This is a genomic window from Mesorhizobium sp. M0923 (assembly GCF_040319365.1).
Lineage (GTDB): Bacteria > Pseudomonadota > Alphaproteobacteria > Rhizobiales > Rhizobiaceae > Mesorhizobium.
Window position 1 is genome coordinate 1 of record NZ_JAMYNW010000022.1, and the last position, 55,210, is coordinate 55,210.

Consider the following 55,210-nt stretch of genomic DNA (forward strand, 5'->3'; position numbering starts at 1 on the left):
TGACTGGAGGTCAGAAAATGAACATCAAGAGCCTTCTTCTCGGCTCCGCTGCGGCACTGATCGCAGTTTCCGGTGCGCGCGCCGCCGACGCCGTCGTCGTCGCCGAGCCGGAACCCGCTGAATACGTCAAGATTTGCGACGTCTACGGCGCTGGCTACTTCTACATCCCCGGCACCGAAATCTGCATGCGCATCGGCGGCTACGTCCGCTATGACATCTCCGCCGGCGATGCGGGCGCGTTCACTGGTGCCCGTTACCAAGACCTTTCGGAAGCCTTGGAAGGCAGGGACGATGTCAACGACGGCTATTTCAAGCAGGCTCGCTTCACGCTGAGGACCTATACCGGCCAGGAAACCGAGATGGGCACCTTGAAGACCTACACCGAGACCCGCTTCAACTGGGGAACCGGTTATCACGGGGTCGATCTCGACGGCAACCCGGCCACCCCTGATGCACAATTCTCCAGCTTTGGCAGCAGAGGCGTTTCGCTGAACTTCGCCTGGATCCAGCTCGGTGGTCTCCGCGTCGGTAAGGACGAAACGGCCTTCAATACGTTCACCGGTTACGCCGGCAACGTCATCAACGATACGCTGGTTCCCTACGGCGGCTTCGACACCAACGTCATCCAGTACTACTTCGATGCCGGCAACGGCTTCTCGGCCGTGGCGTCGTTGGAAACCGGTGAAGGCTTTATCCTCAACGACGACAACACCGCGCTCCACCTGGGTCACGATTCGATCGACAGCTATGTTCCATATGTCGTCGGCGGCGTGAAATACACGCAGGGCTGGGGTTCGATCTCGGGCGTCATTGCCTATGACAGCGCAGTGGAAGAATGGACAGGCAAGGCTCGCCTGGACGTGACGCCGATGCAGAACCTGACGCTGTTCCTGATGGCCGGCTACGGTTCGGACGACAATATCCCACGCAACTTCTACAAGCAGTGGAGCGGCAACTGGGCAGTTTGGGGTGGTGGCACTTACACCATCAACGAGAAGACCTCGTTCAACCTTCAGGCGGCGTATGACGAAGGCGAGAACGTCGGCATCGCGGCGAACATTGCCTACGACATCGTTCCCGGCTTCACGATCACGGCCGAAGTCGACTACCTGCACTTCGGTGACAACAATTTCGACAATTGGACCGGTGCTACCGACGAAAACAGCATCGGCGGTGTCCTCCGCTTCCAGCGCTCGTTCTAAGGGCTGGACTTAAGCAACTGAAATCCAGCCCGGGCGCTTCAACGCCCGGGCTGTTTTATTTTCGCGACTGGTAGCAAACAGAAGGAAAAGGGGGTTCGGTAGCTGAACAGGGTTGTGGAACGATGTCGTTGGGATCCACCACTGGTGGATGAAATCGGCCGCAACGCTTAAAACTCTTGAAAGGGCACCGCCAAGCAGGTAGGTCTAGGCCTATCCACTCGGGGGTGTGGCGAATAATGACGAACGATGCGATTCAAGAGGGAGGGACCTCTGATCATTTTTCGATGTTTTCTTCTCAAACTGCAAAGATAAAATACAGTTACAACAAGATACGAGAAGTAAAGTCGCACAGGATCGGAGAACTTTTTTCAGCATACCGGGATATACTTTGGGATGATGGGCGGCATAAGTACAATGTCAGCTCGTTCATCGGCGAAATAGACGAGATTCTCCTTGGGGAGCGTTTCAGCGCCTTTGACCAAAGCACCCTCGACAACCTTATCGGCACCTTGCGCCAGCGCGGCAACAGCAACGCAACCATCAACCGGAAGATGGCTGCCCTCAGCAAACTGCTGCGCAAGGCTCACAAGATGGGGGATATCCACAGCCTGCCCGAGTTCCGCCGCCAGAAAGAGCGGGCGGGACGGATTCGTTTCCTCGAAAGGGACGAGGAGGCTCGGCTGTTTGCCGCCATCAAAAGCCGCAGCGAGGACGCCTATCGGCTTTCCGTCTTTCTCGTCGACACCGGTTGCCGCCTCGGCGAAGCGCTGGGCTTGATCTGGAACGATATCCAGGAGCACCGCGTCAGTTTCTGGATCACCAAGTCCGGCCGCAGCCGCACCATCCCGATGACCGAGCGGGTAAAAGAGGTGATCAAGCTGCCGGCCACCGAGGGCCGCCGGCCTAAAGGCCCGTTCACCAAGCTTAGCCAGGCGCAGTTTCGTGCCATCTGGAACGATGCCAAGGCCGAAGTCGGGCTTGGCGCCGACGATCAGGTCGTGCCGCACATATTGCGCCATACATGCGCCTCGCGTCTCGTCCAGGGCGGCATCGATATCAGGCGTGTGCAGATGTGGCTCGGCCACCAGACGCTGTCCATGACCATGCGCTACGCCCATCTGGCCACCAACGATCTCGACGGTTGCGTCACCGTGCTTGAGACGCCGCGGTACAGTGGTTCGGACGACGGCGGGGCAAGTCCGTTGTCCTCTCCACCTTCGGCAAGGCGGGAACCAAAAGGTGAGCCGGCCGCAAGCAAGGCACCAAAGCCCGCGAAGAGAAGCGCCAAATCCTGACGGTTTGGGTGGATCTGGCGTAAGTCGGTCGATCTGACAACGGATTGCAGGCCAATACATCAAGTCGGCGCTGCCCCTCACCCTTACCCTCTCCCCGTGAAAAAACGGGGAGAGGGGAGTTCGTCAGCGTTGCGGCCGTCTGTCCTTCTCCCGTCACTACACGGGGAGAAGGTGCCAGCAGGCGGATGAGGGGCGGCGCCGACATCCAACAATTATTCTCCGGGACGCCAGCATAGCTGTTAATCGCTGCCAGAATGCTTCACAGGTACAAGATAAGGCAGAGAGTTACTTAAACTTACCGTGGTTTTACTTCCAACCGCTCCGCCGCTCCACCCGATCGAAAAAACCAGCGATCCTGCCCGGCAGGATCCCGGACTCCAAAAACGGTGCATGCCCCTGGCCGTCAGCGGTGATCGTCTCGATATCGGTATGGCGCGTCCGCATCTGCTCGAGCGTTTCGGCGGACAGCAGCTTCGAGTTGGCGCCGCGTATGACGAGCATTGGGATGGCCGCCAGCGCGTCGAACTGTGGCCAAAGATCGGGCATCGGCCGGCTGGGATCGAGGCCCGCCAGCGTATCGACCAGTTTCGGATCGAAATCGGGCAGAAATCCCTCCTCGGTCTCGCGGTAGAGGGCTGACGCCATCCGCTCCCAATCCGCATCGGTCAGCGCCGCAAAATCGGCGCCATGGGTGCTGCGCAGGCCGCGGACCACCTCTGCGTACGCCTTCGGCCTGGGCGCGGGGTCGAGATAGGAGCGGATATGGGCGAGCCCTTGCGTCTCGATCACCGGGCCGATGTCGTTGAGGACGACGGCCTTCAGCACGGCCGGCCGCATCGCCCCGAGCACATGGATGATCAGTCCGCCGCGCGACGTGCCGATGAAGGCAGCCTCCTCCATGCTCAGCGCCGCCAGCCCGGCGAGAATATCGCCAGCTTCGATGCCGATATTGTAATGGCCGATATCGGCATCGTAGGCGGACTGCCCGCGCCCGCGATAGTCGAAAGCGACGACCTTGCGCTTCGCCTGCGTCGACAGATAAAGCGCCAGCTCGTGAAAATCACGGCAATTGCGGGTCAGGCCGGGCAGGCAAACGACTGGCCAGCGGCCGGAATTCGCTTCGCCGTAGATGCGGGCGTGCAGGGACAGCCCGTCCGGCGCGGCGTAGAAGAAATCGGAGAAACCCTGCTCGGTTGCCATGTGGACTCCGTTCCTCTCGCTGCTGGCTTGTTTCAACTGCTACAGGCGAGGGGCCGGTAGGGTCAAATAGGGGAGGCGCCGAAGTTGCAGGGTCCCTCAAGGGGGAGATTGGCTGTCATCGTCGCTTTCGCCAAGTTTCGCCGGATGCAGAAAGGCACTGTCCACGAAGCTGCCGATCTTCCCCCTGGTGGGACCCTTGGGGAGATGTCCGGCAGGACAGGGCGGGCCGCTGTCCGCCAACTCGACGTCCGGAACTTTCAAAGCCTGAAACAAAAACCCGCCTCGTTGGGCGGGTCGTCGGTGCGAATCAGCACTATGGTTAAATTAGTAGCATAGCTGCCGGCACAAAGCAAGAACAAAATACGCTGTAACCGGCAAACTTGGCTTGAAGCCCGGTCGTCACCCCCGGCCGTTCACCAGATCCCCGACAATGTCGTACTTGCCGGAGATACGCATCTTGTAGACCTCGTAATTCTCCATCACGCGCTGGACGTAACTTCTTGTTTCCGTATAGGGAATCCGCTCGATCCAGTCGACGACGGCATCGACGTCCTTGCCGCGCGGATCGCCGTATTTCGCCACCCACTGGGCGGCGCGGGCGGGGCCGGCATTGTAGCCGGCGAAGGTCAGCACGTAGGAGCCGTCGAAACGGCCGAGCTGCTCGCCGAGAAAGGCAGCGCCCAGCGTTGCATTGTAGCCGGCATCGGTGGTCAGCCGGGCCTGAGAAAATGTCATGCCGGCCTTCTTCGCCAATTGCTTGGCGGTGCCTGGCATTAGTTGCAGCAGTCCGCGCGCGCCGGCGCTGGAGATTGCGCCGATGTTGAACTCGCTTTCCTGGCGGGCAATCGCATAGGCCAGCGCCTTGCCCGAGCCGGAGATGTTGGCGGTGTCGGGAATGACGCCGAGCGGATGCGACAGCGCGCCGACATCGATGCCGCGGGCGCCGGCGATCTTGCCGATCTTCAGCGCCATGAAATGGTTGCCTTGTCTTTCCGCCAACACCGCAAGCAGCGCCAGTTCGCCGGGGTTGTTCAGCTGCCCGGCGAGGTCGCGGTAGAGCGTCTCGGCATAGCGGTCATAGCCGGCCTCCTGCAGCCGCTTGATGGCGCTGACCGCCTCGCGGGTGGCGAAATTCTGGCGGTCGGCGGCACTTGGCTGTGGGTAGACGATGTTGAGGGTCTGCCGGCCGACGCGCTCGCCGGCGAGCTGGCCGTAAAAGGTCGTGCCGTAGCTTGCGGCGCGGCTGAAATAATCCTTGGCATTGCCGGGGCCGCCGACTTCGGCGGCGCGGCCGAGCCAATAATAGGCGCGCGACAGCGACATTGGCCCTTGGGCGAGCTCCGCGATTCGCGCAAAATGCTTGGCGGCGATGCTCGGGTCCTTGAGGCCGCGCAGCGCGTACCAGCCGGCATGGAATTCCGCCTCGGCAGCATTGGCGGGACTTTCGGCGGCATGCGCGGCGACTATTCTGTAGGCGGTCTTCATGTCGCTCTGGTCGACCAGCTCGCGCGACAGCACCCGGCGCTCGACCCACCAGGCGTCCGGATCGACCAGAGCGTCGCGGTCGCCCGGCGCCTTCATCACCAGCGCGGCGGCGTCGGAAAATTTCTGCTGCTTGCGCAGATATTCGGCTTCGGCAAAGAGATAGCCGGCCGCCCGCTGCGCTGCCGGCACCGCCTTCAGCAGCTTGGCCGCGTTCTTGTCGCCTTTGGTGACCGCCGCCCAGGCATCGGCCAATTGCTGGGCGCCGGCGAGACCGGCGACGCGCAGCGCCGAAGCGACCCGGTCGGCATAAAACATGCGCTCCATGCGGAAGCGATGGTCGGCGGCCGGGATCAGCGCACCGAACTCGCGAATGACCGCCGCCTCGTCCCTGGCTTCGAGCTTTTCGGTGCGCCAGAATGGCGACAGCACCGAGCGCGCCGCCTTGGTATCGCCCAGCGCTACATAGGAGCGGGCCAGGATCAGCACGCCCTCGAAGGTCAGCGGCTGGCTGCCGTCGAACGCCCGCACCACGATCTGCGGCGTGGGGTTCTCGCGATAGAGCGCGCGCTCGCTGTTCCTGCGCAAGGCGATCGTACCCGGCCAGTTCGGCAGCATCTTTGCCGCATCGGCGATGTCGCCGCTCGGCACCTGGTCGCCGCCATAGAGCGCGATCGCCCAGGCAAGGATGTGCCGGTCGAGCGATTTGGCCGGCAGCGCTTCGCGCACCTGGCGCGCGCGCGCAATGTCGTTTGCCGCCAGCGCATCGAGACCGCTCTTCAGCACCGCGACGCTCGCGGACGGGGACTGCTGCACCGCATCGTTCTGCGGCTCGGTCATCGGAATCGCCGACGTAACCTGCACATCGACGCTGCTGCCGATCGCCGCGCCGGGAATCAGGGCGACGATCGCGCCGATAAGCGCGAAAAGATGAGGCCGCCTGATCGGCATGGATTTGGTCATCCCCGTTCTTCGACGCTACAACAGACACAGATGAATTGAAGCTTACTCGTCTGTGATGAAGGGCCCGTAAAGAAAACCTTCTCGAGGTCATTCGAATTGCAATTGCTGGCGCAATGCTTGCCGCGCAACAATGTCGAGACTATGGTGCGCCGCTTCGCTTTCGGCTAGAAGGCGCGCACGACAAACCCGAAAGTCCCCAAGGAGTTGGACGACATGCTGAGAGGCTCGCTGACCGCGCTCGTCACACCGTTCGAAAAGAGCGGCCGTTTCGACGAGAAAGCCTTTCGCGCCTTCATCGCCTGGCAGATCGCCGAAGGCACGACGGGCGTGGTCCCGGTCGGCACCACAGGCGAGTCGCCGACGCTGTCGCATGACGAGCACCGCCAAGTCGTCAAGGTCTGCATCGAGGTCGCCAAGGGCCGGGTTCCTATCGTTGCCGGCGCCGGCTCCAACAACACCGAAGAGGCGGTTGGCCTGGTCCAGTATGCCGAGAAGGCGGGCGCCGACGCGGCCCTTGTCGTCACGCCCTATTACAACAGGCCGACGCAGCGCGGCCTCTACGCGCATTTCGCCGCCGTCGCCAAGGCTACCAGCCTGCCGATCATCATCTACAACATTCCGCCCCGCTCGGTGGTCGACATGAGCCCGGAGACGATGGGGCAATTGGTGCACGACTTCAAGAACATCGTCGGCGTCAAGGATGCCACCGGCAAGGTCGAGCGGGTTTCGGAGCAGCGCGCCACCTGCGGCAAGGATTTCATCCAGCTCTCCGGCGAGGACGCCTCGGCCCTCGGCTTCAACGCGCATGGCGGCGTCGGCTGCATCTCGGTGACGGCAAATGTCGCGCCCAGACTCTGCGCCGAATTCCAGGAGGCGACGCTTTCCGGCGACAGCGCCAAGGCGCTCGACCTGCAGGACCGTCTGTTGCCACTGCACAAGGCGATTTTCCTGGAACCCGGCGTTTCCGGCGCGAAATATGCGCTGTCGAAGCTGGGCAAGGTCGAGAACGTGCTGCGCTCGCCGCTAATGACGGTCGAGCCGTCGACCGCCGAGAAGATCGACGCGGCGATGAAGCACGCCGGCTTGATAAATTAGGGATGAGGCGCCACCTCTCCGCATCATGAATCAAGTCAGAAAAGCCGATCCCAACAACAAGACCGTTGCGGAAAACCGCAAGGCGCGGTTTTCCTATGAGGTGCTCGACACGATCGAGGCCGGCCTGGTGCTGACCGGTACCGAAGTGAAGTCGCTGCGCCAGGGCCAGGCCAATATCCAGGACAGCTATGCCTCGGTCGAGGGCGGCGAGATTTGGCTGATCAACTCCTATTTGCCGGAATATCTGCAGGCCAACCGCTTCAACCACGAGCCGCGCCGACGCCGCAAACTCCTGCTCAACAAGCGCGAGATGGCCAAGCTGTCGCAGAGCGTCGACCGCGAAGGCATGACGCTGGTGCCGCTGAAGATCTATTTCAACGACCAAGGGCGGGCGAAGGTGCTGCTCGCCGTCGGCCGCGGCAAGAAGCTGCACGACAAGCGTGAGACCGAAAAGCAGCGCGACTGGTCGCGCGAGAAGGGCCGGCTGCTGAAAGAGCGAGGGTGAGGAGAGGTCCGCGAAGCGGACGAAAAGCCAGTGATTTGGCTTTTCGAGCGACGAACGCCCGGAGCCATGGCGGAGGGCAGGGCGGACCAATAGGGATAGGTCTCGTTTGAAAAACCGGATCGTCTTGTGGGGCGCGGCCGGTCTGCTCCTGGCGGGCCTCGTCCTGGCCGGCGGCTATGCCTACTTCCAGACGTTTTCTCCGGACCGCGGCAAATATCCGGTCAGGGGCATCGACGTTTCCCATCATCAGCGGCAGATCGACTGGCGGCGTGTTGCCGCCGACGATGTCGCCTTCGCCGTTATCAAGGCAACTGAAGGCGGCGACCATGTCGACGATGCCTTCGCCGCCAATTTGCGTGCGGCCCGCGCCGCCGGCCTTGCCGTCGGCGCCTATCACTTCTTCACCTTCTGCAGGCCGGGTGCCGATCAGGCACGCAACTTCATCTCGGTGGTGCCGCGCGATCAGCCTTTGCTGCCGCCGGTGGTAGACATCGAGTTCGGCGGCAATTGCCCGCAGCGGCCAACTCCCGAACAGTTGAGCGCCGAACTCTCAGCCTTCCTCGGCCCGGTCGAAGCAGCGTTCGGCAAGACGGCGATCCTCTATGTGACCGACGAGGCCGCGCAAGCCTATGCCGGGCAGATAGCCGGCCGCCCGCGTTGGCTGCGTTCGCTGGCGCTGCGGCCAGGCCATAACGACTGGATTTACTGGCAGTACCACAACCGGGGCCGCGTCGACGGCATCAGCGGCGACGTCGACCTGAATGTTCTCCAAGGCGGGCCGGCGACGCTGGCCGCGTTGTTTGCCGCAGCGCCTGAAGCGAGGGCGTCGGATTGACGCTATTCCTGTCCAGCGAGAGCACCCTCAGTGGGCGATGACGGGAACGACGAAGCCTTCGCCAAGGTGGCTATTCATATCGCAGGCGGCGCCGTGCTAAGTACATTTGATGCCGGAGCGCCCTTCATCAGCCAATGACAGCAACGCCCCGCCTGCTGCGACGGACGGTGGGGATCCCCGCCTGGCGTTTGTCTATGCGGAGGCGGTGCGTGGCCTCCAACACCAGCAGGGCGTGGTTGAAAGTCTCAATACGCGCGCTGGAAATCTGATTTTTGCAACTGCGTTCGCGAGTTCTCTCCTTGGGGGCAGGGCGCTCCTGGATGGCGTGGGGCCTTGGGACTGGCTGGCGCTGACATTGCTTTTTCTTATCGGACTGCTGGTCGCGATTATGGTGTGGCCATATTATAACTATACGTTCCGTTTCGATCCCGAGAAGCTGCTCCAGGATTTCGTCGATCAGCATCCTCCCGCAACCATGGATGGGATGCACCGAGCGCTTGCGCTGCGCATCAAATCCGACATGGCCAGCAATTGGCGGATCATCCAACGCCTGCGCGTCGCGCTGCAGCTTGCACTGTTACTATGGTTGCTGGATCTCTTGGCCTGGTTGTTCGCGATCACCCGAATCTAGGGCTTGTGCGCCGGCGGGCGTCGTCCGGCTCTCAGTCTTCAGAAAAGCTTCTATCTGACTGAAAACGTTGACGAACATGGCTTGCGTCAGTACGCCCGTATTGGTGTTGTAGCGCGAGCAATGATAGCTGGAAAACAGCGCGATGCCATTGGCCTGCTGCTGCCCACCATGCTGGAACGGATAGGCGGCGACGCGCTGGCCGAGCGCCCGCACGGTCGACTGGTGCGCGATCGAGCCCAGCGCCAGCACGGCGCGCAGGTTTGGAAATCGGGCGATCGTCGGTACCAGGAACGTCCGGCAGGTGGCTATCTCGGCACCAACCGGCTTGTTCTCCGGCGGCACGCAGCGCACCGCATTGGTAATCGCCGTACCGACAAGCTCCAGCCCGTCATCTGGTCGCGCTTTGAATTCGCCGCGCGCAAAGCCGTGCGCGATTAGCGTATTGTAGAGCAGATCACCGGCAAAATCGCCGGTGAAGGGGCGCCCCGTCCGGTTCGCGCCGCGCAGGCCAGGCGCCAGCCCGACGATCAGCAAGCGCACCGCATCCTCGCCTTCCGGCGGCAAAAAGGTCGGCACTGGCGCGTTGAACCAGGACGGCTCGCGCTGCCGCCACTCGGCGATGAAGTCGTGCAGCCGCGGACAAAGCGGGCAGTCGCGATCGGGTTCGGGAGAGGCGGCCAGGGGCGCGGTCAAGGCAACGACCGTCAATAGTCTTCCTCGTCGACTTCGGCCGGCTCGGACCGGCGTACCGGCCGCTCCGACGGATCGCGGCCGACTTCATTCTTGAGCGCCATCAAGTCGATGAAATGGTCGGCCTGGCGGCGCAGGTCATCGGAGATCATCGGCGGCTGCGATGCCATGGTCGAGACGATCGAGACCTTGCGCCCACGCCGCTGCAGCGCCTCGACCAGCGTGCGGAAATCGCCGTCACCTGAGAAGATGACATAATGGTCGACGACATCGGCGAGCTCGAGCGCATCGACGGTCAGCTCGATATCCATATTGCCCTTGATCTTGCGGCGGCCGGTCGAGTCGGTGAATTCCTTGGCTGGCTTGGTCACCACCTTGAAGCCGTTATAATCTAGCCAGTCGATCAGCGGCCGAATCGAGGAGTATTCCTGATCCTCGACCAGCGCGGTGTAGTAATAAGCGCGCAGCAGATAGCCGCGTTTCTGGAAGCTCGACAGAAGTTTGCGGTAGTCGATGTCAAAGCCCAGCGCGCGCGAGGTGGCGTAGAGATTGGCACCGTCGATAAAGAGAGCGATTTTTTCACGAGGATCGAACATGGAAAAATGTCCTTTTTCGAAATAAGCGGTCGTCTAAATGCGTGGCGACTATCGGCCGGTCTGATAATAGACCTGTTGGCCTTCATCGTTCGAGATAACGCCAGTTTTACGGCAATCCAAGGCACCATCCGGCACCGCAAGCAATTGTGATCGGCGCTGCGTCGTCGCAGGCGGCCCGCGTCAGAGCTGCGCACCGCCATAAAAGCTTGTATTTTGGCGGCGTTCGGGTTATGGACCGCGCCTGTTTTCCATCAAATCCAGGCATGAAAGGGGCAACTCATGGCCCGCGTAACCGTTGAAGATTGCATCGACAAGGTCGACAACCGCTTCGAGCTGGTGCTCCTGGCGGGCCACCGCGCCCGTCAAATCAGCCAGGGCGCGCAGATTACCGTACCTCGCGACAACGACAAGAATCCGGTCGTTGCGCTCCGCGAAATCGCCGACGAGACGCTATCGCCGGACGACCTCAAGGAAGATCTCATCCATTCGCTGCAGAAGCATGTCGAGGTCGACGAGCCGGAAGCCGATGGCGAGGCGATTGCCGACCAGACCGGCAGCACTGTTGCGGCCACCGATGCCGACGACGCCGAGGACAACGTCACCTTCGATCGCATGACCGAAGAAGACCTGTTGGCCGGCATCGAAGGGCTGGTACCGCCGGAAAAAAGCGACGATTATTGATCTTAGCAACAACTGCCGACACTTTCGCGTCGGCAGTTTCGTGGCTATCTATGACATGCGCCGTACGCCAGTGCGGCGCATGATTCATTTCAGCATTGCGAGATCCCGCCATGATGCGTCAGTATGAGCTTGTCGAGCGCGTCCAGCGCTACAAGCCTGACGTCAACGAGGCGCTGCTCAACAAGGCCTATGTCTACGCCATGCAGAAGCATGGCCACCAGAAGCGCGCCTCCGGCGATCCCTATTTCTCGCATCCGCTCGAAGTCGCCGCCATCCTCACCGAAATGCACATGGACGAGGCGACGATTGCCGTTGCCTTGCTGCACGACACGATCGAGGACACCACGGCGACCAGGGCCGAGATCGACGAATTGTTCGGTCCGGAAATGGGCAAGCTGGTCGAAGGACTGACCAAGCTGAAGAAGCTCGACCTCGTCTCGAAGAAGGCCGAGCAGGCGGAGAACCTGCGCAAGCTGTTGCTGGCGATCTCGGAAGACGTGCGCGTGCTTCTGGTCAAGCTCGCCGACCGCCTGCACAATATGCGCACCCTCGACCATGTGCCGGAAGCCAAGCGCCTGCGCATTGCCGAAGAGACGATGGACATCTACGCGCCGCTGGCCGGCCGCATGGGCATGCAAGGCATGCGCGAGGAGTTGGAGGAGATCGCCTTCCGCTTCATCAATCCCGAAGCCTACCGCGCCGTCACCGCGCGCCTCGTCGAAATCTTCGAGCGCAACAAGGGCGTGCTGTCCGAGATCGAGAAGGCGCTGTCCACGCTGTTCGACAAATATTCGATCAAGGCCGAGGTCAAGAGCCGGCAGAAGAAGCCGTGGTCGGTATTCCGCAAGATGGAAGCCAAGGCGCTGTCGTTCGAACAGCTGTCCGACATTTTCGGCTTCCGCGTCGTTGTCGAGACGGTCGAGGACTGCTACCGCGCGCTCGGCGCCATCCACACCACCTGGTCGATGGTGCCCGGACGCTTCAAGGACTATATCTCGACACCGAAGCAGAACGACTACCGCTCGATCCACACCACCATCGTCGGCCCGTCGCGCCAGCGCGTCGAATTGCAGATCCGCACCTACCAGATGAACAAGATCGCCGAATACGGCGTCGCCGCTCATTCGATCTATAAAGATACCGGCGGCAAGATGAATGGTGCCGCCCATGCGATCTCGAAGGAGACCAATGCCTATGCCTGGCTGCGGCGCACCATCGAGCAGCTTGCCGAAGGCGACAATCCCGAGGACTTTCTCGAAAACACCAAGCTGGAACTGTTCCAGGACCAGGTGTTCTGCTTTACGCCGAAAGGCATGCTGATCGCGCTGCCGCGCGGCGCCACGCCGATCGACTTTGCCTATGCCGTCCACACCGATGTCGGCGACACTTGCGTCGGCGCCAAGGTCAATGGCCGCATCATGCCGTTGATGACGGAGCTGAAGAACGGCGACGAGGTCGAGATCATCCGCTCGAAGGCGCAGGTGCCGCCGGCGGCGTGGGAATCGGTGGTCGTTACCGGCAAGGCGCGCTCGGCCATCCGCCGTGCCACCAAGAACGCTATCCGCAAGCAATATTCGGGTCTCGGTATCCGCATTCTTGAGCGCGCCTTCGAACGGTCCGGCAAGACCTTCACCAAGGAAAACCTGAAGCCGGTGCTGCACCGGCTGGCGCGCAAGGACATAGAGGATGTACTGGCCTCGGTCGGCCGTGGCGAACTTGCCTCCAGCGACGTCATGAAGGCGGTATTTCCTGACTACAAGGACGAGCGCGTCACGCTGGTCGCGCCCAAGCAGCGCGAGGAGGGCTGGTCGAAGATCCGCAACGCCGCCGGCATGCTGTTCCAGATTCCGGGCCGCGCCGCACGCAAGGACAAGAACCAGCCGCGTGACGATGCGGTGCCGATCCGCGGTGTGCGCGGCGATCTGCCGGTGCGCTTCGCGCCGGAGGGGGCGGTGCCCGGCGACCGCATCGTCGGCATCGTGCAGCCGGGAACCGGCATCACCATCTATCCGATCCAGTCGCCGGCGTTGCAGGCCTTTGACGACCAGCCCGAGCGCTGGATCGACGTGCGCTGGGATATTGACGAGCGCACCAAGGAGCGGTTCCCGGCGCGTGTCTCGGTCACCGCCATCAACGCACCGGGTTCGCTGGCCGACATTGCGCAGGTCGTCGCATCCAACGATGCCAACATCCACACTTTATCGATGGTGCGCACCGCGCCCGATTTCACCGAAATGCTGATCGATCTCGAAGTGTGGGATCTTAAGCACTTGAACCGGCTGCTGTCGCAGCTAAAGGACAATTCGAGCGTCAGCGACGCGCGACGCGTGAATGGGTGAATAGTGAATAGTGAATAGTGAATAGTGAATAGTGAATAGTGAAAGAGGGTGCTCTCACTACTCACTACTATTCACCATTCACTATTCACCATGACATGGAGCGAACGATGAATACCGACGAAGTGCTGGGCATTTTCCGCGAGGCCGGCGCCGTTCTCGAAGGGCATTTTATCCTGACGTCCGGCCTGCGCAGCCCGGTCTTTTTGCAAAAGGCGCGCGTTTTCATGCATGCCGACAAGACCGAGCGCTTGTGCAAGGCGCTGGCCGAAAAGATCCGCGCTGGCGTTCCCGGCAGGATCGACTATGTCGTCGGCCCAGCGATCGGCGGGCTGATCCCGGCCTATGAGACCTCGCGCCATCTTGGTGCGCCGGCGATCTGGGTCGAGCGGGAAGGGGGCGAATTCAGGCTCCGTCGTTTCGAAATCGCCAAGGGGTCGCGCGTTGTCATTGTCGAGGACATCGTCACCACCGGCCTGTCGATCCGCGAGACCATCGACTGCCTGCGCGGCCTTGGCGCCGAAGTCGTTGCCGCTGCATGCATTATCGACCGCTCGGCCGGCAAGACCGATGTCGGCGTGCCGCTGATCGCGCTCGCCGAATACGAGGTTCCGGCCTATCCGGCCGACAGGCTGCCGCCCGAGCTTGCCGCCATACCGGCGATCAAGCCGGGCAGCCGCAATTTATAACGGAGCCGCCGCCGTGATCACCGGCATCGATCATTTCGTGCTGACAGTTCGTTCGGTAGACGATAGCTGCGCCTTCTATCAGCGCGTGCTTGGCTTCAAGCGCCTCGACGAGCCGGACCGACCAACGGCGCTGCTGTTTGGAACGCAAAAGATCAATGTGCATGAGGTCGGGCGCACCTTCGAGCCGAAGGCCAAGGCGCCGACTCCCGGCTCTGGGGATTTCTGTCTCGTTGCCGCCCGGCCGCTCACCGAAATATGCGCCAGCCTCGCGGCCAACGGCGTAGCCATAGAGGTCGGCCCGGTCGAGCGTATCGGCGCCCGTGGCCCGATGATGTCGGTCTATTTCCGTGACCCGGACGGCAACCTCGTCGAGGTCAGCGAGTATCGTTCCTGAGTGGCGCTCCTCAAATTCGCCGCGATCATGCCCTGTTCAGAATGGCGATACCCAAGGCTGCCGCAAGTGGCGACCGAGCGGATGCCGTCGGCCTCGTTGTTCTTCGGCTAGCACATCGCTATATCAAAGTCGTAGTTGCCTTTCGGTGACCGCAAAGCGCAGCATAGGGCTGTCGCGCCCCGGCTGGGAAAAGCCGGCGCGAAGCCATTGATGGAACTAGGAACAGGAACAGAGTGCTTTTTCGACGGCGCAAGCCTGATGGTTTTTTCGAGCGGGTGCGTACTTATTTGTGGCCGCGCCGCTCGTTCTCGCGCTCGCTGCGGTATTTTTCCAAGCGCATCCTGCGGCTTAGGGCCACGCCGCATGCCGTGGCCGCCGGTGTTGCGGCGGGCGTATTCGCGTCGTTTTTCCCGCTTGGCTTCCACTTCATCATTGCCGCCATGCTGTGCTGGCTGATCGCCGGCAATCTGGTGGCGGCAGCACTCGGCACGGTCTTCGGCAATCCCCTGACCTTTCCGCTGCTATGGGCCGCCTCCTGGGAGGTCGGCAAGCTGATCCTGCATGAACACCTGCCGGCGCATGGCCCACCCGCGCATCTCGGCGACATGCTGCATAATCTTTCCTTTGCGCAGTTGTGGGGACCGGTGCTTAAGCCGATGACCATTGGCGCAATACCGCTTGGCTTGGTTTTCGGCCTGCTGTTTTACGGCATTACCCGCTGGGGTATGGTCACTTTCCACGAGCAGCGCCGCAAGCGTCTGGCCGAAAGAGCCGCAAAGACCGGAAAAACCGGGCCGGAAGTTCCCGCCGAATGATTATCGGTATCGGCAGCGACCTCATCGACATCAGACGCATTGAGAAGTCGCTGGAACGTCATGGCCAGCGCTTCATCCAACGCATCTACACCGAGATCGAACAGGCGCGCTCCGAAAACCGCGCGGCGCGTGCGGCCTCCTATGCCAAGCGTTTCGCTGCCAAGGAGGCCTGCGCCAAGGCATTGGGCACCGGTCTGGCGCAGGGTGTGTTCTGGCGCGACATGGGCGTCGTCAACCTGGCCAGCGGCAAGCCGACCATGGCGCTGACCAACGGGGCGGCAGCGCGGCTGGACGAAATCCTGCCTGAAGGGCACCGCGCCGTGATCCACCTCACCATCACCGATGATTTTCCGCTCGCTCAAGCCTTTGTGATCATTGAAGCGTTGCCGGTCGAAGAAGCGCCACATTGATTGCATCTGACGACCGGCATGACGTTGCCCAGCGCGCGCCGAGACTCTATACCATCCAACGCACAATCGAGGACGACATGAGCGTGGCTGAAAAAACCCAGAAGAAATCCGGCGGACTTGGCGAAACCGTCAGCGTCATCGTCCAGGCCCTGCTGCTTGCGCTGGTCATCCGCACGCTCCTGTTCCAGCCGTTCTCGATCCCGTCCGGTTCGATGCGGCCGACTTTGCTCGAAGGCGACTATCTCTTCGTCACCAAATGGTCTTACGGCTTCTCCCGCTACTCGCTGCCGTTCGGGCCGAACATCTTTTCGGGCCGCATCTGGGGCTCCGAGCCGAAGCGCGGCGACGTGGTGGTGTTCAAGTTTCCGCCGGACCCTTCCGTCGACTACATCAAGCGCGTCGTCGGCCTGCCGGGCGACAAGATCCAGGTCAAGGATGGCCAGCTCTTCATCAACGACGTCGCTGTGCCACGCGTCAAGGTCGGGCAGATCGACAACCACGACATCACCGAGGAGAACGGGCCGGTCGATGTCTATCGCGAGACGCTGCCGAACGGCGTCACCTACGACACGCTCGACCTGACACAGGCTTCGATCGGCGACAACACCAAAGAGTTCAAGGTGCCGCCCGGTCACTATTTCATGATGGGCGACAATCGCGACAACTCGTCCGACAGCCGCTTCACCGTCGGCTTCGTGCCGGAAGAGAATTTGGTCGGCCGCGCCAACCTCATCTTCTTCTCGATCGGCGGCAGCGCCAGCCCGCTCGAAATCTGGAAATGGCCGTCGCAGATGCGCGCCTCGCGCCTGTTCCATTTCGTCAATTAGGACCATGGCGGCGACAAAACGGCTGACCGCTGATGCGCTCGCCGAGGCGCTCAAGGAGCGCACCGGCCACAGTTTTGGCGACCACCAACGCCTGCAGCGGGCGCTGACCCATGCCAGCGCTCGCGGCAGTCATGCCGGCATCGACTACGAACGCTTCGAATTCCTGGGCGACCGCGTTCTCGGCCTTGTCGTTGCCGATATGCTGCTGGCGGCATTTCCCGACGCTGCCGAGGGTGAGCTGTCGCTCAGATTGAACGCCCTGGTCAACGCCGAGGCCCTGGCGGAAATCGCCGAGGAGATCGGCCTGCCGGAACTCATTCGCGCCGGTTCGGACGTACGCGGCCTCGATGGGCGCAAGCGCGTCAATCTGCGCGCCGACGCACTGGAATCGCTCATCGCCGTGCTCTATCTCGACGGCGGGTTGGAAGCGGCCCGTGCCTTCATCCACAGGTACTGGCAACCGCGCTCACAAGCCATCGACGCCGCCCGCCGCGATGCGAAGACCGAACTTCAGGAATGGGCGCATCAGGCGGCAGGCGCGGTGCCGGTTTACATAATCGACAGCCGCGAGGGACCGGACCACGATCCGCTGTTCACCGTCAGCGTCAAGGTCGGCGCCTATCCGCCAGCGACCGGCAGCGGGCGCTCCAAGCGCGAGGCAGAGCAGGCGGCAGCCGCGGCACTTCTGCAGCGGGAAGGCGTCTGGCTCAATCAAGGGAGTGCCGCATGACCGCCACCGAAGCTCCGGCAACAGAAGCTCCCGCTACCCGCTCCGGCTTCGTCGCGCTGATCGGCGCGCCCAATGCCGGGAAATCGACGCTGGTCAACCAATTGGTCGGCGCCAAGGTATCGATCGTGACGCACAAGGTGCAGACCACGCGCGCCATCGTGCGCGGCATTGCCACCCACAACAACGCGCAGATCGTCTTCGTCGACACGCCGGGCATATTCAAGCCGAAGCGCCGGCTGGACACCGCGATGGTGACCACAGCCTGGGGCGGTGCCAAGGACGCCGATATCGTGCTGCTCTTGATCGATGCCGAGCGCGGCATCCGGGGCGATGCCGACGCCATCCTCGAGCGGCTGAAGGATGTCCGGCAGCCGATGGTGTTGATCCTCAACAAGGTCGATCGGGTCAAGCACGAGACGTTGCTGGCATTGTCGGCGGCAGCCAACGAAAGGGTGCCGTTCAAGCGCACCTTCATGGTTTCGGCGCTGACCGGGTCCGGCTGCAAGGACCTGCTCGACTATCTCGCCGAGACGTTGCCGGCCGGACCTTGGTACTACCCGGAAGACCAGATCTCTGACCTGCCGATGCGCCAACTCGCGGCCGAGATCACCCGCGAAAAGCTCTATCTCAGGCTGCATCAGGAACTGCCCTATTCCTCCCACATCGAGACCGAGAAATGGGAAGAGAAGAAGGACGGCTCGGTGCGCATCGACCAGACCATCTATGTCGAGCGCGACAGCCAGAAGAAGATCGTGCTCGGTCATAAGGGCGAGACGATCCGCGCCATCGGCCAGGCCGCGCGCATGGAAATATCAGGCATACTCGAGCAGAAGGTGCACCTCTTCCTGTTCGTCAAAGTGCGCGAGAACTGGGGCGACGATCCCGAGCGCTACCGTGAAATGGGGCTCGAATTTCCGCACTGAGCCTGTTTGGGCGATCCGCCGAGCGGCCTGTTGGCCGCCGCCTCAGGATTACCCAAGTGCCAGCGACACGCCGTCGGCAAGATGTTCGGCATCGGAGGCGTTTTCGAAGGGGATGCCCGTTCTTGCATAGTCGAGCGGCGAGAGATTGGAGCCGTCGGCGCTGATCAGCGCAGCCTGGCGCCTTGCCGCCTGCATCTCGCCCAGCTGAGCGTAACAGGCGGCAAGCCGGGTGCGGATCCATGGCCTCGGTCGCGTCGCCAGCTCCAGCGCCTCGGCAGCCGTGCGGTATTCGCCCAGCATGTATAGCGCGAGCGCGCGATCGTACTGATACCAATGAGGGTCCAGCGGGTTGATGCGGATGGCGCGTGCCAGCCAGGCGAGCGCGTCGAGCGGCCGGCAGCGCATCGTCAACAGATGCCCCATCTGCTCGATACAGTCCGCGTCGCCCGGATTGAGCTCGAGCGCGATGCGCAAGTGATGCTCGGCCGCCTCGTGCTCACGCATATTGAGCCGTACCAGCGACTGGATGCGGTGTGCCGTTGCCTGGTCCGGCGACAATGCGATGCCCCGGTCGGCCAGGTCGCGGGCCTTCGTCAGAACGGCGTCGCTGGTGGGTCCGAATTCGCTGTTAAGCACATGCGACAGCGCCAGATAGGTGTAAGCGAGGCCATAGGCCGGGTCTCTGACGATCGCCGCTTCGAAAAACGCTGCCGCTTCTTTCAGTTCGCTTTGCGCCGGATCGCGCAGCAAAGCGACGCCGCGCAGCACCAGTTCATGGGCGGCGAGGCTGGCTACCGGCTGCCGCGAGGCACGTTGCAGGCCGGCATTGTTCACCCGAACCACCAGCCGGCCGACGATCTTTTCGACGATCTCCTGCTGGATGGCGGACAGCCCGGCGTAATCGGCCTGGTAGCGATCCCCCCAGAGCTGGGAAGCGCTGGCTGCGTCAACGAGATTGACCGCACAGACGATGCTGTCTGCGTGCCGGCGCACCGAACCCTCGATGAGATAATCGGCGCCGATGCGCGAACGCACGACAGGCCATTCACTGGGCGAATATGAGGCAAACGAGAAGCTCGAATTGCGCGCCAGGACCGTCAGCGTGTCGAAGCGGGCGAGGCCGTTGATAATGTCTTCGGCAATACCGTCGACGATCGCTTCGTCGGCCGGATCGGCGCTGTCATTGCGGAACCTGAGCACCGCCACGATCGGCTGTGCGCCGGGTTCGGGCACCGGTTCGATTTCAGGGATCAGCATGTAGCCGCGCTTCGATACGGTCCGTATAGTTTCCTCGCCGAGCACCTTGCGGATCTCGCGAATCGACTGCGTCAGCGAATCCTCGGTGACGAAAACACCCGGCCAGACCGCATCCATCAGTTCCGACTTCGGCACCACACGGCCGATATGGCGGGCGAGATGCGTCAGCAATGCGTAGGCTTTCGGCCGCAGGAAGGCCGGCTGTTCGGCCCGGCCGAGCGTACCTTTGCCCAGATCGAGCGTGAAACCGCCAAACTGAAAAACCTGGTCAGTGGCCGAACCCGCCATCGAGACGGCCCGCTCCCTGAAGCCGTGCCTTTATTGGCCTACGGCTGGAGGGCTGGGTCAAGGTCTGTCGCCGCCGAAAGCGGCTTTTGATTTGGGCGCCGCAAATTAGACGGTGCCAGCGAGGGTGGGCTGCGTTGCCGACCTGCGGACGAAGCTTTCGGTACCGTAGAAGACAACGATGGCGACGGCAGCCACCGCCCAGATCGCAACACCGATCCATTGCTGCTGCACATGGTCGGCGTCGATGAACACCTTGCCCAGGAAGCGCACGCTGTTCTGATGGGTGACATGCATGAGAATGGCGAGAAGCACACTGCCGGTGTTCTGATAGAGCCAGGTGAACACCACTGCCGCCAGCACGACGTTGATCGTGCCGTAGACGCTGAGATCGCCGACCAGGCCGAGCGGAAAATGCCAGATTGCCCAGATCGCGCCGAGGATCAGGCTTCCGGCCAGCGCTGAATGGCTGGCCATCAGCCGCGGTGTCGCAAAGCCGCGCCATCCCGGCTCTTCGCCAAGCGGGCCGCTGAAGACCGCATACAGCGCGATGATCGGCAGTATCTCAGTGACAGCAGGAATGTTGCTCCAGACCGGCGTCGCCGAGCCGAACAGCGAATTGACCAGGATCGAGGCAAGCTGCGTGCCGAATGGCAGGCCGAATGCCACCAGATACCACAGCGGAGATACCCGCCACTTCACCACGGAAGCGAGAATGGCCTTGACCGAAGCCCAGCCTCCGGAAAGGGCTGCGACAACGAATCCGGAGACCATCGGGCCGAAGGTAAACCAGGGAATGCTATCGCCATTCGACAGGTAGAACGGGATGAAGGCAAACCAGCTCAGGGCAAGCGCCAACGAAAAGAAGGCAGCCAACTGATGCTGCCGCACCAGGTGCAGGAACGAAGTCATGTCAGTCCTCTCACGGGCAGATGACAATGAGAGGTCGCCGGGCTGCCCAATCGGTCGACTTGCATTTTTTACAGCCGGCCGAATCATTCCGGGAGGCTATGCGTGGACCACGTCGGTCGACCCGTTTCTTATTGGCACCGGCGCGACCCGAAATCCTGAGCGGGTTCTGAGAAATTTCCGATATTTCATGCAAAATCGGTCAGTTAGATCGGCTGGAGCACCTGCCGACACTGCGACCGTGCGTGGTTCCCGTTTGTCGTCTCTCCGTCATACACCCTGCCTATAGGCTGTGCGAAAGACCCGCTTCCGAGCAAACCGGAACAGGCGGGCAAACAGCCAGATTAGGACATGACCGGGACTTGGAATCGCATCGACCCCATCCGTCAGATCGAGTTTGCAAACGCCGTCGCTGTTGAGATCGAGCGCGTGCTGGCGCGGCAAGGCAAGGTGACGAACAGCGATGCGGTCGTCGCAGCGGGCAGGGTCGCCGGGGCCGTTGCCGCCGCCGTCGCCCTGCTTGCGCCGACCGACATCAGGGCGATCGACACCATGCAGGAAAGATTGCCCGGCATGGCGTCGCGGTTCGTGCGGATATTGGCGGCCGAAGCGACGGAACGCCGTACCCGGACGCCTCTGTCGACGGCGCACGAAGGCCAAGGGGCAGACATCCAACCCCTGGCCGGAACGGGCGACCTCGACGCGATGCGGGTCGAGGACTGGGCCGGTCGGGTCGCCGGGTCGACCTTCCTGCAGGAAAATCTCGGCATATCGCGCTCGACCCTGCATCGCTGGCAGCGGAGCGGCACGGTCGTTGCGTTGCGCACCGGTGGCCGCAAACATGTATTTCCTCTGGCGCAGTTCGTCGACGGCAGGCCGGCTCCGGGTATCAACGAAGTGTTATCCGCGATGCCCGATCCGCGGCGTGCCTGGTCGTGGCTGGTCGGCCCCGCGCCGGGCCTTGCCGGACGTATTCCCATTGAAATGCTCAAACAGGATCTGGTGGCGGAAGTCGTTCTTGCCGCACAGAACGCAGCGATGGCGAAGTTGGCTTGATTTTCGCCGCCAACGTTAGAAGTCTATTCCAAAAAATAACACGTAAAAGGAATGTCAACCGGACTATGACCGGTTTGCCGGCTAATGGAATAAGTATAGTTTCGTACAATTGTGACAATGTCTCGTTTGTGCCGGGAGCAAACGTGAAGAAAATATGAAGTGATATTTGTGCAACATGGATTTCTTCTGTTATACAAACATTGATTATTTTTGGAATCGTCATTGAGACTGGAATGCGGATGAGTATGTTCGCCGCCTGAAGAGGGGGTGCGGTGCGCGCCTTTTTCGACGTGGGTGAGGCGTTCAGCCGTTCAACCCATGAATCCAAAGCCATTTTTAACTTTGACTGGAGAGGTCAGAAAATGAATATCAAGAGCCTTCTTCTCGGCTCAGCCGCGGCATTCGTCGCGGTCTCCGGCGCGCGCGCCGCCGACGCTGTTGTGGTCGCCGAGCCGGAACCCGCTGAATACGTCAAGATCTGCGACGTCTACGGCGCCGGCTACTTCTATATCCCCGGCACCGAAACCTGCCTGCGCATCGGCGGCTATGTCCGCTATGACGCCAGCTTCGGCGACGGTGGCCGCGTTTTCGACGGCGCGACGACCCACGACCTTATGGACGGTGACGAACAGCAGACCTGGAACAAGAATGCCCGCTTCAATTTGAAGACGTGGACCGGCCAGGAAACCGAGCTCGGCACGTTGAAGACCTACACCGAGACCCGTTTCAACTTCGGCAATACCAAACACACCGTGAGCGGTGTTGATTTCAGCGTGCAGGACAACAAGGCGGTTACCCTGAACTTCGCCTGGATCCAGCTTGGAGGTTTCCGCGTCGGCAAGGATGAAACTGTCTATGATTCGTTCATCGGCTACGCCGGCAACGTCGTCCAGGACACCATCATCCCGTACGGCACCAAGGACACCAACCTGATCAGTTACTATTTCGACGGCGGTAACGGCTTTACGGCAGTCGCCTCGGTCGAAACAGGCTCCGGCGCTGACCAGTCGATCGACAGCTACGTTCCGTTTGTCGTCGGCGGCGTGAAATACAAGGGTGACTGGGGTGCGATCACCGCCGTCGGCGCCTATAACAGCACGTCGGAAGAATGGGCCGGCAAAGCTCGCCTCGACGTCAAGCCGATTACTGACCTGACCCTGTTCGTGATGGCGGGCTACGGCAGCGACGACAACGTCGCAAAGAACTTCTACAAGCCGTGGACTGGCAACTTTGCCGTCTGGGGCGGCGGCAGCTATGCCGTCAACAAGAAGACCTCTTTGAACGCCCAGGTCTCCTATACCGACGACAAAGACTTCGCCGTTGCGGCCAACGTCGCCTACACCATCGTTCCTGGTTACACGATCACCGCCGAAGTCGATTATTACGACAATTTCGATGCCGACGATGCCGACGCAATCGGCGGCATCTTCCGCTTCCAGCGCTCGTTCTGATCAAACGACGATCTCGCAAAAACGGCCCGTAGCGATACGCTACGGGCCGTTTTGGTTTGGCGGCGGATAAGTCGCTCATCTTGATTTCGCCATCGAACCGGTGACAAGCTCTGGTCATGGAATGGCGCGACGAGGGAATCATTCTCGGCACCCGCAAGCATGGCGAAACCAGCGCCATTCTCGAGGTGATGACACGTGCGCATGGCCGCCATCTCGGTCTCGTGCGCGGCGGCCGTTCGCGCAAGCAGCAGCCGGTCTTGCAGCCCGGCAACCGCGTCGACCTGTTGTGGCGGGCGCGGCTCGACGAACATCTCGGCACCTTCCAGGCCGAGGCCATCGAAATGAACGCCGCCCGGCTGATGGACAGCGCCGTTGCCGTTTACGGCTTGCAGACGATGGCCGCGCATTTGCGTCTTCTGCCCGAGCGCGATGCCCATCGCGGTCTCTATGAGACGCTCGCGGTCATGATCGCCCATCTCGACGATGCCGATGCCGCCGGCGAGCTGGTGGCCCGCTTCGAGCTGCTGGTTCTCGACGAACTCGGTTTCGGCCTCGATCTCAGCCAGTGTGCGGCGACCGGCACCAGGCAGGATCTTGCCTACGTCTCGCCGAAATCCGGCCGCGCCGTGTCGCGGGCGGCGGGCGCGCCGTGGCGCGACAAGATGCTGGCGCTGCCTGCCTTCCTGCAGCGCGGTTCGGGCCTGCGCGCCGATCCGGCGGCGATCGACGACGCCTTCCGGTTGACCGGCTTCTTTTTGACCCGCCATGTCTACGAGCCGCGCGGTATCGAACCACCCGGCGCCCGCGCCGGCTTCCTCGCCGCCTTGCGCAAGCATTATGCGGGCGGCAAGGCAATCGCCGGGGAAACCGCCGTCGGCGAAGCCATCAGGTGAGCGAAGTGGAACTCTACCCCGGCCGGGTTTCGCCGCTTGGCCTCGACATTATTTGACGCGGCCGATCACACCAGGGACCGGCGAGGTGGTGTGCGAGGGCAAAGTGGTGCACAAGGGCCGCACGCTGGCGGTTTCGGAAGCGGCGCTGAAGGATGCCAATGGCAAGCTGCTGGCTTTCGGCACCGAAACGTGCTCGATCTTTCCGGCGGCCAATCTGGCGGCACGTTGAATGGACCGGCCGTCTGGCCGCCGCATTTGAATGTCACTGAACATTGAATGTCAGTGACGACTGGCCTGGTTTGGGGGAACCGCCATGTTTGAAAGCCTGATTGGCCTCGTCGCCATCATCGCGCTGTTCGTCATCATTTCACGCCAGCAGCGCCGTATCGGCCTGATCGAGCGCGAGCTTGGCGCGTTGCGCAGCCTCGTGCTTTCGGGCGCGCCTGTCCTGCCGCCGCAAGCCAAGGAACCGGCTGCAAACGACAGCAAACCGGCGGATAGCGCAATCCCGCCGGCGGCGGCAGCCGACATGGCCGCATCGCCAGGGGCCGAGACCGCAGCGGTCGCATCAGCTGCAGAGGCAGAAGCCGATACCGCGGCGCCGTCCGCACCGGAGCCGGCGCAACCGGCGGCAGCGGCGAAAGCCGCCCGCCAATCCGACGTCGAAACGGCGCTCGGTACCCGCTGGGCGGTCTGGGTCGGCGGCATCGCGCTGGCGCTGGGCGGCCTGTTCCTGATCCGCTACACGATCGAGGCCGGCATTTTCGGGCCAGGCGTGCGGCTTTTCATGGCGGCGGCACTTGGGCTGGCGCTGGTCGGCGGCGGCGAGTTCATCCGGCGCACCGGCTTCAGGGTGCCGGTGCAAGGTGCCGCCGGTGCCTATATCCCGGCGATCCTGACAGCGGCCGGCGCCTTCATCCTGTTCGGCACGGTCTACGCCGCGTACAGCATTTACGGTTTCATCGGCCCGGCGCTCGCTTTCACGCTGCTCGGCGCCATCGGCGTGGCGACGATCGCGGCAAGCCTGGTCCACGGTCAGGCGCTGGCCGGCGTCGGCCTGCTCGGCGCCATGGTGACGCCGCTACTCGTCGCCTCGCAGGCGCCCAATCCGTGGGCGCTGTTTGGCTATCTGGCGATCGTGCTCGCCGCCACCGGCGTCATTGCCCGCATCCGCGACTGGAGGCTCTTGATGGCCGCAGCCTTCGTCGCCACGGGCATCTGGACCATCTTCTACATGACCGAAGCGCCGGGGACGAACCTTTCCGTCATCCTCTTTATCGACGTGGTGACACTGGCCGTGCTCGCCTTCGTTTGGCTTGGCCGTCGCAGCGAAGCGGTCGCCGACACCGGCTTCGACTGGCCGTCGATCGCGCCGGGGTTCTTCGTCGCTCTTTCAGCGCTGGCCCTGTTCGTCGATCCGGTCTTTGCCGCCGCCGGCGATGCCTTGCAGGGAGCAGCCCTTATCGTAGCCCTGGTGGCGATAGCGCTCTACCGGCCGCGAGCGCTTGCACTGCTGCACGCCGCCGGGCTGGCGACGGTGCTGGTCTATCTCGGCATCATTCCGCCGACCACGGTCGCCGCCGATTTTTCGGGCGGCGCTCTCGGTGTCGATGGCGTGCCGGTTGTGGGGTCTGATGCCTTGATGCTCAGGATCGGCATCGCGCTGGGCCTGGTCTTCATCGGCGCCGGCTTTTGGGCAGCGCGCCGTTTTGCGGCTCCTGGCTGGCTGCGCGCCGCCACATGGGCGGCCTGGAGCGCTGTCGCGCCACTGGTCATCCTGCTGGCGCTCTGGTTCACCTTCGGCAATCTCGACCGTGACCTTGCTTATGCGGCCGCAGCGGCCGTTTTGGTCGGGATCTTCGTCGCCGGCGGCGAATGGATAGCGCGCGGCGAAGCGCCGCCGCTGACCGGCGGCGCTGCCGTCTCCTTCGCGCTCGCCGGCGCGGCGATCGCCGGCCTGCTGATGCTGCACATGGCCTTTGGCTCCGGCTGGACAACCGTCCTGCTCGGAGCAGCCGCCGTTGTGCCGGCACTGGCGACGCGCTGGCGTAGCTATCCGGTGCTTGGCTGGATTTCGGTCGGTGCGGTGATCGCAGTGCTCGGCCGTGCCGCCTTCGACCCGACCATCGTCGGTGCCGAGTTCCTGTCGAAAACACCCGTGTTCAACTGGCTGCTGCTCGGATATGGCGTGCCGGCGCTCGCCTTCGGCTTTGCCGCCTGGCAACTCGCCCGCACAACCAATGGCCGGCCGCGCCTCGCCATGGAGGCCGGCGCCGCGCTGTTTGCTCTGCTCGCCGTTGCCATGCTGGTGCGTCATGCCATGCATGGTGGCGTCATCGACAGCGGCTCGATGACACTTGCCGAACAGGCGATTTATACGCTGATTGCCATCGGCGCCGGTGCAATCCTGGTCGCCATCGACATGCGCTCGCCAAGCTCTGTGCTGCGTTACGGCTCGATGGCTGCCGGGGTGCTCTCGGTCGCCTTCATCGTCATCCGGCATTTTGTGGTGCTGAACCCGCTGCTGACGGATGAATCGACCGGCGGCATTCCGGTGTTCAACCTTCTGTTCCTGGCCTATCTGTTGCCGGCAGTCGCGACAGGCGCACTGGCGCTCTATACCCGCGACAAGCGGCCGAAATGGTATGCGGCCATGCTTGCGGTTGTGGCGGCGGTGCTCGCCTTCGTCTATGCCACGCTGTCGGTCAGGAGGCTGTTCAAGGGCGAGTTCATCGGCCTGTGGAGCGGCCTCGGTCAGCTCGAGACCTATACCTATTCGGCGCTCTGGTTGGCCATCGGCGTGGTGCTGCTCACCGCCGGTGTCTGGCTGAAGTCGCAGGTGCTGCGCATAGCGTCTGCGGCGCTGATCGCGGTCGCCGTGCTCAAGGTCTTCGTCTTCGATATGTCGGAGCTGGAAGGCGTGTTGCGGGCGCTGTCCTTCATCGGCCTCGGCGCGGTGCTCATCGGCATCGGCTTGTTTTATCAGCGGCTGCTGACAAGGGCGGCGAAAGAAAAGCTCGAGACGAGCAATAGCTGACGATTTCAATTTGGCCGGGAATAAAGCTGGCATCGGCAGCGTTATTCAGTTGCTTGGGTGACCGGGGCGGCGGACCGCTTCGCGCTGGCCGCTTGCGCCGCGCCGCAAAGGCGCGTTCAATCACCACGGACAGGGGCTCCAGAACCAGCGGTCATGGACGAAAAGAAGGCAGCAATCCTTGGTGAAATACCGCGTTTGCGCCGCTATGCACGCTCGCTGTTGCGCGACCGCGATTCCGCCGACGATCTCGTCCAGGATTGTCTCGAGCGGGCGCTTGTGCGGCTCGACAATTGGCAGACAGGAGAAAGCCCCAGGAGGTGGCTGTTTACGATCATGCATCATTTGTTCATCGACCAGATGCGCAAGGTGAACCGGCGCGGCGAGGCGGCGATGCTGCCGCTCGAGGCAAGCGAGGCGCAGGCAGCACCCGCCGAGCAGGTCGAGAGCATCGCCTCGCGCGAGATCGTCGACGCGCTGCAGGCGATCAGCCCTGACCGGCGCGCGGCACTTGTGATGGTCGCCATCGAAGGGTTTTCCTATGCCGAAGCCGCCAACATCCTTGGGGTTCCCGCCGGCACCTTGATGTCCCGCATCGCGCGCGGGCGTGAGGAACTGCGCGCGCTGCTGGATGATACCGCGCGCCGCCGCTCGATAAGGATCGTCGAGAAATGAGCCGGCGCGATTTCTCCGAACGCGACATCCACATGGCTCTCGATGGCGAGTTGCCGGGCGACGAGCGGACGGCCTATGAGGCATGGCTCGAGGCCAATGCCGAGATGAAGGCCAAGAGTGCACGCTACGCCGCCGACCGGGCAGCATTGCGCGCAGCCTTTAACGGCGTGCTGGACGAACCCGTACCGGTGCGGCTGAACAAGGTGGTGCTTGGCGAGGCGTCGGTGGTCAGAGCGGCGCCGTCGCGCTCGCGTTGGTGGCTTGCGGTCGCCGCTGCCGCCATGCTGGTGATTGGCGGTGCTGGCGGCTATCTTGCCGGCATCGGCGGCCTCGGCCTGGAAAATACGGCCGAGGACCAGCTTGCCGAAGAAGCGATCGCCGCCCACGTCATCTATGCCGCCGAAAAGCGGCATGCGGTGGAAGTGCCGGCAAGCGACAAGGATCATTTGCAGAGCTGGTTGTCGAACCAGGTGGGTTTGAAGCTCGTCGCGCCGGATCTGGCAGCGCAGGGATTCCAACTGGTCGGTGGCCGGCTGCTGCCTGCCGGCCAGGGCAAGGCCGCGATGCTGCTTTACGAGGACGACAAGGGCGCGCGCATTTCGCTCTTCGTCACCGCCGAATCGGCTGCCAAGGCCAAGGGCACCTATGGGTCGGAAGAAGATGGTCCTGCGGCTGTCTACTGGCTGGACAAGGGTTATGGCTGCGCCGTCGTCGGCTCGCTGCCGCGCGAGCGGCTGGCCGCGGTGGCCAAGAGCGCCTATGGCCAGCTTCTGGCGGCCTTGCAAAGCTGAGCAGGATCTCATTTTTCCGGAGCCGCGCCGATGCCGAAACACGGAGGTCGCTCAAAGCCTTTGCGCGACCTGCCTGCTGTCAAAACTGTCACAATTCGGCCCTAATCGAGGTGCGATAGCGCTTGCTTAATGCTGGCACTTCGGCTGGTGTGACCGATGTTTAGACTAGGGTCGTTTCCACAACCCAATCGAGGTTTTCTGAGCCCGCATGCCTGCCGAGATTCGCAAGGCCCGCGCGTCCGACGTCGATGACCTCGCCGCCATCGAAAAAGCTGTTTTCTCGAGCGACCGCATTTCTCGCCGTTCCTTTCGCCAACTGATCGAACGCGACACCGCCGAACTGCTGGTTGGCGAAAGCGATGGCCGCGTCGCCGGCTATGCAGTCGTGCTGTTTCGCAAGGGCAGCGGCGTCGCGCGGCTCTATTCGATCGCCGTCGGTCCATTTTTCGGCGGCCGTGGCGTTGGCCGCCTTCTGCTGGAAGAGGCCGAGACCGCTGCTTTCGAGCACGGCCGCATGATGCTTCGTTTGGAAGTCCGCGAGGACAACCCGCGCGCGATCCAGATCTACGAGCGGAGCGGCTACCGCAAGATCGGCCGCGAACCGGACTATTACGAGGATGGCGCCACGGCGCTGCGCTATGAAAAGACCTTGCGTGGCGACATTCCGGTCGCCACCGAAGTGCCGTTTTATCAGCAGACTTGCGAATTCACTTGCGGACCATGCTGCCTGATGATGGCGATGGCTTACTTCGGCCCCGGCTTCGTGCCGGACCCGGTGATGGAAATCCGGCTGTGGCGTGAGGCGACGACCGTTTTCATGATGTCCGGCCCCGGCGGCTGCGAGCCGTTCGGGCTGGCCGTCGCCGGCTATGAGAGCGGGCTTGCTGCTGAGATCTATGTGTCCTTCTATGGCGCGCTTTTCCTGCAATCGGTGCGCAGCGAAGACAAGCGCCGGGTGATGGAGCTGGCGCAGGTCGACTTTCGCCGCCGCGCGGAACTTTACGGCATCCCGGTGAATTACCGTTCATTCGGGCTTGACGACATTCGCACCGCGATCGCAGAGGGAAAACTGGTACTGGTCCTGATCAGCGGCTTCCTGATGTTCGGCAAAAAGGTTCCGCACTGGGTATTGGCCATCGGTGACGACGGCGATCACATCCTGATCCACGACCCTTGGGTCGAGGACGAGCGGCAGGAGACGATCCTCGATGCTGCCAACATTCCCGTGCCTTACGGCATCTTCATGAACATGGCGCAATTCGGCCGCGACGGATTGCGCGCCGCCATCACTCTCGGAAAGCGCGACAGCCAATGACCTGGGTCATCCTTACCGGCCGGCAGAACGATCTCGACCAAGTGGCGACGCCGCACAAGATCATCACCAATCGCGACTACCTTGCCCATCCGGCACTGTTTCGCGGGCAGCGGCCGAAGGTCATCAACCTGTCGAACAATTACGGCTACCAGAGCCGCGGCTATTACGCCTCGCTGCTCGCCGGTTCGCGCGGCCATAAGGTCATCCCGACGGTCGAAACGATGATCGACCTGTCGGAGCGCAAGCTCTATGAGCACGCGTTGCCGGAACTCGAACTCGCACTCAACAAGTGCCGCAAGGACCTGGGCGGCGCTTTCCCGCAGAAGGTCTGCATCTTCTTCGGCATCGGACCGTCCAGGATCTGGGACCGCTTCGCCAAACTGCTGTTCGACTGGTTCCGTGCCCCGGCGCTTGAGGTCCACATCAGGGACAGCGCCGAATGGGCCTCGATCCGCAAGATTGGCTTCCATCCCCTGGCCAGGATGACCGAGGACGAGGAAACGCACTTTCTCCAGTGCCTGGAGACCTACACCAACCGCGAGTGGCGTGACACCAAGGGCCGCACGCCGGCGCGCTACACTTTCGCCACGCTGGTCGATCCGCATGAGGAACTGCCGCCGTCGGAGATTTCGTCGCTGCGCCACTGGGCCAAGATCGCTGAAAAGATGGGCGTCGAAATCGAGCCGATCACCAAGCGGGATCTGGCCAAGCTCGCCAACTACGACGCGCTGTTCATCCGCGAGACCACCTCGATCTCCAACCACACCTACCGCTTTGCCCGCCGCGCCCAGCAGGAAGGCATGCCGGTCATCGACGATCCGCTGTCGATGATCCGCTGCACCAACAAGGTCTATCTCAACGAGCTGATGACCTACAACAAGGTACCGGTGCCGCCGACGGTGATGATAGCCGGCATCTCGGATCTGGAAGTTGCGGCGCAGACGCTGGGCTTCCCCCTGGTGCTGAAGATCCCGGACTCCTCGTTTTCGCGCGGCGTCAAGAAATGCGGCACCTTCGAAGAGTTAAAGACGCTCGCAACCGAATGGCTGGAGGATTCCGACCTCCTGATCGCGCAAAAATTCATTCCGACGGAATATGATTGGCGCGTCGGTGTCCTCGGCGGCCAACCCTTGTTTGCCGTCCATTATCTGATGGCCAAGAAGCATTGGCAGATCGTCAATCATAAGGCCAACGGCAAGCCCGACCAGGGCGGCATCAAGACCTTCACCCTGAAGGAAGCGCCGGCCCATGTCGTCGAGACGGCGGTGAGCGCGGCGCGCTGCATCGGCGACGGCCTCTACGGAGTCGACCTCAAGGAGACCAGGGACGGCGTCTTCGTCATCGAGGTCAACGATAACCCCAACCTCGACCACGGCTGGGAAGACTCCGGCGAAAAAGACGAGGTCTGGGTGCGGCTGACGCAGTGGTTCCTGGAGCGATTGGACCGGCCGGGCCGATGACATCCGAATTGAGGGGAAAAAGATGCTGTTCTTCGTAACCGAGGATTTTCGCGGCTGCGACCGTAAGGAGATCTACCGCCGTTTCCGCGACCAGGGCCGCCTGAAGCCGGACGCGCTGCTCGTGCACCACAGCTGGATCGCAGCGGATATGAGCCGCTGCTTCCTGCTGGTGGAGGCCGATGACGTCACACTCCTGCAGCGGTGGGTCATCGAATGGGCGGATCTGGTCGAATTCGAGATCGTTCCCGTGGCGACGAACAAGGATATGGTGGAGGCGTTGAGCGGACATCTCTGACCTGCGCGCGCTTCGACGAGGTATATCCAGACATTGTATTGATGGCAGATGTCCAGGCTGAGCCGATGACTGGCTCGCCCGGCTGTCGCACTTAGCCGGATTGCCTGATCGTCGCGTTCGACTTCAGCAGCCGGTTGATGTCCGACGCTTTCGATGGCACGCCGATCAAATAGCCCTGGGCCTCGACGCAGCCCTCCTTTTGCAGGAATTCAAGCTGCGCTTCGGTCTCGACACCCTCGGCGGTGACGGTGATGCCCAGCTGTGCGCCAAGCCCGATGATGGTGCGCACGATCGCCGCGGTATCGCGACTGTCGATGTCACGGGTGAAAGAGCGATCGATCTTGATCTTGTCGACGGGAAAGCGCCTGAGGTAGCCGAGCGAGGAATAGCCGGTGCCGAAATCGTCCAGCGCTATGCGGACACCCAGATCGCGCAGCTGCCTCAGTGTCTTGAGCACCAGATCGCTCTCGTCCATCAGCACCGTTTCGGTGATTTCCAGTTCAAGCCGGTTGGCCGGCACGCCCGAGAACGCCAGCGCCGAGATGACGCTGCGGGCAAAGGTGCCGCTTTTGATCTGCACGGCGGAGACATTGACTGCGATGCGCAAAGGCGCCCAGCCTGCCGCGGTCGTGCAGGCTTTCCGCAGCGCCCATTCTCCAAGCGGCACGATCAGCCCGGTCTCCTCGGCGGCCGGAATGAAGTCGTCCGGACGCACCAGGCCGCGCACTGGCGAACGCCAGCGCATCAAGGCTTCGGCACCGACGATTTCGCCGGAGGCGATGTTCATGATCGGCTGGAAATCCAGCTCGAATTCCCGGCGTGACAGCGCCGCCCTGAGATCGATTTCGAGCGCCCGGCGCGCGCGCACCATCGCATCCATGGCTGGTTCGAAGAAACGGTAGAGGTTGCGCCCTTCGCTCTTTGCCCGATAGAGCGCCATATCGGCGTTTTTCAGCAAAGTGTCGGTGTCCTTGCCGTCATTCGGAAACAGCGCGATGCCAACACTGATGCCGACGCGCATGTCGTGTCGCTTGTCGCGAAACGGCTTTCCGATGATCTCGACGATGCGTTTGGCCAGTTTTTCCGCATCGCCCGGGCTTTTGAGATTGAACTGGATTATGACGAATTCGTCGCCGCCGAAGCGAGCGACAACGTCCGTTTCATTGCGCAGGCACCGTTGCAGCCGTTCGGCCACGCATTTCAGCAGCCAGTCGCCGGAAGGGTGGCCCCAAGTATCGTTGACCGCCTTGAAGTGATCGAGGTCGAGCGAGAATATCGCCAGCGATCCGTCTTTCGTCTCGCTAAGGGCTTGGTCGAGCCGTTCGCGAAGCATCGAGCGATTGGGCAGGTTGGTCAGTGTGTCGTGATGCGCAAGGTGGGTCATGCGCTCTTCCACGCGCCTGCGCTCGGTCACGTCGTCGAATGTCGCGACCCAGCCGCCGCCGCTCATCGGCCGGCGTGCAACCAGCAGCGTTCTGCCATCGGCAAGATGGCGATGCGTTACGTGTGTTTTGCCCGCCCGCAGGCAGGCTTCGATTTGCGAAATTTCGCTGTCGGGGTCGAGCTTTGTGTAAATGCCCAGTTCCAGCAGCCGCTTAAAGGCATCACGGTGGCTCATGCCAAGCGGGAGGTCGGCCGGCCTGACATGGTAAAGTTCCAGAAAACGTTCGTTGCGCACGATCAGCTTGCCGTCCGCGTCGTACATCAAAAGTCCTTGCGACATGTTGGCAAGTGCCGCGTCGAAACGGCGGTGCTGCTCCTTCAACTCCTGCTCGGCGCGCCGTTGCTCGGTGATATCCTCGTAGATCGATACCCAACCGCCCGACGCCAGCGGCCGGTGCGAAATGTTGACGATACGCCCGTCTGCAAGCGTTTCCTCATAGGTGGAAGGTTTTGCCTGGTCGATATAGGGCTTGCGAATGGCATAGAGTTGCTCAGCGCTTTGCGAGGCGATGCCGATGTCCACGCTGTGCTGGAGGATGTCGAAAAACCGGATGCCGGGCCGTACCACTTCGGCGTCGAGGCGAAAGATACTGATGTAGTTCCTATTGCAGATGATCATCCGTTCATCGGCATCGAACATGCACAGGCCATGCGACATGTTCTCGACCGCTGCCGAAAAACGCTCGTTCTGTTCGCGCAGCTCGTCTTCAATCCGTTGCGGCAGACCAACGCCTTTGACCCGTCGTCGGCGGACGGACGAACCTGCCTTGATACCGGCAACGGGCATGTAGCGCGCCTATGGACCGTGGTTAACCACGGCACTCTTGTCCTTGCCGGTTAATTTACCGTTTTCAGCCGGCTGGAACGGCAGTCTGGCGTCGCGACTTCTCGATCGCCGCAAACCGTTTGAGAAAGGCATTCTGCGCCCAGGTCACCGAGCGCGGCGTGACATCGAAGCGCTCGGCATTGAAGCCGCGCGGCCGGCCGAAGAACTCCGTCGCCTCTGCCGTTGAAAAACCCGCAAGCAGCGTCGCTTCGAAATAAGCGGCGATCTGATCCGCTCGCTTGATCTCCTTGCGCAGTCCCGCGTCGAGTTCCGCTGGCAGCGAAAAGCGCAGATGGATGGCGCGCTGCAGCCTGATCTCGCAGTCCCTGTAGCTGCCGCCCATCACGGACTTGAACGGCGAGATCATGTCGCCGATGACATATTCCGGCGCGTCGTGCAGCAGCGCCGCCAACCGCGCATCGGCGTCGGCATCCGGCATCAGCTCGCCGACAAGCGTTTCGACGAGCAGCGAATGCTGGGCGACCGAAAAGGCGTGCTCGCCTCTGGTCTGGCCGTTCCAGCGCGCGACGCGGGCAAGGCCGTGAGCGATATCCGAGATCTCGATGTCGAGCGGCGAGGGGTCGAGGAGATCGAGCCGTCGCCCGGACAGCATGCGCTGCCAGGCGCGCGGCGGCGCCCCGGCGCGATCGGCCGCCATCAGGCCTCCTCCGCGCCGACGGCTTCCTGCGGAAAGCTGAATTTCGCCCAGGGCGGGATGGTGAGCGACACGGCGACATCGTCAGCCAGGATCGGCAGGCCGGCGTCGAACGCTGCCTTGACCCGGTCGATGCGGGCAATGGCGAGGCCTGTCGTGCCGGCGGTCGAGCCAAGCGTGCCGACCGGCCGCCCCTCCACGGTCAACTCTGCGCCCGAGGCGGGCAGGGAGCGTTCGGCCGAGACGATCAACACCCGGCGTCTGGCAGTGCCGCGATGCTGCATGCGCGAGACAACCTCCTGGCCGACATAGCAGCCCTTCTTGAAGCCGACGCCGCCGATCTCGTCGAGCAGCACGTCATGCGGAAACGCATCGCCGAGCTGATAGTCGGTGCCGCTTTCGGCAATGCCATGGGCGATGCGAAAGGCTTGCCATGCGGCAAGGTCGCCTCCTTCTGCGGTGCCATCATAGAAGCGTTTGACGATAGCATCGACGAACCGCCCATCGGCAAACGGTGCTGATTCAAATTGCGAGGCAGTTGAAGCGCTTTCCCATAGGACGGTCACAACAGGCTGATCAAGCTTGGAAATTTGGACTTTGGCGCGCAACTTGTAGAGCGTCAGCCGGCGCATGAAATCGTCGGCGGTCTCGGCACGGCATTCGAGGCGGAAAGCATTTTCGCCGGCGCGCGAGATCAGGAAGTCGAAAAGGATCTTGCCTTGCGGCGTCAGCAGGGCGCCGGGCTTTGCTTCGCTGCTCCCGAGCACGTCGAGGTCGGTAGTCAGGATGTTCTGCAAAAAGTGCGCGGCATCCGGCCCGGACACGGAAACGAGTGCGCGATCTCTGAGCGAGGCAAAGGGCATGGTGGGAAAACGAGCCTGATCTTGCAAAACTGTCGGCCATTACGTAAGCCGCTGGCACTTCCCCCGCAAGAGACCTGATCCGCATGGCCCCCATCTACGATCTCATCCTGACAGGTGGCACCGTGGTCAACCACGACGGCGAGGGTTTTCGCGACGTCGGCATCAATGGTGGGCGCGTCGCTGCCATCGGCGATCTCCGCCAGGCGTCGGCCGGCGAGACAATCGACTGCCGCGGACTGCATATCCTGCCGGGCGTCGTCGATAGCCAGGTGCATTTCCGCGAGCCGGGACTGGAGCACAAGGAAGATTTGGAGACGGGCTCGCGGGCAGCGGTGCTTGGCGGCGTCACCGCCGTCTTCGAGATGCCGAACACCAATCCGCTGACTACCAGCGAGACGACCCTTGCCGACAAGGTGCGGCGTGCCACCGGCCGCATGCATTGCGACTTTGCCTTCTGGGTCGGCGGGACCCGCGACAATGCAAAAGACGCCGGCGATCTCGAGCGGCTGCCGGGTGCGGCCGGCATAAAAGTGTTCATGGGCTCGTCCACCGGCGACCTGCTGGTCGAGGACGACGAAGGCGTTGCCGCGATCCTGAGGAACACACGCCGCCGCGCCGCCTTTCACTCCGAGGACGAGTTCCGGCTGCGCGAGCGGCTCGGCGAGCGCATCGAGGGCGATCCGTCCTCACATCCGGTGTGGCGCGACGAGATCGCCGCATTGCGCTGCACCGAGCGCCTGGTGCGCATCGCGCGCCAGGTCCGTGCCCGGATCCATGTGCTGCACATCTCGACCGCCGAAGAGATAGGCTTCCTCGAACAGCACAAGGATGTCGCGACTTGCGAGGCGACGCCGCATCATCTGACGCTGAGCGCAGATGACTATGCGCAGTTAGGCACGCTGATCCAGATGAACCCGCCGGTGCGCGCCGCGCGCCATCGCGAGGGGGTCTGGCAGGGCATTGCGCAAGGCGTTGTCGATGTCCTCGGCTCCGACCATGCGCCGCACACGCTGGCCGAGAAGGCAAAACCTTATCCGGCGTCGCCGTCAGGCATGACCGGCGTGCAGACTTTGGTGCCGATCATGCTGGATCATGTCAACGCCGGCCGGCTGACGTTGCAGCGCTTTGTCGACCTGACCAGCCATGGCCCACAGCGCATTTTCGGCATCGCCAGGAAAGGCCGTATTGCCGCCGGCTACGATGCCGATCTGACCATCGTCGACCTGAAGCGCCGCGAGATCATCGCCAACGCCCAGCAAGGCTCCAAGGCCGGTTGGACGCCTTATGACGGCAGGCAGGTGACCGGCTGGCCGGTCGGCACTATCGTTCGGGGCCGGCGCGTGATGTGGGAAGGCGAGATTGCCACGCCAGGCCAAGGCAGGGCGGTGGAGTTTTCCGAGGCGTTGGCGGGCTAAGCTCCCTGCCTCAATAAGGGCCAGGCCTGACCACTCAATCCCCAGCGACGAAGAACGTCCATTGCCCGGTCGGCGTGATGCCGACGCGGTAGAAAATGTAGGCGCCGAACTGCTTCATGTTGTCATAGTCGCTGGCAGTGACGATCTTGAATAACTCGACCCGCTGCCTGGCATCGAGCTTGTCCAACGGCAGGGCGAAAAAATACGGCCAGACGTAGAGATCCTGCGGCGTGCCTGCATCGACATGGACATAGCCGGCATTGAGCACCTCTTCCAGGATGGCGAGGATTTCCTGGCCTTCCGTGTCGCCTGAAAGCCCTTTCAGGAAGGCGATCGGGTCGCCCTCCATGTCGCCCAGCGACAATTGGGTCATCATGTCGCCCGTGCCGATCAGCGGCCGCAGTCTTTCGATGTCGCCGCTTTTGCACGCCTCGACGATCAGATCGTGCATGCGCCTGACCGGTTCCGGCAACTTGGCAAGGTCGTAAACGACTTCGGGCACAGGCGCGTCCGGATCGACATGCGGATTGGCCATGCCGCCGTCGTCCGCTGGCCCTTTCGGTTCGGTTTGCCTTGGCTCGTCGGACGGAGTCGGCTGGCTGGCTGCAGGTGGCGTCGTGCCGAGCGGGCCGGGCATCGGCACGGTACTTCCGGGCGGCGACATGTCGCCGTCGGGCGGCGGCGTGACCGGCGAAGGCAGGTCTTCGCGCTTGATCTCGCTGAGGGCGTGAGCGGGACTGCTCGCAAGAAACAGTGCAAGGGGAATCGTGGCGCAGGAGGCGATAAGCCAAATGCTGAGGACCAGGCCGCGCGGCTTGCCTGATATCGAAAAATTCACCGCCTGCTACTCCCTGGTTCCAGGCCCACTCATGTGCCCGGACATGATGTGCCCGGACATGATGTCCGGCGACGCGCCGTCGTCAAAGAACCGGGGTCAGTGCCGCAGCCTTTCGGGCTCGAAGGCCCCGGCAACCACCTTTTCGCGCATGCGATCGAGCAGGGCAAGCGCCGAGGTCTCGCCATTGGTTCGCAGCATCTCGCCGAATGCCGTTTCGAGGGCTGCCTCGGCGATGATTTCCGGCTCGATCCCCGCCGACAATCCTTCCGCCCAGGCTTCGCTGTGGCTTTCCACGGCGGTCAGGCGCTTTTCTTCCCTGACCAGCGCGTCGATGTCGTTGACGCCATGTTCCATTGCGATGTCCACCCTTTCAAGCGGTGATCCGTTGGATAGGGATCAAGCTTGAGTTGTCCCTTTTACACGCAGGCGAAGTAAGTACTTGTAAATGCGACATTTTTTTGGTCGTTTTCTACAAAACCCGTCGCATTAAGCAAACCTGCGTCCGATCCGTTTCAAACTTAGCCGATTAGGCCGGCCAAGGGGACGGAAACCTTCAGTTTGAGTTAATTTCACATCTGCGCGCTAACGTTTCGTTAACATAGTTGCAAAAGTGCAACATCAGGTTTGCACCAAGACCTCACCCGAGGCAAGCGGAGAAGTGTCGAACGCGTCCGCCGCCAACAGCGCCGACGCTTGATTCCGCTTTGCCGGAACGGCAGCTGCCGCCGTCAGTTCCCGTAGCGCGAGGCGATGTCGCGAGACAGTGTCTCGCCTTCCTTCATGTAGCGGCTGATGGCTTCCGTCGCCGAGGCGGTGCATTGCGTATAACTGCCGCCGAAGGATCGGTAGCCGCGGTTGAAGCTGGCGATGAAGCGGGCGCGCCGCTCAGGGTTCGGATTTTCTGATGCGATCAGTTTTTCCATCTCGGCCCGCCACCGGTCGCCCTTCTCGCCGCATAGATTGCGCAGGAAATGCAACGAGCCGAGCACTTCCGCCAGCCGCAACAGCCCGGGCTCGAACGGCGCCTCGGCGGCAATGGCAGGACGCAAGCCGACAACCACACTAACGGCGAGGCAGGCGGCGAGAAACGGTGATGTGCGGTTCATGAGCCCTTGTGCTGAAATAATTTGTTGCCTGCAAGGCGATTCTCAAGCTCAGTTCGCGCCGCCCTTGCTGGTGGCCAGCAGGTCGTCGGCGATATCAAACACTGCATCGGCAAGCTGCATCGCTGTCATTTCGGCCAGTGTATAGAAGGCGGCGGTTTCGGCGTCGTCACTGGCCACCGCCTCGCCGCCGGCATAGTTGGCCCCAAACACCGTCAGCCGGTAGTCGACCGGATGCCCGTCGCCGCTGCCGTCGATGTGGATTTCCCGCAGCGGCCGGTAGTTGCGCGCCTGCAATCCGGTCTCTTCCAGCAATTCGCGCCTTGCTGCCTGTTCCAGCGTCTCGCCGGCTTCGACCTTGCCACCGGGAAAGGCATAAAGGCCCTGCGAGGGCGGTCTGGCCCGCTTGACCAGCAGCACCGTGTTCTCGCGCACGACGCAGACCGAGACTGCCGGAATGATCTTACGTGCTTCCATGGGTTCCCGATCGCTCGATTGGCATAGCCCGTTGTGGACCGGCCGTCGGCGAACAGCTTTAGCGGTTGCGAAAGGCAGGTTCCATGGTCACTTTCACATGTCACCCATTCGAGAGCTGAATTCATCTGCGGACGCTTTGCCTTGACCGCCACTCCGGACCAGACCGCCGCCCTTCTCGGTCTGGCGGAGTTGGAGGAGTTTCCGCCCCGCTACAATATCGCGCCGACGCAGCCGGTGCTGATGGCGCTCGCCGGATTGCCGCAGGCGCCGGGCTCGAACCTGCCCGACCGCCGCTCGATGCTGGTGCGCTGGGGCCTGATCCCGGCCTGGGTCAAGGATACGCGTAACTTCCCGCTGCTGTTCAACGCGCGTTCTGAGGGGGCTTCGGAAAAGCCGTCGTTTCGCGCTGCCATGCGCCATCGCCGCGCCCTGGTACCGGCTTCGGGATTCTACGAATGGCACCAAACCGCTGGCAGAAGAGGGCAGCCCTATTGGATGCGGCCAAAGCATGGAGGGCTTGTCGCCTTCGCCGGGCTGATTGAGACGTATGCCGAGCCGGGTGGCTCGGAAATGGAGACCGGCGCCATTCTGACCGCCCACGCCAATGCCGATACTGCCCATATCCACGACCGCATGCCGGTGGTGATCCATCCCGAGGATTTCGCGCGCTGGCTGGATTGCCGCACGCTCGAGCCGCGTGATGTGGCCGATCTGCTGAGACCCACCCGGCCCGATTTCTTCGAAGCGATCCCGGTTTCCGACCTCGTCAACAAGGTCGCCAATACCGGGCCGGAGATTCAGGAGAAGGGCGTCGTCGAGCCTGAGCCCGAGAAGGTCAAGCGCCAGAAGTCCGGCGCGAACGACAGTCAAATGACATTATTTTAGCGAAAGCTACTATTTCCAGGACACCGTGAGCGCCTCAATCTTCACCCGACGGCATTCTCAGGCAGCGCGTGGCGACACGATCTTCTGTGCCGGCTTCTTCTTCTTCGCGGTGTGCAGAAGAGCTGCGACGATTGCTGCCGGGCCGATCGCCCGGTAATGGCTGGCGAGCGCCGGTTGCTTGGCGCGGGTGGATTCTTGCTTAGGCATTATTCTCTTCCCTGGTAACGTCTTCGTGTCTGCGTTTGCTGGCCGAATCCGACCAAATCGTGACGCTTGCTGATCTAGCCGGCGAATGTTTCATGACAGTGCCGATCTGTTTAATAAAATGTTTCAGTGGCTCATTTCCTGTGAGCCAACGATATTTTTGGCGAAGGTAGCGACTTGACGGCAACACCAGGCAAGGCGATAAAGCCGGCCATGAAAACGTCTTTCGCCATTTGTGGCATTTGCATTATCGACTAGCCTCGCGCTGGTCCTGGACGTTTTCGCCTCATCTCCTCCCAGATTGGACAAACGCCCCGGCCAGCAGGCTGGAGCTCGATTTTGCGCCTCGGCGTGACCGACTCCATCCAGAGCACGATCCCAAAAGATCATGCTCAAACAAAGTAACGCACCGGAACGCACGTATGTCTGAAGCATCGAAGAGCCTGCGCCTCTACAACACGCTAACGCGGAGCAAGGAGGATTTCTTCCCGATCGATCCGCGCAACGTGCGCATGTATGTCTGCGGCCCGACGGTCTACGACTTCGCCCATATCGGCAATGCGCGGCCGGTGATCGTCTTCGACGTGCTGTTCCGTTTGCTGCGCCATCTCTACGGGCAAGCGCATGTCACTTACGTCCGCAACATCACCGACGTCGACGACAAGATCAACGCTCGCGCGCTGCGCGATTTCGGCGGCGAGATTGCCTTGGGCAAGCTGTCGCTGAACGAAGCGATCAGGCGGGTCACCGAAAAGACCGCCGATCAGTTCCACAAGGACGTGGCGGCGCTCGGTTGCCTGGAACCGACGGTCGAGCCGCGCGCCACCGAGTTCGTCGAGCCTAGGCCCGACGGCAAGGTCGACATGATCCTCTTGATTCAACGCTTGATCGAACGCGGCCATGCCTATGTCGCAGCTGGAGAAGTCCTGTTCGACACCGCTTCCATGCCGGACTACGGACAGTTGTCGAAGCGCAATCTCGACGAGCAGCAGGCAGGCGCCCGCGTCGCCGTCGATGCGCACAAGAAGAACCCGCAGGATTTCGTGCTGTGGAAATTGTCTTCGCCCGAGGAACCGGGCTGGGAGAGTCCGTGGGGCAGGGGTCGGCCGGGCTGGCACATCGAGTGCTCGGCGATGTCGGCCGCCTATCTCGGCGAGGTGTTCGACATCCATGGCGGTGGTCTCGACCTGATCTTTCCACACCACGAGAACGAGATCGCCCAGTCACGTTGCGCCCACGGCACCGAAACGATGGCCAAGGTGTGGATGCACAACGGTTTCCTGCAGGTCGAGGGCCAGAAGATGTCCAAGAGCCTGGGCAATTTCTATTCGATCACCGAACTGCTGGAGACGGAGACTTTTGGCGGCCGCAAATGGCCGGGCGAGGTGCTCAGGCTGGCGATGCTGATGACGCATTATCGCGAGCCGATCGACTTTTCCGTACGCAAGCTGGAAGAGGCGGAGAATACGCTGCGCAAATGGAAGCGAGCGGCCGATCTGGCGCCGCCAACGGCAAAATCGGTGCCGGCGGATGTGATCGAAGTGCTGTCGGATGACCTCGCCACCTATCCCGCATTCCAGTTGCTGACCCAGTTGGCTGGCGATGCTGTTGATTTCGACGCTGGTAGCAGCAACGCAGCCGCCGAAGACAACGATGCTGCCACTTTGCTGAAGGCATCGCTGCTGTTCCTCGGCTTCGACGTCGCAACAGCCAAGGTGGATGAAGACGCCATTGCCAAAGCGATCGCCAAACGCCTCGCGCTGATCGCCGCCAAGAACTGGGCCGAGGCCGACCGCATCCGCGACGAGTTGCTGGCGCAAGGCATCCAGTTGAAGGACGGCAAGGACCCTGTCACCGGCGAACGCATCACCACCTGGGAGGTAAAAAGATGATCGATCATCTCGGCATCACCGTTTTGGATTTCGACGTGTCGAAAGCTTTTTACGACAGGGCGATGGCGCCGCTTGGTGCCTCGCTGCTCTACATGGTGCCGCAGGAATATACCGGCGGCGCCAAGGTCGGCGGCTACGGCCGCGACCGGCCAGTGTTTTGGCTGCATGTCGGCAAGGACAAGCCGAAGGATCATCAACACGTCGCTTTCACGGCGCGCAGCCGTGCCGAGGTCGATGCCTTTCACGCGGCGGCAATCGCCGCCGGCGGCAAGGACAATGGCGGGCCGGGCCTGCGCCCGCACTATCATCCGAACTATTATGGCGCCTTCGTCTTCGATCCCGACGGCAACAATGTCGAGGCGGTCTGCCATGCTCCGGAGTAAAATGCGATGAGCCTTGACAACAGACCGGTGTATACGGGCGGCTGCCAGTGCGGCGCAGTGCGCTTCCGCGTCGAAGGCGCGCTCGGCGATGCCTCCGTCTGCCATTGCCGCATGTGCCAGAAGGCGAGCGGCAATTTTTACCTGCCGCTGGTCTCGGTGCGCGGCGCAGGACTCGACTGGACGCGCAGCGAGCCCAAACGCTTCCGCTCGTCCAATGCGGCGTTGCGCGGTTTCTGCGCCGAATGCGGCACGCCGCTGACCTTCGAAGCGACCGACGGCGTGGCGCTCGCCATCGCCGCATTCGACCACCCCGAGGAGATCGCGCCGACGATCCAATGGGGTGTCGAAGCCAAGCTCCCCTATGTGGATCATGTCCACGAATTGCCCGGTGAGGAAACGATGGCCGACGTCTCGTCTGCCTCCTATCTCGCCGACCTCGTCTCCTACCAACATCCCGACCATGACACCGAACAATGGCCGCCGGAGGAAAGATCATGACCGAAACCGTTCGTACCGGCGGCTGCCAGTGCGGCGCCGTGCGCTTCCGCATCCACGGCGCGCTCGGCCGCCCCTCGATCTGTCATTGCCGCATGTGCCAGAAACAGTTCGGCTCGTTTTTCGGCGCGCTTGTGACAGTGCCGAGCGACGGCGTCGAATGGCTGCGCGAGGAGCCGAGTTACTTTCAGTCGTCGGTCAACATCGATCGCGGCTTCTGCGCCCGCTGCGGCACGCCGCTGACCTACCGCCAGCCCGGCGCGCTCGAGATCGCCATCGGCGCCTTCGACGACCGTTCCGATCTGGCGCCGCAGATCCAGGTCAACTACGCCGCCAGGCTGCCTTGGGTGGAGACGATCTTCGACGCGCCAATCCACGACGATCCGGATTTCTACGCGCGACAGGAGTCAATCATCTCCTTCCAGCATCCCGATCACGAGACGGCCAACTGGCCGCACCAGGGCCTGAAACTATGAGCAGCGAATTCCGCACCCTCTATCCCGAGATCGAGGCTTTCGAGTCCGGCATGCTAGACGTTGGCGATGGCCATCAGGTCTATTGGGAGCGCTCCGGCACCCGCGGTGCCAAGCCGGCGGTATTCCTGCATGGCGGACCGGGCGGCACCATTTCGCCAAAGCACCGGCGGCTGTTCGATCCGACGCTGTACGATGTCATCCTGTTCGACCAGCGTGGCTGTGGAAAATCGACGCCCAATGCCTCGCTCGAAGCCAACACCACCTGGCATCTGGTCGCCGACATAGAGCGGCTGCGCGACATGTGCGGCTTCGACAAATGGCTGGTGTTCGGCGGCTCGTGGGGTTCGACGCTGGCGCTGGCCTATGCCGAGACACACCCCGAGCGGGTCAGCGAACTGGTCGTGCGCGGCATCTACACGCTGACCCGCGCCGAACTCGAATGGTACTACCAGTTCGGCGTCTCGGAGATGTTCCCCGACAAATGGGAGCGGTTTTTGGCGCCCATTCCGGAGGCTGAGCGCGGCGACATGATGGCCGCCTACCGCAAACGGCTGGTCGGTAGCGATCCTGTGGCGCAGGTCGAGGCCGCTCGCGCCTGGAGCCTGTGGGAGGGCGAGACGATCACTTTGCTGCCGGAACCGGAAACCAGCGGTCCCTTCGGCCAGGATGATTATGCCCTGGCCTTCGCCCGCATCGAGAACCACTATTTCGTCCATGCCGGCTGGCTGGAAGAGGGACAGCTGCTGCGTGATGCATGGAAGCTTAAGGATATACCGGGTAGCATCGTTCACGGCCGCTACGACATGCCGTGCCCGGCGCGCTATGCCTGGGCGCTGCACAAGGCGTGGCCGAAAGCGGATTTCCATCTGATCGAAGGTGCCGGCCACGCCTATTCGGAGCCGGGCATCCTCGACAGGCTGATCCGCGCAACGGACGTGTTTGCCGGGAAATGACGATGGCTCGCGAGCGCCTTTATCTGTTCGACACGACGCTGCGCGATGGTCAGCAGACGCCGGGTATCGACTTTTCCGTCGAGGACAAGATCGCCATCGCCAAGCTGCTCGACGAGTTCGGCATCGACTACGTCGAGGGCGGTTACCCTGGCGCCAATCCAACCGACACCGCCTTTTTCGCCGAGCGTCGCACGGCCGATGCCAAGTTCGTCGCCTTCGGCATGACCAAGCGGGCAGGAGTGTCGGCCTCGAACGACCCCGGCCTCACCGCGCTGGTCCAGTCGAAGTCGGATGCCATCTGCTTCGTCGCCAAGAGCTGGGACTACCATGTCCGCGTCGCGCTCGGCTGCACCAATGAGGAGAACCTCGAGGCGATCAAGGCCTCGGTCGAGGCGGCGCTCAGTGCCGGCAAGGAGGCGATGGTCGACTGCGAGCATTTCTTCGATGGCTTCAAGGCCAACCCCGATTATGCGCTGGCCTGCGCCAGGACGGCCTACGATGCCGGCGCGCGCTGGGTGGTTCTATGCGACACCAATGGCGGCACGCAGCCCTCCGAGGTGCGCGCCATCGTCGAAAAGGTGATCGCGGCCGGCATACCGGGCGACCATCTCGGCATCCACGCCCATGACGACACCGGCCAGGCGGTGGCGAATTCGCTTGCCGCCGTGGAGGCCGGCGTGCGCCATATCCAGGGCACGCTGAATGGCATAGGCGAGCGCTGCGGCAACGCCAATCTGATCTCGATCGTGCCGACATTGTCGTTGAAGCCTGCCTTTGCCGGCCGCTTTGCAACAGGCATTTCAGCGGAGGCGTTGACCGGTATATCGCGCTTGTCCCGCGCCTTCGACGAGTTGCTGAACCGTGCGCCGGAAGCGCAGGCCCCCTATGTCGGCGCCTCCGCATTCGCTACCAAGGCCGGCATCCATGCCTCGGCGCTGGCCAAGGAGCCGGCGACCTACGAGCATGTGCCGCCAGAGACTGTCGGCAACCGCCGCCGCGTCATGGTTTCGGACCAAGGCGGCAAGGCGAATTTCATGGCCGAGCTGAAACGGCGCGGCATCGACATGCCCCGGGACGACCATCGCCTCGACGCGCTGATCGCCGTGGTCAAGGAGCGTGAGGCGGAGGGCTACGCTTACGAAGGCGCCGACGCCAGCTTCGAGCTTCTGGCGCGCAAGATGCTGCATGGCGTGCCGGAATTCTTCCGCGTCACTTCATTCCGCTGCATGGTCGAGCGCCGCTTCGACGCCAACGGCCAGCTGAAGACGGTCTCGGAGGCGATTGTGAAAGTGCTGGTCGAGGGCGAGGAGAAGATGTCGGTCGCCGAAGGCCATGGCCCGGTCAACGCGCTCGACATTGCGCTGCGCAAGGATCTCGGCAAATTCCAGAGCGAGATCGCCGATCTCGAGCTGGCCGACTTCAAGGTGCGTATCCTCAATGGTGGCACCGAGGCGATTACCCGCGTGCTGATCGAATCGCATGACGGCACCGGTGCGCGCTGGTGGACGGTCGGCGTCTCCGAAAACATCATCGATGCTTCGTTCCAGGCGCTGATGGATTCGATCGTCTACAAGCTGATGAAGAACCGCGACATGGCCGGGCTGATCGCGGCGGAGTGAGGAAATGGGCTTCACGATAAGCTGGGTCGCATTCAATGGTCTGCCACTCGCGAAGGCAGCGCTGGCTTTCGGTCTGGCTCAGAGCGGACAATCGGACGAGGTTTTTGATTTTGACTACAATGGCGTGACGGTTGGTCAAAATTGGTCTGTCGTCATTTTTAACGACGTGAACATGGACCTGGTGGACGAGAAGCGCCTGGCTAACCTTTCGACGGGCAGGGACATTGTCGTCGTTCACAATATCGATACGGTCATGCTGCAATGGGCCGAACAGTGGCGCGACGGGCACGAAGTCTGGAGCATACGACACACCAGCGCAGACGGTGCGCGCAACCTGGAAGCGACAGGAAACCTTCCATCCTGTTTCGAGGAGATCCGCCGCGAGCGCTTCGCAGATCAGGATCGCGAGGACGCAGGTGCTGCCGCCATAGACTTTATCGCCGATATTCCGATCGAGGTGGCAGAATGCGTGACGGGCTTTCGTCACGACACCGTTGGAGCGGAATTCATGGAATTGGTGCCTGCGCCCGGCGAGACCAAATGACTGCGGGCTTCGCGCATTTCAATGAACTGGTGAAAACTCCGGGTTCTTGAACCATCAGCGAGACTCCATTGATCCATCAGAACTTTGCGATGGTCTTGCCGGGGCCGCTGGCGCATAGCCTTGGGCCATGGCTACCCAAGTACTTCAAATCGAGGCCGATACCAAAGCTCGTCGCGGCTTCTTGCTGGCGCTCGGCGCCTACCTGCTTTGGGGGCTGCTGCCCTTCTACATGAAGGCTGTCGCGCATCTGCCGCTGGCCGAAGTCATCGCCCACCGCATCGTCTGGTCGGTGCCGATCGCGGCCGCCGTCCTGGTCTGGGCGGGCCGCACTGCCGATTTCAAAGCGGCCGTTCGTTCGCCGCGCATCATTTCGATGGCGCTGCTGACGGCGGCGCTGATCTCGGTCAACTGGGGCATCTATGTCTGGGCGATCGCGGTCGACCGCACGATCGAGACCGCGCTTGGCTATTACATCAACCCGCTGGTCAGCGTCGTTGTCGGCGCGCTGCTGCTCGGCGAACGGCTCGACCGCCTGCAGATCGCGGCGGTGGTGCTCGCGGCAATCGCCGTCGCGGTGCTAACCATCGACGCTGGCAAGCTGCCCTGGGTGTCGCTGGTGCTGGCCTTTTCCTTTGCCGCCTATGGCTTCTTCCGCAAGACGCTGCCAATTGGTCCAAGCCAGGGCTTCCTGCTCGAAGTGCTGCTACTGTCGGTGCCGGCGCTCGGCTACATCGTCTTCCTGATCGCCACAGGACAGGATCATTTCGTCTCCAGCTCCTTGAACGACACCGCCTTGCTGGTCGGCTGCGGACCGGTCACCGCCGTGCCGCTGCTGTTGTTTGCGTTCGGCGCCAGGCTGCTGCGCCTCTCCACCATCGGCATCATGCAATATATCGCGCCGACAATCGTCTTTTTGATCGCGGTGCTGATTTTCGGCGAACCCTTCGGCAGCGTTCAGGCCATCGCCTTCGGCCTGATCTGGGCGGCGCTGGCGATGTACTCCTGGTCGATGTTTTCTTCGGCGCGCAAGACCGTCGCCGCATCCGCTCGATCCGCGTAACGAAGAAAGGCGGCTGGCGGGCCTAATGCCGGCAGCCGCCTCTTTCACGGTCGCTCAGCGCTTCGGCCCGAAGCCTGGATAGGGCTGCAGCGGCACGACGGCGGCAATGTCCATCATGCCGGCCTTGACCAGCGGCAAGGTTGCGAGATGGCTGCGCACGTCGGCATCGCTGCCGGCCTCGAACATCATGCCGCTGCCGGGAATGTCGCCTCGATTCCACACCTGACGCACGGCGCCTTCGGCATAGAGCGTGCGGCGCTGCTCGGCCTCGCCGGGCAGCAGAGGCGCGAAATCGGCGTCGGTGAACTTTTCGGTGTTGCGCACAAGAAGGGCAAAGAACTGCATCGGAATCTCCTGATGTTGGCCGTTGGAATGGCGAAAATATTCGCTTCGGCTGGCCAGACAGTCCAAGACTGATTAGGCTAAAGTTGAGACCTCACGGGACTTGAGCATCGGAGCAACAATGTTCGACCTGCGCCAGCTCCGCTATTTCATCACGGTGGCCGAAACCGGCAATGTCGGGCGTGCCGCCGAATTGCTCCACATCTCGCAGTCGCCGCTCAGCCGCCAGATCATGCAGTTGGAGCAGCAACTGGGCATCACATTATTCGAGAGGGCGAGGCAGCGTGTTCATCTCAATCCCGAAGGCCGCGCCTTTCTTACCGAGGCGCGTGCGCTGCTGGCCCATGCAAGACGGCTGGAGGAGCTCGGCCGCAATCTCGCCAGCGGTACGGTCGGCCGTCTCGCCATCGGCTATGTCGAAGGTGCGGTCCATGCCGGGCTTGTCGCTCGGATGCTGCGCCAGTTTCGCCGCGACCGGCCCGAATTTCATCTTCAACTGAAGGGCCAGCGTTCCGCCGCGCAGATCGAAGCGCTGCGCGAACGATCGCTCGATCTGGGCCTCGTCTACACGCCTCCTTCTGCCGACGATCCCGACATCGCCGCCTTGCTCATCATGCGCGAGCCTCTGGTTCTGGCGATGCCGGAAAGCGATCCATTGGCCGAAATCGCGGAGATACTGCCGCAGCAACTGGACGGACGCACCTGGATCACGGTGGTGCGCCAGCCTGACGACACCAACCGCAGCCAATTTCTCGCCGCCTGTGCGAAGGCCGGTTTCCTGCCCGACATAGCCTATGAGACGACCGATCCGTTGACGTCGTTGGGCTTGGTCAGCGCCGGGCTTGGGCTGGCGACGGTGCAGGCCAGCCTGCGGAGTGCCGCGCCGCCTCAGATCGTGTTTCGCGATCTGCCGTGGTTCGAACGCACCGTCTCGATCCATCTCGCCTGGCGACGTCAGGACAAGCGGGCGGTCATCGCGGACTTAAGGAAGGCAGTAGGGAAGGAGTTAATGAAGGAGTTAATAGTGAATAGTGAATAGTAAAGTACAACACCTTCCGAACCGGCGCGCGTGTCTATCCCTACTCCCTACTCCCTACTCCCTACTCCCTACTCACTCTACATTTTATCAATCACCGACTGCACGCCCTCCGTCGGTGCATCGACGGAGGATCCCGCCACCATGATGGCGGCTACGATCGCTTCCGGGTCCTCGACCACCAGCGGCTTGACCCGCTGCGCGGTGTGGATGAAGCCTTCCGTTGCCATGTGGTCGAGCAGCGCCAGCATCGGATCCCAGAACCCTCCGACGTTGCCGAAGACGATCGGCTTACGATGATGTCCGAGCTGCGCCCAAGTCATGATCTCGACGATCTCCTCGACGGTGCCGATGCCGCCGGGCAACGCCACAAAGGCGTCGGATTTCTCGAACATCCTGTGTTTGCGCTCGTGCATGTTGTCGGTGATGACGAGCTCGTCGAGCCGGTCAAGCGCGGTTTCGGTCGCCTCCCGGTTGATCAGAAAACGTGGAATTATGCCCGTTACCTTGCCGCCGGCCTTTAATGCCCCTTCAGCGACGGCACCCATGATACCTTTAGTGCCGCCGCCATAAATCAGACGCAGGCCGGACTTGGCGATCGAGCGGCCAAGCAGGTGTCCGGCCTTGATATAGGTTTCATCTCGGCCCGGGGACGAGCCGCAATAGACGCAGACAGATCGAATCGTGTTCATGTTATGATTGGTGATAGGGACTATTGGCATGGTCAAGCCCCGGAGCGGGCTTTTTCTTGTCGGCTTTGGCAAAACAGGCTAGACCGAAATTAGGTGGCTAAGGGGCAGGGAAACATGGCAATTAATCCGTTGAAGGCGTTTTTGTTCGCGGCTGGCGGCTCCGTCGCTGCGGCGGGAACCGCCTATGTATCGGGCGCACTCGACCCGTATCTCAATTCTACCCCGCCTGCGGAAGTCGCGGCGCTGACGCCGCCGGTTTCGAAACCGGTCGCTCCGGCAACCGAGGGGCGGCTGCCGTCTGCGCCCGCCGCGTCCACCGATGCGGCGACGCCCGCCGCGCCGGCCGCTGCAGGTGCGATCGTGCCGACCTTCGACATCGTGCGCGTCGAAAGCAACGGCTCGATCGTCGTCGCCGGCAATGCAGCGCCCAACGCCAAGGTCGAGATTCTCAACGGTTCGACTGTGCTCGGCTCGACGGTCGCCGGTCCCGACGGCGCCTTTGCCATTATTCTCGACGATCCGCTGAAGCCCGGCGACTATACGATCACGCTTCGCTCTACGGCCGACAATGTCGTGACCGCCTCGGCGCAGACCGCCGTCGTTTCGATTCCCCAGAATTCCACCGGTCAAGTGCTGGCAATGGTCGAGGAGCCGGGAAAGCCGTCCGAACTGCTCACTGTTCCTGCCCCTGAGGCAAAATCTGACGCCTCGCCGCCAACCGGCGAACAGGCGGCCGTTCAGCCACCCGCCACCGGCACCGAATTGCCGGCTGCCGCAGCGCCGGCCGCCCCGGCGGCTGATGTTCCAGCAGCGCCTGCTTCTGCCGCGCCGGCCGCTGTTGAAGCCGCACCGGCTCCGGCAGCGCCCGCCACACCGGCAGCGCCTGCTACTTCCACGGCGGAGCCCAAGGTCGTCGTCGAAGCCGTCGAAATCGACGGCAACAAGATTTTCGTTGCCGGGGTCGCCGATCCCGGCCGCAAGGTGCGCGCCTATGCCAATGATATCCTGCTCGGCGACGCGAAGACCTCGCCCGACCGCCACTTCCTGGTCGAAGCGACACGCGACGTCCCGGTCGGCACCTACACCATCCATGTCGACGCGCTCGACGCCGACGGGGTGACGGTGGTGGCTCGTGCCGCCGTGCCGTTCGAACGCGAGCCGGGCGAGGCGGTTGCCGCCGTCGCACCCGCCGAGCCAAAGCCTGCCGAGGTAAAACCAGCCGAGCCGAACGCTCCGGCCACCGAAGCCGCACCGGCGACAGCCGCCGAAACGCCCGCAACTGCCCCCATTCCTGCCACCGAGGCCCCGGCCGAAATGGCCGTCGCGACGCCTCCGGGCGAAGCTCCCGAGACCGTGGGCCCCAAGCTCGAACATGCCAATGGCGCAGTCATCATCCGCCGCCACGACACGCTGTGGCGGATTTCGCGGCGGGTCTATGGCCAAGGCATGCGCTACTCGACCATCTATCTCGCCAACCAGGACCAGATCAGCAATCCGAACCGCATCTGGCCGGGGCAGGTGTTCAAGGTGCCGGAGAAATCGAAAGAAGGCGAGCCCGCCGATCTCAAGGCAATGGGCGACCAGATGACGACGGCGCCAGTCAAGACTGAGTAGCCGTTCTGCCCATCAGGATAGCTTGCGGCAGGGCCAGTCATCGTTTATCGCCGATGGACGATGACCGAATCCTCTCTCGTAACGGACCGACGCCGCGCGGCAGATGAACACGCGCCGGCCAACTGCACGCCGGCCAACTGTACGCCGGATAGCCGCTCCGTCGCTGTCCGGCTCGCGGCCCTTTCGCATCCGGCGCGGATCGAAATTCTCAAACACCTTTCCGCAAGCCGTTCCTGCTGCTGTCGCGAGGTCGTCGAGCATCTCGACCTGGCGCAGTCCACCGTTTCCCAGCATTTGAAGATTCTGGTCGAAGCCGGGCTTATCCGCTTCGAGCCTGACCGCCAGCGCTCGCGCTATGAGCTCGACCGTGCTGCGCTCGCCGATGTTTCCGCGTCGCTGGCCGCGCTGGTCGATTCCTGCTGCTCCGGCCGCTAAGATATAAAAAGGTAAACAAGAATGGCCGAGAAAACCGTTTCCGCCGATTCCGGCTCGACCTTCAGAACGTTGCGCAATCTCTGGCCCTATATGTGGCCGGCCGACCGCGCCGACCTGAGGGCGCGGGTGGTGTGGGCAACCGTGCTGCTGGTTGCCGCCAAGCTGACCCTGGTGGCCGGACCCTATTTCTTCAAATGGGCGACCGACGCACTGGCCGGCGACGCCAAATCTCCGCCGCCGCTGCCGGCCTTCCTGCTAGCGCCGGTCATGCTGGTCGTCGCCTACAATGCCGTGCGGCTGGTGCAGCTCGGCTTCAACCAGTTGCGCGACGCCCTGTTTGCACGGGTCGGCCAGCATGCCGTGCGCCGGCTCGCCTTCCGCACCTTCGTACACATGCATGAATTGTCACTGCGCTTCCACCTCGAACGGCGCACCGGCGGCCTGTCGCGTGTCATCGAGCGCGGCACCAAGGGCATCGAGACGATCGTCCGCTTCACCATGCTGGCGACGGCGCCGACGATTGTCGAATTCGCGCTCACCGCCGGCATCTTCGCCGTCACCTATGGCTGGCTTTACGTGCTGGTGATCGCGGTCACGGTCTGGCTCTATGTCTGGTTCACCGTCAGGGCGAGCGATTGGCGTATTTCGATCCGCCGAGAGATGAACGACAGCGATAATGAAGCCAGCACGAAGGCGATCGATTCGCTGCTTAACTACGAAACAGTCAAATATTTCAACAACGAAGCCATGGAGGCCGAGCGCTTCGACCGTTCCACGGCGCGCTATGAGGTGGCGGCGACCAGGACCTGGACCTCGCTTGGCTGGCTGAACTTCGGCCAAGGCGTGATCTTCGGCATCGGCATGACCGTCGTTATGGTGCTGTCGGCGCTCGAGGTGAAGGCAGGCACGCAGAGCGTCGGCGATTTCGTCTTCGTCAACGCCATGCTCATGCAGCTTTCGGTGCCGCTGAATTTCATCGGCATGATCTACCGCGAAATTCGCCAGGGCCTGACCGACATCGAAAACATGTTCGATCTGCTCGACGTCAAGCGCGAGATCGTCGATCGGGCGGGCGCCAAGCCACTGGTCGTCGATGCCGGTAAGGTCGAGTTTCGTGACGTGCATTTTTCCTACGACCCCAACCGCAAGATACTGAAGGGCATCAGCTTCGAGGTGCCGGCCGGCAAGACGGTGGCCATCGTCGGCCCCTCCGGAGCCGGAAAGTCGACCATTTCGCGGCTTTTGTTTCGTTTCTACGACATTCAGCGTGGCACGATTCTGATCGACGGCCAGGACATTCGCGACGTCAAGCAGGAGAGCTTGCGCGCCGCCATCGGCATGGTGCCGCAGGACACGGTGCTGTTTAACGACACCATCGCCTACAACATCCGCTACGGCCGCATCGGCGCCAGCGAGGAGGATGTGCGCAAGGCGGCAGAACTGGCCCAGATCGGACCGTTCATCGAGCGGCTGCCCGACGGCTATCGCTCAATGGTGGGCGAGCGCGGGCTGAAACTGTCCGGCGGCGAGAAGCAGCGGGTGGCGATTGCCCGCACCATCTTGAAGGCACCGCCGATCCTGATGCTCGACGAGGCGACCTCGGCGCTGGACAGCCACACCGAGCAGGAGATCCAGGCGGCACTGGACCTGGTCAGCCAGGGCCGCACCACCCTCGTCATCGCCCATCGACTGTCTACAGTGATTTCGGCCGACGAGATCATCGTCCTGCAGGACGGCCAGATCGCCGAGCGCGGCACCCATGCCGCCTTGATGGCCAAGCGCGGCCTATATGCATCGATGTGGGACCGGCAGCGCGAGGCAAGCGAGGCCGAGGAGCGGCTGCGCATTGCCCGCGAAAGCGACGAGTTCGGCGTCGTCGTCCGCCGCCGCACCTCGGAGGTGAGCTGAAATTCGTGCTTGACCTCAACTTAAGTTGAGATCGTAGGCCGTTTTGGATCGTAGCAAGATGCGTCGTTCAAAAACGGAGACAATCGATATGAATGGGATAAATCAGGCAGTTAGTGGCGGCAGCGTATTCCGGGTGGACAAGTTTGTCGTTCCGGCCAACGCTCGCGAGGAGATTCTTGCCAAGGTCCGGATGACGCATGAATTGCTGCGCCAGCAGCAAGGGTTCGTCCAGGATTTCCTGCTCGAGCAATTCTCGGGGCCGGGGGAGTTCAACCTCGTGACCATTGTCGAATGGGAAGGGCAGGCCGCTGTCGATAAGGTCGTGCCGATCATCAAGGCCGCGCATGAGCGCATCGGCTTCAATCCTCAGGAGACCATTGCGCGACTTGGCGTCAGGGCCGATATCGCCAATTACCAGCGGATTCCCGCGGTGTAAGCTCTCTATGGCCAGCCTGCTCCCGGCGCGGTAGCCTCGATGCTGAGCACCTGGCCGGTACGGGCATCGCTGATCATATGTTCGAAGCCGCGCCATTCGGCGGCCACGATGAACAGCGTTTTTCCCTCGCTGCCGCCGAGCATGCAGGCAAAACAGCCGCGATCGACGTCGACGCTTTCGAGCATTGTGCCGCCCTCGCGCACCCGCACGCAATGCCTGTTCGGAACGTCGGCGTACCAGGCGGCACCTTCGGCATCGAGGCAGATGCCGTCGGGAAAACCGTTGCCAAGATTGGCCCAGACTCTCCGATTGGAAAGGTGGCCATCGGCAGCGATGTCGAAGGCGGTCAGCCGGTTGGCGTGGGATTCGGCAACGACAAGCGTCTTGTTGTCGGGCGTCACTGCCATGCCATTGGCGAAGGCGAGATTCTCAGCCACCTGCCGAGCCGAGCCGTCAGGTGCAACCAGCACGACGGTGCCGGGGCCGAAATGCTGGCCGGAAGCCGGAGCCGGCCCACCACCATTGACGTAGATGTTGCCGCGCCCGTCGACGACGATCTCGTTCCATGGGCTCTTCGACAGATGTCTCAGATCGGCATGGGTGACCAATGTCCCGTCAGCCTCCTGCCTGAGGATCAGCCCTTCGCGGCCGGACACGACAAGCAGCCGCCCGTCCGGCAGCCAGTCGATGGAGTAGGGCAGGGTGGCCGGCACGATGAGCGCGATCTCGCTGTTGCCTAGGGCGTCAACGGCGATGATCTGGCCTGTGCCCCAGTTGCAGAACCACAGCCGGCCATCGTGCCAGCGAGGCGACTCGCCAAAGGCCAGACCGTTCATCACCACTTGCGCTTGCCTGGCTGCTGATTTCTGCATGGGCCGAGAACCTCCGGGTTTGCG

57 protein-coding genes are annotated in these 55,210 nt (G+C 62.4%); 40 read left to right on the forward strand and 17 right to left on the reverse strand.

Annotation, left to right across the window (positions count from 1 at the left end; translation table 11 throughout):
* The first annotated feature begins 17 nt into the window (after positions 1-17).
* Both NKH89_RS28230 and NKH89_RS28235 read left to right on the forward strand, forming a co-directional pair.
* Positions 18-1,202 (forward strand): porin, encoded by a 1,185-nt coding sequence (locus NKH89_RS28230; RefSeq protein WP_023719899.1) that lies wholly within the window; start codon positions 18-20, stop codon positions 1,200-1,202.
* Positions 1,203-1,438: 236 nt separating this feature from the next.
* On the forward strand, positions 1,439-2,497 hold the full coding sequence (locus NKH89_RS28235) for a site-specific integrase (protein ID WP_198030509.1): 1,059 nt from the start codon (positions 1,439-1,441) through the stop codon (positions 2,495-2,497).
* 306 nt (positions 2,498-2,803) lie between these two features.
* On the opposite strand, the gene NKH89_RS28240 is transcribed toward NKH89_RS28235, so the two are convergent.
* Both NKH89_RS28240 and NKH89_RS28245 read right to left on the reverse strand, forming a co-directional pair.
* Positions 2,804-3,697: an alpha/beta fold hydrolase gene (locus NKH89_RS28240; RefSeq protein WP_352910736.1), complete on the reverse strand. Its 894-nt coding sequence runs from the start codon at positions 3,695-3,697 to the stop codon at positions 2,804-2,806.
* Positions 3,698-4,096: 399 nt separating this feature from the next.
* Complete coding sequence (locus NKH89_RS28245) at positions 4,097-6,130, reverse strand: lytic transglycosylase domain-containing protein (RefSeq protein WP_352494886.1); 2,034 nt, start codon at positions 6,128-6,130, stop codon at positions 4,097-4,099.
* Positions 6,131-6,355: 225 nt separating this feature from the next.
* On the opposite strand from NKH89_RS28245, the gene dapA reads away from it, so the two are divergent.
* The 4 genes from dapA to NKH89_RS28265 all read left to right on the forward strand — a co-directional run bounded on the left by dapA (position 6,356) and on the right by NKH89_RS28265 (position 9,208).
* Complete coding sequence (dapA, locus tag NKH89_RS28250; RefSeq protein ID WP_023719896.1) at positions 6,356-7,237, forward strand: 4-hydroxy-tetrahydrodipicolinate synthase; 882 nt, start codon at positions 6,356-6,358, stop codon at positions 7,235-7,237.
* 25 nt (positions 7,238-7,262) lie between these two features.
* Positions 7,263-7,742, forward strand: a complete 480-nt coding sequence (gene smpB, locus NKH89_RS28255) for an SsrA-binding protein SmpB (protein WP_023719895.1) — start codon at positions 7,263-7,265, stop codon at positions 7,740-7,742.
* 106 nt (positions 7,743-7,848) lie between these two features.
* The gene (locus tag NKH89_RS28260; protein ID WP_352910739.1) at positions 7,849-8,577 is read left to right on the forward strand and encodes a GH25 family lysozyme; all 729 of its coding nucleotides are present in this window, start codon (positions 7,849-7,851) and stop codon (positions 8,575-8,577) included.
* Positions 8,578-8,686: 109 nt separating this feature from the next.
* A complete protein-coding gene (locus tag NKH89_RS28265; RefSeq protein ID WP_245278618.1) occupies positions 8,687-9,208 on the forward strand; it encodes a hypothetical protein in 522 nt (173 codons plus the stop codon).
* On the opposite strand, the gene NKH89_RS28270 is transcribed toward NKH89_RS28265, so the two are convergent.
* A complete protein-coding gene (locus tag NKH89_RS28270) occupies positions 9,158-9,916 on the reverse strand; it encodes a uracil-DNA glycosylase (protein ID WP_245278617.1) in 759 nt (252 codons plus the stop codon). The genes NKH89_RS28265 and NKH89_RS28270 overlap by 51 nt on opposite strands.
* Positions 9,913-10,494 carry a LabA-like NYN domain-containing protein gene (locus NKH89_RS28275; protein ID WP_023719891.1) on the reverse strand — a complete coding sequence of 194 codons (582 nt, stop codon included), beginning with the start codon at positions 10,492-10,494 and terminating at the stop codon, positions 9,913-9,915. Before NKH89_RS28275 ends, NKH89_RS28270 begins: the two co-directional genes overlap by 4 nt.
* A gap of 279 nt (positions 10,495-10,773) precedes the next feature.
* On the opposite strand from NKH89_RS28275, the gene rpoZ reads away from it, so the two are divergent.
* The 9 genes from rpoZ (at position 10,774) to era (ending at position 18,299) form a co-directional block, all read left to right on the forward strand.
* Positions 10,774-11,175: a DNA-directed RNA polymerase subunit omega gene (rpoZ, locus tag NKH89_RS28280; protein WP_352481861.1), complete on the forward strand. Its 402-nt coding sequence runs from the start codon at positions 10,774-10,776 to the stop codon at positions 11,173-11,175.
* A 110-nt stretch (positions 11,176-11,285) separates the two neighbouring features.
* Positions 11,286-13,514 (forward strand): RelA/SpoT family protein, encoded by a 2,229-nt coding sequence (locus tag NKH89_RS28285; protein ID WP_352910742.1) that lies wholly within the window; start codon positions 11,286-11,288, stop codon positions 13,512-13,514.
* A 107-nt stretch (positions 13,515-13,621) separates the two neighbouring features.
* Positions 13,622-14,200, forward strand: coding sequence for an orotate phosphoribosyltransferase (gene pyrE, locus NKH89_RS28290; protein ID WP_023719888.1), 579 nt, complete (start codon positions 13,622-13,624; stop codon positions 14,198-14,200).
* Between the two features lie 13 nt (positions 14,201-14,213).
* Positions 14,214-14,594, forward strand: coding sequence for a VOC family protein (locus NKH89_RS28295; protein WP_352481860.1), 381 nt, complete (start codon positions 14,214-14,216; stop codon positions 14,592-14,594).
* 233 nt (positions 14,595-14,827) lie between these two features.
* Positions 14,828-15,409, forward strand: coding sequence for a DUF2062 domain-containing protein (locus NKH89_RS28300; protein WP_352494847.1), 582 nt, complete (start codon positions 14,828-14,830; stop codon positions 15,407-15,409).
* Complete coding sequence (acpS, locus tag NKH89_RS28305; protein ID WP_023719885.1) at positions 15,406-15,819, forward strand: holo-ACP synthase; 414 nt, start codon at positions 15,406-15,408, stop codon at positions 15,817-15,819. The genes NKH89_RS28300 and acpS overlap by 4 nt, the downstream gene beginning before the upstream one ends.
* 77 nt (positions 15,820-15,896) lie before the next feature.
* A complete protein-coding gene (gene lepB, locus NKH89_RS28310) occupies positions 15,897-16,646 on the forward strand; it encodes a signal peptidase I (protein ID WP_023719884.1) in 750 nt (249 codons plus the stop codon).
* Between the two features lie 4 nt (positions 16,647-16,650).
* A complete protein-coding gene (rnc, locus tag NKH89_RS28315) occupies positions 16,651-17,376 on the forward strand; it encodes a ribonuclease III (RefSeq protein WP_031194250.1) in 726 nt (241 codons plus the stop codon).
* The gene (gene era / locus NKH89_RS28320; RefSeq protein ID WP_023719882.1) at positions 17,373-18,299 is read left to right on the forward strand and encodes a GTPase Era; all 927 of its coding nucleotides are present in this window, start codon (positions 17,373-17,375) and stop codon (positions 18,297-18,299) included. Before rnc ends, era begins: the two co-directional genes overlap by 4 nt.
* A 48-nt stretch (positions 18,300-18,347) precedes the next feature.
* Here era and NKH89_RS28325 read toward each other — a convergent pair whose 3' ends face one another.
* Positions 18,348-19,844, reverse strand: a complete 1,497-nt coding sequence (locus tag NKH89_RS28325; protein WP_352910745.1) for a winged helix-turn-helix domain-containing tetratricopeptide repeat protein — start codon at positions 19,842-19,844, stop codon at positions 18,348-18,350.
* 105 nt (positions 19,845-19,949) lie between these two features.
* The gene (locus tag NKH89_RS28330) at positions 19,950-20,753 is read right to left on the reverse strand and encodes a CPBP family intramembrane glutamic endopeptidase (RefSeq protein ID WP_352910748.1); all 804 of its coding nucleotides are present in this window, start codon (positions 20,751-20,753) and stop codon (positions 19,950-19,952) included.
* 348 nt (positions 20,754-21,101) lie between these two features.
* Between NKH89_RS28330 and NKH89_RS28335 the strand changes: the two genes are divergently transcribed.
* From NKH89_RS28335 to NKH89_RS28380, 10 genes are all read left to right on the forward strand, one after another.
* Positions 21,102-21,806 (forward strand): antitoxin Xre/MbcA/ParS-like domain-containing protein, encoded by a 705-nt coding sequence (locus NKH89_RS28335; protein WP_352494848.1) that lies wholly within the window; start codon positions 21,102-21,104, stop codon positions 21,804-21,806.
* Between the two features lie 362 nt (positions 21,807-22,168).
* The gene (locus NKH89_RS28340) at positions 22,169-23,257 is read left to right on the forward strand and encodes a porin (protein WP_352481853.1); all 1,089 of its coding nucleotides are present in this window, start codon (positions 22,169-22,171) and stop codon (positions 23,255-23,257) included.
* Between the two features lie 116 nt (positions 23,258-23,373).
* Entirely contained in the window at positions 23,374-24,150 is a 777-nt protein-coding gene (recO, locus tag NKH89_RS28345) for a DNA repair protein RecO (protein WP_023719878.1), read from the forward strand.
* Between the two features lie 52 nt (positions 24,151-24,202).
* On the forward strand, positions 24,203-24,379 hold the full coding sequence (locus NKH89_RS28350; protein WP_023719877.1) for a PaaI family thioesterase: 177 nt from the start codon (positions 24,203-24,205) through the stop codon (positions 24,377-24,379).
* Between the two features lie 84 nt (positions 24,380-24,463).
* Positions 24,464-27,187 carry a DUF2339 domain-containing protein gene (locus NKH89_RS28355; RefSeq protein ID WP_352910751.1) on the forward strand — a complete coding sequence of 908 codons (2,724 nt, stop codon included), beginning with the start codon at positions 24,464-24,466 and terminating at the stop codon, positions 27,185-27,187.
* A gap of 153 nt (positions 27,188-27,340) precedes the next feature.
* Positions 27,341-27,859: a sigma-70 family RNA polymerase sigma factor gene (locus tag NKH89_RS28360; protein WP_023719875.1), complete on the forward strand. Its 519-nt coding sequence runs from the start codon at positions 27,341-27,343 to the stop codon at positions 27,857-27,859.
* On the forward strand, positions 27,856-28,650 hold the full coding sequence (locus tag NKH89_RS28365; protein WP_352481851.1) for an anti-sigma factor family protein: 795 nt from the start codon (positions 27,856-27,858) through the stop codon (positions 28,648-28,650). Before NKH89_RS28360 ends, NKH89_RS28365 begins: the two co-directional genes overlap by 4 nt.
* A gap of 208 nt (positions 28,651-28,858) precedes the next feature.
* On the forward strand, positions 28,859-29,965 hold the full coding sequence (locus NKH89_RS28370; RefSeq protein WP_023719873.1) for a peptidase C39 family protein: 1,107 nt from the start codon (positions 28,859-28,861) through the stop codon (positions 29,963-29,965).
* Entirely contained in the window at positions 29,962-31,425 is a 1,464-nt protein-coding gene (locus NKH89_RS28375) for a RimK family ATP-grasp domain-containing protein (RefSeq protein ID WP_023719872.1), read from the forward strand. Before NKH89_RS28370 ends, NKH89_RS28375 begins: the two co-directional genes overlap by 4 nt.
* Before the next feature lie 22 nt (positions 31,426-31,447).
* Positions 31,448-31,720, forward strand: a complete 273-nt coding sequence (locus tag NKH89_RS28380; RefSeq protein ID WP_023719871.1) for a DUF3303 domain-containing protein — start codon at positions 31,448-31,450, stop codon at positions 31,718-31,720.
* A gap of 91 nt (positions 31,721-31,811) precedes the next feature.
* Here the strand turns inward: NKH89_RS28380 and NKH89_RS28385 are convergent, their stop codons facing one another.
* The 3 genes from NKH89_RS28385 to ygfZ all read right to left on the reverse strand — a co-directional run bounded on the left by NKH89_RS28385 (position 31,812) and on the right by ygfZ (position 35,507).
* Positions 31,812-33,950: a putative bifunctional diguanylate cyclase/phosphodiesterase gene (locus NKH89_RS28385; RefSeq protein ID WP_352481847.1), complete on the reverse strand. Its 2,139-nt coding sequence runs from the start codon at positions 33,948-33,950 to the stop codon at positions 31,812-31,814.
* A 64-nt stretch (positions 33,951-34,014) separates the two neighbouring features.
* Positions 34,015-34,647 carry a YfbR-like 5'-deoxynucleotidase gene (locus tag NKH89_RS28390; protein WP_023719870.1) on the reverse strand — a complete coding sequence of 211 codons (633 nt, stop codon included), beginning with the start codon at positions 34,645-34,647 and terminating at the stop codon, positions 34,015-34,017.
* Complete coding sequence (ygfZ, locus tag NKH89_RS28395; RefSeq protein ID WP_023719869.1) at positions 34,647-35,507, reverse strand: CAF17-like 4Fe-4S cluster assembly/insertion protein YgfZ; 861 nt, start codon at positions 35,505-35,507, stop codon at positions 34,647-34,649. The genes NKH89_RS28390 and ygfZ overlap by 1 nt, the downstream gene beginning before the upstream one ends.
* Before the next feature lie 83 nt (positions 35,508-35,590).
* Here ygfZ and NKH89_RS28400 point away from each other — a divergent pair, with 83 nt between their 5' ends.
* Positions 35,591-36,922: a dihydroorotase gene (locus NKH89_RS28400; RefSeq protein ID WP_352910754.1), complete on the forward strand. Its 1,332-nt coding sequence runs from the start codon at positions 35,591-35,593 to the stop codon at positions 36,920-36,922.
* 34 nt (positions 36,923-36,956) lie between these two features.
* Here the strand turns inward: NKH89_RS28400 and NKH89_RS28405 are convergent, their stop codons facing one another.
* The 4 genes from NKH89_RS28405 to NKH89_RS28420 form a co-directional block, all read right to left on the reverse strand.
* Entirely contained in the window at positions 36,957-37,760 is an 804-nt protein-coding gene (locus NKH89_RS28405) for a hypothetical protein (protein WP_023719867.1), read from the reverse strand.
* 96 nt (positions 37,761-37,856) lie between these two features.
* The gene (locus NKH89_RS28410; protein ID WP_023719866.1) at positions 37,857-38,114 is read right to left on the reverse strand and encodes a hypothetical protein; all 258 of its coding nucleotides are present in this window, start codon (positions 38,112-38,114) and stop codon (positions 37,857-37,859) included.
* Positions 38,115-38,488: 374 nt separating this feature from the next.
* Positions 38,489-38,866, reverse strand: coding sequence for a TIGR02301 family protein (locus NKH89_RS28415; RefSeq protein WP_023719865.1), 378 nt, complete (start codon positions 38,864-38,866; stop codon positions 38,489-38,491).
* A gap of 48 nt (positions 38,867-38,914) precedes the next feature.
* Positions 38,915-39,340: an NUDIX hydrolase gene (locus NKH89_RS28420; protein ID WP_352481843.1), complete on the reverse strand. Its 426-nt coding sequence runs from the start codon at positions 39,338-39,340 to the stop codon at positions 38,915-38,917.
* A gap of 123 nt (positions 39,341-39,463) precedes the next feature.
* Between NKH89_RS28420 and NKH89_RS28425 the strand changes: the two genes are divergently transcribed.
* Positions 39,464-40,225, forward strand: a complete 762-nt coding sequence (locus tag NKH89_RS28425; RefSeq protein WP_352494856.1) for an SOS response-associated peptidase — start codon at positions 39,464-39,466, stop codon at positions 40,223-40,225.
* 57 nt (positions 40,226-40,282) lie between these two features.
* Here the strand turns inward: NKH89_RS28425 and NKH89_RS28430 are convergent, their stop codons facing one another.
* The gene (locus NKH89_RS28430; protein WP_352494857.1) at positions 40,283-40,432 is read right to left on the reverse strand and encodes a hypothetical protein; all 150 of its coding nucleotides are present in this window, start codon (positions 40,430-40,432) and stop codon (positions 40,283-40,285) included.
* A gap of 419 nt (positions 40,433-40,851) precedes the next feature.
* Between NKH89_RS28430 and cysS the strand changes: the two genes are divergently transcribed.
* From cysS to rarD, 8 genes are all read left to right on the forward strand, one after another.
* On the forward strand, positions 40,852-42,321 hold the full coding sequence (cysS, locus tag NKH89_RS28435) for a cysteine--tRNA ligase (protein ID WP_352494858.1): 1,470 nt from the start codon (positions 40,852-40,854) through the stop codon (positions 42,319-42,321).
* Positions 42,318-42,704, forward strand: a complete 387-nt coding sequence (locus tag NKH89_RS28440; RefSeq protein WP_352856242.1) for a VOC family protein — start codon at positions 42,318-42,320, stop codon at positions 42,702-42,704. Before cysS ends, NKH89_RS28440 begins: the two co-directional genes overlap by 4 nt.
* Positions 42,705-42,710: 6 nt before the next feature.
* Positions 42,711-43,202 carry a GFA family protein gene (locus tag NKH89_RS28445; protein ID WP_352494860.1) on the forward strand — a complete coding sequence of 164 codons (492 nt, stop codon included), beginning with the start codon at positions 42,711-42,713 and terminating at the stop codon, positions 43,200-43,202.
* Positions 43,199-43,675, forward strand: coding sequence for a GFA family protein (locus NKH89_RS28450; protein ID WP_023719860.1), 477 nt, complete (start codon positions 43,199-43,201; stop codon positions 43,673-43,675). The genes NKH89_RS28445 and NKH89_RS28450 overlap by 4 nt, the downstream gene beginning before the upstream one ends.
* Positions 43,672-44,628 (forward strand): prolyl aminopeptidase, encoded by a 957-nt coding sequence (pip, locus tag NKH89_RS28455; RefSeq protein WP_023719859.1) that lies wholly within the window; start codon positions 43,672-43,674, stop codon positions 44,626-44,628. The genes NKH89_RS28450 and pip overlap by 4 nt, the downstream gene beginning before the upstream one ends.
* Complete coding sequence (gene cimA, locus NKH89_RS28460; protein ID WP_198030508.1) at positions 44,625-46,247, forward strand: citramalate synthase; 1,623 nt, start codon at positions 44,625-44,627, stop codon at positions 46,245-46,247. Before pip ends, cimA begins: the two co-directional genes overlap by 4 nt.
* Positions 46,248-46,251: 4 nt before the next feature.
* On the forward strand, positions 46,252-46,791 hold the full coding sequence (locus NKH89_RS28465) for a hypothetical protein (RefSeq protein ID WP_051409686.1): 540 nt from the start codon (positions 46,252-46,254) through the stop codon (positions 46,789-46,791).
* A gap of 127 nt (positions 46,792-46,918) precedes the next feature.
* On the forward strand, positions 46,919-47,851 hold the full coding sequence (gene rarD, locus NKH89_RS28470) for an EamA family transporter RarD (RefSeq protein WP_352481840.1): 933 nt from the start codon (positions 46,919-46,921) through the stop codon (positions 47,849-47,851).
* Positions 47,852-47,905: 54 nt separating this feature from the next.
* On the opposite strand, the gene NKH89_RS28475 is transcribed toward rarD, so the two are convergent.
* Positions 47,906-48,196 carry a muconolactone Delta-isomerase family protein gene (locus NKH89_RS28475; protein WP_023719855.1) on the reverse strand — a complete coding sequence of 97 codons (291 nt, stop codon included), beginning with the start codon at positions 48,194-48,196 and terminating at the stop codon, positions 47,906-47,908.
* 118 nt (positions 48,197-48,314) lie between these two features.
* Between NKH89_RS28475 and NKH89_RS28480 the strand changes: the two genes are divergently transcribed.
* The gene (locus tag NKH89_RS28480) at positions 48,315-49,232 is read left to right on the forward strand and encodes a LysR family transcriptional regulator (protein WP_352481839.1); all 918 of its coding nucleotides are present in this window, start codon (positions 48,315-48,317) and stop codon (positions 49,230-49,232) included.
* Between the two features lie 77 nt (positions 49,233-49,309).
* Here NKH89_RS28480 and NKH89_RS28485 read toward each other — a convergent pair whose 3' ends face one another.
* Positions 49,310-49,921 (reverse strand): LOG family protein, encoded by a 612-nt coding sequence (locus NKH89_RS28485; RefSeq protein ID WP_023719853.1) that lies wholly within the window; start codon positions 49,919-49,921, stop codon positions 49,310-49,312.
* Between the two features lie 114 nt (positions 49,922-50,035).
* On the opposite strand from NKH89_RS28485, the gene NKH89_RS28490 reads away from it, so the two are divergent.
* The 4 genes from NKH89_RS28490 (at position 50,036) to NKH89_RS28505 (ending at position 54,314) form a co-directional block, all read left to right on the forward strand.
* Positions 50,036-51,535 (forward strand): LysM peptidoglycan-binding domain-containing protein, encoded by a 1,500-nt coding sequence (locus NKH89_RS28490; protein WP_023719852.1) that lies wholly within the window; start codon positions 50,036-50,038, stop codon positions 51,533-51,535.
* A gap of 60 nt (positions 51,536-51,595) precedes the next feature.
* On the forward strand, positions 51,596-51,970 hold the full coding sequence (locus NKH89_RS28495) for an ArsR/SmtB family transcription factor (RefSeq protein ID WP_352494862.1): 375 nt from the start codon (positions 51,596-51,598) through the stop codon (positions 51,968-51,970).
* A gap of 21 nt (positions 51,971-51,991) precedes the next feature.
* The gene (locus tag NKH89_RS28500; protein ID WP_023719850.1) at positions 51,992-53,878 is read left to right on the forward strand and encodes an ABCB family ABC transporter ATP-binding protein/permease; all 1,887 of its coding nucleotides are present in this window, start codon (positions 51,992-51,994) and stop codon (positions 53,876-53,878) included.
* 88 nt (positions 53,879-53,966) lie between these two features.
* On the forward strand, positions 53,967-54,314 hold the full coding sequence (locus tag NKH89_RS28505; RefSeq protein WP_023719849.1) for a hypothetical protein: 348 nt from the start codon (positions 53,967-53,969) through the stop codon (positions 54,312-54,314).
* Positions 54,315-54,319: 5 nt separating this feature from the next.
* On the opposite strand, the gene NKH89_RS28510 is transcribed toward NKH89_RS28505, so the two are convergent.
* Complete coding sequence (locus NKH89_RS28510) at positions 54,320-55,186, reverse strand: SMP-30/gluconolactonase/LRE family protein (RefSeq protein ID WP_023719848.1); 867 nt, start codon at positions 55,184-55,186, stop codon at positions 54,320-54,322.
* Between the last annotated feature and the right edge of the window lie 24 nt (positions 55,187-55,210).

Coding starts and splice junctions, on each gene's coding strand:
- cysS (WP_352494858.1), top strand. CDS start 40,852: ATGTCTGAAGCATCGAAGAGCCTGCGCCTCTACAACACGCTAACGCGG.
- NKH89_RS28325 (WP_352910745.1), bottom strand. CDS start 19,844: ATGGCGGGTTCGGCCACTGACCAGGTTTTTCAGTTTGGCGGTTTCACG.
- NKH89_RS28440 (WP_352856242.1), top strand. CDS start 42,318: ATGATCGATCATCTCGGCATCACCGTTTTGGATTTCGACGTGTCGAAA.
- NKH89_RS28340 (WP_352481853.1), top strand. CDS start 22,169: ATGAATATCAAGAGCCTTCTTCTCGGCTCAGCCGCGGCATTCGTCGCG.
- NKH89_RS28365 (WP_352481851.1), top strand. CDS start 27,856: ATGAGCCGGCGCGATTTCTCCGAACGCGACATCCACATGGCTCTCGAT.
- NKH89_RS28475 (WP_023719855.1), bottom strand. CDS start 48,196: ATGCAGTTCTTTGCCCTTCTTGTGCGCAACACCGAAAAGTTCACCGAC.
- NKH89_RS28495 (WP_352494862.1), top strand. CDS start 51,596: ATGACCGAATCCTCTCTCGTAACGGACCGACGCCGCGCGGCAGATGAA.
- NKH89_RS28400 (WP_352910754.1), top strand. CDS start 35,591: ATGGCCCCCATCTACGATCTCATCCTGACAGGTGGCACCGTGGTCAAC.
- recO (WP_023719878.1), top strand. CDS start 23,374: ATGGAATGGCGCGACGAGGGAATCATTCTCGGCACCCGCAAGCATGGC.
- NKH89_RS28500 (WP_023719850.1), top strand. CDS start 51,992: ATGGCCGAGAAAACCGTTTCCGCCGATTCCGGCTCGACCTTCAGAACG.
- NKH89_RS28355 (WP_352910751.1), top strand. CDS start 24,464: ATGTTTGAAAGCCTGATTGGCCTCGTCGCCATCATCGCGCTGTTCGTC.
- NKH89_RS28380 (WP_023719871.1), top strand. CDS start 31,448: ATGCTGTTCTTCGTAACCGAGGATTTTCGCGGCTGCGACCGTAAGGAG.
- smpB (WP_023719895.1), top strand. CDS start 7,263: ATGAATCAAGTCAGAAAAGCCGATCCCAACAACAAGACCGTTGCGGAA.
- NKH89_RS28275 (WP_023719891.1), bottom strand. CDS start 10,494: ATGTTCGATCCTCGTGAAAAAATCGCTCTCTTTATCGACGGTGCCAAT.
- NKH89_RS28360 (WP_023719875.1), top strand. CDS start 27,341: ATGGACGAAAAGAAGGCAGCAATCCTTGGTGAAATACCGCGTTTGCGC.
- lepB (WP_023719884.1), top strand. CDS start 15,897: ATGAGCGTGGCTGAAAAAACCCAGAAGAAATCCGGCGGACTTGGCGAA.
- NKH89_RS28335 (WP_352494848.1), top strand. CDS start 21,102: ATGACCGGGACTTGGAATCGCATCGACCCCATCCGTCAGATCGAGTTT.
- NKH89_RS28370 (WP_023719873.1), top strand. CDS start 28,859: ATGCCTGCCGAGATTCGCAAGGCCCGCGCGTCCGACGTCGATGACCTC.
- NKH89_RS28485 (WP_023719853.1), bottom strand. CDS start 49,921: ATGAACACGATTCGATCTGTCTGCGTCTATTGCGGCTCGTCCCCGGGC.
- acpS (WP_023719885.1), top strand. CDS start 15,406: ATGATTATCGGTATCGGCAGCGACCTCATCGACATCAGACGCATTGAG.
- NKH89_RS28410 (WP_023719866.1), bottom strand. CDS start 38,114: ATGGAACATGGCGTCAACGACATCGACGCGCTGGTCAGGGAAGAAAAG.
- NKH89_RS28510 (WP_023719848.1), bottom strand. CDS start 55,186: ATGCAGAAATCAGCAGCCAGGCAAGCGCAAGTGGTGATGAACGGTCTG.
- ygfZ (WP_023719869.1), bottom strand. CDS start 35,507: ATGCCCTTTGCCTCGCTCAGAGATCGCGCACTCGTTTCCGTGTCCGGG.
- NKH89_RS28385 (WP_352481847.1), bottom strand. CDS start 33,950: ATGCCCGTTGCCGGTATCAAGGCAGGTTCGTCCGTCCGCCGACGACGG.
- NKH89_RS28465 (WP_051409686.1), top strand. CDS start 46,252: ATGGGCTTCACGATAAGCTGGGTCGCATTCAATGGTCTGCCACTCGCG.
- NKH89_RS28430 (WP_352494857.1), bottom strand. CDS start 40,432: ATGCCTAAGCAAGAATCCACCCGCGCCAAGCAACCGGCGCTCGCCAGC.
- NKH89_RS28375 (WP_023719872.1), top strand. CDS start 29,962: ATGACCTGGGTCATCCTTACCGGCCGGCAGAACGATCTCGACCAAGTG.
- rpoZ (WP_352481861.1), top strand. CDS start 10,774: ATGGCCCGCGTAACCGTTGAAGATTGCATCGACAAGGTCGACAACCGC.
- era (WP_023719882.1), top strand. CDS start 17,373: ATGACCGCCACCGAAGCTCCGGCAACAGAAGCTCCCGCTACCCGCTCC.
- NKH89_RS28265 (WP_245278618.1), top strand. CDS start 8,687: ATGCCGGAGCGCCCTTCATCAGCCAATGACAGCAACGCCCCGCCTGCT.
- NKH89_RS28480 (WP_352481839.1), top strand. CDS start 48,315: ATGTTCGACCTGCGCCAGCTCCGCTATTTCATCACGGTGGCCGAAACC.
- NKH89_RS28390 (WP_023719870.1), bottom strand. CDS start 34,647: ATGGCGGCCGATCGCGCCGGGGCGCCGCCGCGCGCCTGGCAGCGCATG.
- NKH89_RS28330 (WP_352910748.1), bottom strand. CDS start 20,753: ATGACTTCGTTCCTGCACCTGGTGCGGCAGCATCAGTTGGCTGCCTTC.
- NKH89_RS28420 (WP_352481843.1), bottom strand. CDS start 39,340: ATGGAAGCACGTAAGATCATTCCGGCAGTCTCGGTCTGCGTCGTGCGC.
- rnc (WP_031194250.1), top strand. CDS start 16,651: ATGGCGGCGACAAAACGGCTGACCGCTGATGCGCTCGCCGAGGCGCTC.
- NKH89_RS28245 (WP_352494886.1), bottom strand. CDS start 6,130: ATGCCGATCAGGCGGCCTCATCTTTTCGCGCTTATCGGCGCGATCGTC.
- NKH89_RS28450 (WP_023719860.1), top strand. CDS start 43,199: ATGACCGAAACCGTTCGTACCGGCGGCTGCCAGTGCGGCGCCGTGCGC.
- NKH89_RS28505 (WP_023719849.1), top strand. CDS start 53,967: ATGAATGGGATAAATCAGGCAGTTAGTGGCGGCAGCGTATTCCGGGTG.
- NKH89_RS28415 (WP_023719865.1), bottom strand. CDS start 38,866: ATGAACCGCACATCACCGTTTCTCGCCGCCTGCCTCGCCGTTAGTGTG.
- NKH89_RS28285 (WP_352910742.1), top strand. CDS start 11,286: ATGATGCGTCAGTATGAGCTTGTCGAGCGCGTCCAGCGCTACAAGCCT.
- NKH89_RS28235 (WP_198030509.1), top strand. CDS start 1,439: ATGACGAACGATGCGATTCAAGAGGGAGGGACCTCTGATCATTTTTCG.
- pyrE (WP_023719888.1), top strand. CDS start 13,622: ATGAATACCGACGAAGTGCTGGGCATTTTCCGCGAGGCCGGCGCCGTT.
- NKH89_RS28445 (WP_352494860.1), top strand. CDS start 42,711: ATGAGCCTTGACAACAGACCGGTGTATACGGGCGGCTGCCAGTGCGGC.
- dapA (WP_023719896.1), top strand. CDS start 6,356: ATGCTGAGAGGCTCGCTGACCGCGCTCGTCACACCGTTCGAAAAGAGC.
- rarD (WP_352481840.1), top strand. CDS start 46,919: ATGGCTACCCAAGTACTTCAAATCGAGGCCGATACCAAAGCTCGTCGC.
- cimA (WP_198030508.1), top strand. CDS start 44,625: ATGACGATGGCTCGCGAGCGCCTTTATCTGTTCGACACGACGCTGCGC.
- NKH89_RS28490 (WP_023719852.1), top strand. CDS start 50,036: ATGGCAATTAATCCGTTGAAGGCGTTTTTGTTCGCGGCTGGCGGCTCC.
- pip (WP_023719859.1), top strand. CDS start 43,672: ATGAGCAGCGAATTCCGCACCCTCTATCCCGAGATCGAGGCTTTCGAG.
- NKH89_RS28230 (WP_023719899.1), top strand. CDS start 18: ATGAACATCAAGAGCCTTCTTCTCGGCTCCGCTGCGGCACTGATCGCA.
- NKH89_RS28240 (WP_352910736.1), bottom strand. CDS start 3,697: ATGGCAACCGAGCAGGGTTTCTCCGATTTCTTCTACGCCGCGCCGGAC.